This is a genomic window from Mucilaginibacter sp. GW821-FHT07H05, assembly GCF_059418485.1.
Genome location: NZ_JBWKPY010000008.1, coordinates 1 through 57,671 on the forward strand (window position 1 = coordinate 1; position 57,671 = coordinate 57,671).

At 44.9% G+C, this 57,671-nt stretch carries 46 protein-coding genes and 1 tRNA gene; 17 read left to right on the forward strand and 30 right to left on the reverse strand.

The annotated features are described in order from the left end of the window. The first annotated feature begins 248 nt into the window (after positions 1-248). Entirely contained in the window at positions 249-1,169 is a 921-nt protein-coding gene (locus AC07M6_RS20220; protein WP_494892596.1) for a cation diffusion facilitator family transporter, read from the forward strand. Between the two features lie 136 nt (positions 1,170-1,305). Here AC07M6_RS20220 and AC07M6_RS20225 read toward each other — a convergent pair whose 3' ends face one another. From AC07M6_RS20225 to AC07M6_RS20235, 3 genes are all read right to left on the reverse strand, one after another. Beyond that, complete coding sequence (locus AC07M6_RS20225) at positions 1,306-1,821, reverse strand: DUF5606 family protein (protein ID WP_494892598.1); 516 nt, start codon at positions 1,819-1,821, stop codon at positions 1,306-1,308. 66 nt (positions 1,822-1,887) lie between these two features. Further along, a complete protein-coding gene (locus AC07M6_RS20230) occupies positions 1,888-2,346 on the reverse strand; it encodes a peptidylprolyl isomerase (protein ID WP_494892600.1) in 459 nt (152 codons plus the stop codon). A 198-nt stretch (positions 2,347-2,544) separates the two neighbouring features. Next, positions 2,545-3,717: a PDDEXK-like family protein gene (locus tag AC07M6_RS20235; protein WP_494892602.1), complete on the reverse strand. Its 1,173-nt coding sequence runs from the start codon at positions 3,715-3,717 to the stop codon at positions 2,545-2,547. A gap of 340 nt (positions 3,718-4,057) precedes the next feature. Between AC07M6_RS20235 and AC07M6_RS20240 the strand changes: the two genes are divergently transcribed. Next, on the forward strand, positions 4,058-5,239 hold the full coding sequence (locus AC07M6_RS20240) for an asparagine synthetase B (protein ID WP_494893181.1): 1,182 nt from the start codon (positions 4,058-4,060) through the stop codon (positions 5,237-5,239). A gap of 511 nt (positions 5,240-5,750) precedes the next feature. Here AC07M6_RS20240 and AC07M6_RS20245 read toward each other — a convergent pair. From AC07M6_RS20245 to AC07M6_RS20325, 17 genes are all read right to left on the reverse strand, one after another. Beyond that, positions 5,751-7,826, reverse strand: a complete 2,076-nt coding sequence (locus AC07M6_RS20245) for a putative porin (protein ID WP_494892604.1) — start codon at positions 7,824-7,826, stop codon at positions 5,751-5,753. After that, positions 7,826-8,641, reverse strand: a complete 816-nt coding sequence (locus AC07M6_RS20250) for a purine-nucleoside phosphorylase (protein WP_494892606.1) — start codon at positions 8,639-8,641, stop codon at positions 7,826-7,828. Before AC07M6_RS20250 ends, AC07M6_RS20245 begins: the two co-directional genes overlap by 1 nt. Continuing rightward, complete coding sequence (lpxK, locus tag AC07M6_RS20255) at positions 8,604-9,665, reverse strand: tetraacyldisaccharide 4'-kinase (protein WP_494892608.1); 1,062 nt, start codon at positions 9,663-9,665, stop codon at positions 8,604-8,606. Before lpxK ends, AC07M6_RS20250 begins: the two co-directional genes overlap by 38 nt. Before the next feature lie 84 nt (positions 9,666-9,749). Continuing rightward, on the reverse strand, positions 9,750-9,971 hold the full coding sequence (locus tag AC07M6_RS20260) for a hypothetical protein (RefSeq protein ID WP_494892610.1): 222 nt from the start codon (positions 9,969-9,971) through the stop codon (positions 9,750-9,752). 49 nt (positions 9,972-10,020) lie between these two features. Further along, positions 10,021-10,542, reverse strand: coding sequence for a YceI family protein (locus AC07M6_RS20265; protein WP_494892612.1), 522 nt, complete (start codon positions 10,540-10,542; stop codon positions 10,021-10,023). A 163-nt stretch (positions 10,543-10,705) separates the two neighbouring features. Then, positions 10,706-11,749, reverse strand: coding sequence for an NAD(P)-dependent alcohol dehydrogenase (locus tag AC07M6_RS20270; protein WP_494892613.1), 1,044 nt, complete (start codon positions 11,747-11,749; stop codon positions 10,706-10,708). Positions 11,750-12,008: 259 nt separating this feature from the next. Next, positions 12,009-12,773, reverse strand: coding sequence for a DUF4382 domain-containing protein (locus tag AC07M6_RS20275; RefSeq protein ID WP_494892614.1), 765 nt, complete (start codon positions 12,771-12,773; stop codon positions 12,009-12,011). 594 nt (positions 12,774-13,367) lie between these two features. After that, positions 13,368-14,612 (reverse strand): PAS domain S-box protein, encoded by a 1,245-nt coding sequence (locus AC07M6_RS20280; protein ID WP_494892615.1) that lies wholly within the window; start codon positions 14,610-14,612, stop codon positions 13,368-13,370. Between the two features lie 199 nt (positions 14,613-14,811). Beyond that, entirely contained in the window at positions 14,812-17,061 is a 2,250-nt protein-coding gene (locus AC07M6_RS20285) for a response regulator (RefSeq protein WP_494892616.1), read from the reverse strand. Positions 17,062-17,082: 21 nt separating this feature from the next. Beyond that, on the reverse strand, positions 17,083-17,679 hold the full coding sequence (locus AC07M6_RS20290) for a TlpA family protein disulfide reductase (RefSeq protein WP_494892618.1): 597 nt from the start codon (positions 17,677-17,679) through the stop codon (positions 17,083-17,085). 77 nt (positions 17,680-17,756) lie between these two features. Next, positions 17,757-17,921, reverse strand: a complete 165-nt coding sequence (locus AC07M6_RS20295) for a hypothetical protein (protein ID WP_494892619.1) — start codon at positions 17,919-17,921, stop codon at positions 17,757-17,759. A 655-nt stretch (positions 17,922-18,576) separates the two neighbouring features. After that, positions 18,577-20,451: a M56 family metallopeptidase gene (locus AC07M6_RS20300; RefSeq protein WP_494892620.1), complete on the reverse strand. Its 1,875-nt coding sequence runs from the start codon at positions 20,449-20,451 to the stop codon at positions 18,577-18,579. Continuing rightward, positions 20,451-20,864 carry a BlaI/MecI/CopY family transcriptional regulator gene (locus AC07M6_RS20305; protein WP_494892622.1) on the reverse strand — a complete coding sequence of 138 codons (414 nt, stop codon included), beginning with the start codon at positions 20,862-20,864 and terminating at the stop codon, positions 20,451-20,453. The genes AC07M6_RS20300 and AC07M6_RS20305 overlap by 1 nt, the downstream gene beginning before the upstream one ends. Before the next feature lie 35 nt (positions 20,865-20,899). Then, a complete protein-coding gene (locus AC07M6_RS20310) occupies positions 20,900-21,676 on the reverse strand; it encodes a GLPGLI family protein (protein WP_494892624.1) in 777 nt (258 codons plus the stop codon). Between the two features lie 5 nt (positions 21,677-21,681). Next, a complete protein-coding gene (locus AC07M6_RS20315; protein ID WP_494892626.1) occupies positions 21,682-24,483 on the reverse strand; it encodes an outer membrane beta-barrel protein in 2,802 nt (933 codons plus the stop codon). 153 nt (positions 24,484-24,636) lie between these two features. Further along, complete coding sequence (locus AC07M6_RS20320; protein WP_494892628.1) at positions 24,637-25,809, reverse strand: alpha/beta hydrolase-fold protein; 1,173 nt, start codon at positions 25,807-25,809, stop codon at positions 24,637-24,639. Positions 25,810-26,076: 267 nt separating this feature from the next. Then, positions 26,077-28,548, reverse strand: coding sequence for a TonB-dependent siderophore receptor (locus AC07M6_RS20325; protein WP_494892630.1), 2,472 nt, complete (start codon positions 28,546-28,548; stop codon positions 26,077-26,079). A gap of 244 nt (positions 28,549-28,792) precedes the next feature. Between AC07M6_RS20325 and AC07M6_RS20330 the strand changes: the two genes are divergently transcribed. Beyond that, positions 28,793-30,406: a Na+/H+ antiporter gene (locus tag AC07M6_RS20330; protein WP_494892632.1), complete on the forward strand. Its 1,614-nt coding sequence runs from the start codon at positions 28,793-28,795 to the stop codon at positions 30,404-30,406. 23 nt (positions 30,407-30,429) lie between these two features. On the opposite strand, the gene AC07M6_RS20335 is transcribed toward AC07M6_RS20330, so the two are convergent. Then, the gene (locus tag AC07M6_RS20335; RefSeq protein ID WP_494892634.1) at positions 30,430-31,461 is read right to left on the reverse strand and encodes an alpha/beta hydrolase family protein; all 1,032 of its coding nucleotides are present in this window, start codon (positions 31,459-31,461) and stop codon (positions 30,430-30,432) included. Positions 31,462-31,832: 371 nt separating this feature from the next. Between AC07M6_RS20335 and AC07M6_RS20340 the strand changes: the two genes are divergently transcribed. The 9 genes from AC07M6_RS20340 to AC07M6_RS20380 all read left to right on the forward strand — a co-directional run bounded on the left by AC07M6_RS20340 (position 31,833) and on the right by AC07M6_RS20380 (position 42,989). Then, positions 31,833-35,150: a hypothetical protein gene (locus AC07M6_RS20340; RefSeq protein ID WP_494892636.1), complete on the forward strand. Its 3,318-nt coding sequence runs from the start codon at positions 31,833-31,835 to the stop codon at positions 35,148-35,150. Between the two features lie 10 nt (positions 35,151-35,160). Then, positions 35,161-38,577: a DUF6443 domain-containing protein gene (locus AC07M6_RS20345; protein ID WP_494892638.1), complete on the forward strand. Its 3,417-nt coding sequence runs from the start codon at positions 35,161-35,163 to the stop codon at positions 38,575-38,577. Between the two features lie 18 nt (positions 38,578-38,595). Next, positions 38,596-39,159 carry a hypothetical protein gene (locus tag AC07M6_RS20350; protein WP_494892639.1) on the forward strand — a complete coding sequence of 188 codons (564 nt, stop codon included), beginning with the start codon at positions 38,596-38,598 and terminating at the stop codon, positions 39,157-39,159. A gap of 271 nt (positions 39,160-39,430) precedes the next feature. Beyond that, entirely contained in the window at positions 39,431-40,195 is a 765-nt protein-coding gene (locus AC07M6_RS20355; protein ID WP_494892640.1) for a hypothetical protein, read from the forward strand. Positions 40,196-40,563: 368 nt separating this feature from the next. Continuing rightward, positions 40,564-40,695, forward strand: coding sequence for a hypothetical protein (locus AC07M6_RS20360; protein ID WP_494892641.1), 132 nt, complete (start codon positions 40,564-40,566; stop codon positions 40,693-40,695). Continuing rightward, the gene (locus tag AC07M6_RS20365) at positions 40,692-41,531 is read left to right on the forward strand and encodes an SLAP domain-containing protein (protein WP_494892643.1); all 840 of its coding nucleotides are present in this window, start codon (positions 40,692-40,694) and stop codon (positions 41,529-41,531) included. Before AC07M6_RS20360 ends, AC07M6_RS20365 begins: the two co-directional genes overlap by 4 nt. Positions 41,532-41,583: 52 nt before the next feature. Further along, positions 41,584-41,991, forward strand: coding sequence for a hypothetical protein (locus AC07M6_RS20370; RefSeq protein WP_494892644.1), 408 nt, complete (start codon positions 41,584-41,586; stop codon positions 41,989-41,991). A 19-nt stretch (positions 41,992-42,010) separates the two neighbouring features. Continuing rightward, positions 42,011-42,397, forward strand: a complete 387-nt coding sequence (locus tag AC07M6_RS20375; RefSeq protein WP_494892646.1) for an immunity protein Imm33 domain-containing protein — start codon at positions 42,011-42,013, stop codon at positions 42,395-42,397. 358 nt (positions 42,398-42,755) lie between these two features. Beyond that, positions 42,756-42,989, forward strand: a complete 234-nt coding sequence (locus AC07M6_RS20380; RefSeq protein ID WP_494892648.1) for a hypothetical protein — start codon at positions 42,756-42,758, stop codon at positions 42,987-42,989. 168 nt (positions 42,990-43,157) lie between these two features. Here the strand turns inward: AC07M6_RS20380 and AC07M6_RS20385 are convergent, their stop codons facing one another. The 4 genes from AC07M6_RS20385 to AC07M6_RS20400 all read right to left on the reverse strand — a co-directional run bounded on the left by AC07M6_RS20385 (position 43,158) and on the right by AC07M6_RS20400 (position 48,715). Then, complete coding sequence (locus AC07M6_RS20385; protein WP_494892650.1) at positions 43,158-47,204, reverse strand: cache domain-containing protein; 4,047 nt, start codon at positions 47,202-47,204, stop codon at positions 43,158-43,160. Positions 47,205-47,280: 76 nt separating this feature from the next. Then, the gene (locus AC07M6_RS20390) at positions 47,281-48,192 is read right to left on the reverse strand and encodes a hypothetical protein (protein WP_494892652.1); all 912 of its coding nucleotides are present in this window, start codon (positions 48,190-48,192) and stop codon (positions 47,281-47,283) included. Positions 48,193-48,194: 2 nt separating this feature from the next. Next, complete coding sequence (locus AC07M6_RS20395) at positions 48,195-48,419, reverse strand: hypothetical protein (RefSeq protein ID WP_494892653.1); 225 nt, start codon at positions 48,417-48,419, stop codon at positions 48,195-48,197. Positions 48,420-48,641: 222 nt separating this feature from the next. After that, a tRNA-Ala gene (locus tag AC07M6_RS20400) sits at positions 48,642-48,715 on the reverse strand. Between the two features lie 525 nt (positions 48,716-49,240). Between AC07M6_RS20400 and AC07M6_RS20405 the strand changes: the two genes are divergently transcribed. The 4 genes from AC07M6_RS20405 (at position 49,241) to AC07M6_RS20420 (ending at position 51,182) form a co-directional block, all read left to right on the forward strand. Further along, complete coding sequence (locus tag AC07M6_RS20405; RefSeq protein ID WP_494892655.1) at positions 49,241-50,446, forward strand: MFS transporter; 1,206 nt, start codon at positions 49,241-49,243, stop codon at positions 50,444-50,446. 182 nt (positions 50,447-50,628) lie between these two features. Next, positions 50,629-50,811 carry a hypothetical protein gene (locus tag AC07M6_RS20410; protein ID WP_494892657.1) on the forward strand — a complete coding sequence of 61 codons (183 nt, stop codon included), beginning with the start codon at positions 50,629-50,631 and terminating at the stop codon, positions 50,809-50,811. 30 nt (positions 50,812-50,841) lie between these two features. Then, a complete protein-coding gene (locus AC07M6_RS20415; RefSeq protein ID WP_494892659.1) occupies positions 50,842-51,000 on the forward strand; it encodes a hypothetical protein in 159 nt (52 codons plus the stop codon). A 26-nt stretch (positions 51,001-51,026) separates the two neighbouring features. After that, positions 51,027-51,182, forward strand: coding sequence for a hypothetical protein (locus AC07M6_RS20420; RefSeq protein ID WP_494892661.1), 156 nt, complete (start codon positions 51,027-51,029; stop codon positions 51,180-51,182). 603 nt (positions 51,183-51,785) lie between these two features. Here the strand turns inward: AC07M6_RS20420 and lpxB are convergent. The 4 genes from lpxB to AC07M6_RS20440 all read right to left on the reverse strand — a co-directional run bounded on the left by lpxB (position 51,786) and on the right by AC07M6_RS20440 (position 54,707). After that, entirely contained in the window at positions 51,786-52,901 is a 1,116-nt protein-coding gene (gene lpxB, locus AC07M6_RS20425) for a lipid-A-disaccharide synthase (protein ID WP_494892663.1), read from the reverse strand. Continuing rightward, complete coding sequence (locus AC07M6_RS20430) at positions 52,901-53,155, reverse strand: hypothetical protein (protein WP_494892665.1); 255 nt, start codon at positions 53,153-53,155, stop codon at positions 52,901-52,903. The genes lpxB and AC07M6_RS20430 overlap by 1 nt, the downstream gene beginning before the upstream one ends. 194 nt (positions 53,156-53,349) lie before the next feature. Beyond that, positions 53,350-53,877 carry an adenine phosphoribosyltransferase gene (locus tag AC07M6_RS20435; protein WP_494892667.1) on the reverse strand — a complete coding sequence of 176 codons (528 nt, stop codon included), beginning with the start codon at positions 53,875-53,877 and terminating at the stop codon, positions 53,350-53,352. Beyond that, complete coding sequence (locus tag AC07M6_RS20440; RefSeq protein ID WP_494892669.1) at positions 53,874-54,707, reverse strand: ComEA family DNA-binding protein; 834 nt, start codon at positions 54,705-54,707, stop codon at positions 53,874-53,876. Before AC07M6_RS20440 ends, AC07M6_RS20435 begins: the two co-directional genes overlap by 4 nt. Positions 54,708-54,789: 82 nt before the next feature. Between AC07M6_RS20440 and AC07M6_RS20445 the strand changes: the two genes are divergently transcribed. Next, entirely contained in the window at positions 54,790-56,547 is a 1,758-nt protein-coding gene (locus tag AC07M6_RS20445; protein WP_494892671.1) for a bifunctional lysophospholipid acyltransferase family protein/GNAT family N-acetyltransferase, read from the forward strand. Positions 56,548-56,676: 129 nt separating this feature from the next. Here the strand turns inward: AC07M6_RS20445 and AC07M6_RS20450 are convergent, their stop codons facing one another. Then, a complete protein-coding gene (locus AC07M6_RS20450; RefSeq protein ID WP_494892673.1) occupies positions 56,677-57,396 on the reverse strand; it encodes a hypothetical protein in 720 nt (239 codons plus the stop codon). Between the last annotated feature and the right edge of the window lie 275 nt (positions 57,397-57,671).

Sequence of the window (57,671 nt, forward strand, 5' to 3'; positions counted from 1 at the left end):
TTGGGTCATTGGGTCATTGGGTCATTGGGTCATTGGGTCATTGGGTCATTGGGTCAAAATGCCTGCGGCATTTTTTTGACTAACTATTAATGACTCAATGACAGCGCAGCGTAATGACTCAATGACGCGTAGCATAATGACAGCGCAGCGTAATGACCCAATGACGCGTAGCATAATGACGCGCAGCAAATGACCGCGAAGCAGACAATCTTCACCATATCATCATCCCAAATCCTTAACTTTGGCGTATGTCACATGATCACGCGCACGGCCATGGCCACCATCACGATCACGCCCCTAAGCTGGATCATTTAAATGCTGCTTTTGTATGGGGTATTATCCTTAACTCGGCTTTTGTAATTGTAGAGGCAGCAATGGGTTTCTTTAGTCATTCGCTGTCGCTGCTGACCGATGCCGGCCATAACCTGAGCGATGTTGCCAGCCTGGCTTTGGCGCTGCTGGCCTTTAAACTGGCCAAGGTGAAAGCCAATAAGCAGTATACTTACGGCTATAAGCGCTCTACTATTATTGTGTCTTTTTTTAATGCGCTGATATTGTTTGTGGCAGTAGGCTTTATCGCTTACGAGGCCGTTATCCGTTTTATACACCCCGAAGTAGTTAAAGGCACAACCATTGCCTGGGTTGCTTTTATTGGCATTGGGATTAACGGCTTTACCGCCTGGCTTTTTTTGAAGGATAAAGATACCGACCTGAATGTAAAGGGCGCTTATCTGCACATGGCTGTTGATGCCATCGTATCTTTAGGCGTGGTGATATCGGGCATCATCATTTACTTTACCAACTGGTATTGGGTGGATAGCGCGGTGAGTTTGATCATTGTTATCGTCATCATCGGCGGTACCTGGGGACTGCTTAAAAACAGCCTGCGGTTAGAGATGGATGGCGTCCCCGCCGAAATTGAGGTAGAGAAAATTAAAGCCGAACTGCTAAAAGCCAAAGGCGTGGTTGATGTGCACCACATGCACGTATGGGCCCTCAGCACAACCGAAACGGCGCTTACCGCCCACATAGTAGTTAACCAGGCCGAACTGGGCACTTTCGATAAAATTAAACACGACCTGCGCCATCGCCTCGAGCATATGGAAATTCACCACTGCACCTTTGAACCGGAATTGGTGACGGAGCATTGTGATCAGGTGGAGTGTTAGCCCCCCAGCCCCCTAAAGGGGAGTGAATGTGCAGATGAGAAAATGTGCATATATGCAAATGATAAAAGGCGCTTCGGTAAACCGAAGCGCCTTTTGCTTTTAACTTTATTGCTCCCCCTTCAGGGGGTCGGGGGGCTTACTTTGCCGGAGTTTTCTTAACCGCCGGTTTCTTTTTAGCAGTAGTTTTTTCTTCCACGTTATCTACCACAGCAACGGTTGGTTCTTCAACCGCAACCGGTATTTCTTCAGCAGCCGGGGCAGCACTTGGATCAGCCTCGCTAAATAGCGGCAGGTCTTTTAATATCGCAAACCAGTTGACGATCTTTTTCATGTCTGATGCGTAAACCTTTTCCTCGTCGTGGCCGGGGGCTACTTCGCGGAAGAAGCTGCGCAGCTTAGTACCGTCGGCTTTGGCATCGGGTACGCTGGCGGCAGTTTTCATGCGGTCAAAAACATCTTTCAGGCGGATATCTTCGTCATCGCCAAAAATGGTGATCTCATCTAACGATGCCAGTTTAGCGGTTGAAATATTGGCTACCAGCTTGGTGCGCTTCTCGTCAAGGCTTTCCAATACAAAACCTGTTTTATTTTGCGTTAGCGCTTTCCATAAACCGGGTTTGCCCGATACCGCTACTATTCCCTGTAAATTCATTTTTTATGTTTACGTAAACAAGCGTAACGCAATTAACCGGTGGCTATTGTGTTACGCTTATAAAGTTTAGTCAATTACTTCAATACCTAAAATTTTATCGCCCTGACGGATATCGTCAACCAGGTCAACATTCTCTACCACTTTACCAAAGCAGGTATGGTTCCTGTCCAGGTGGGCAGTATTGTTACGGCTGTGGCAGATGAAAAACTGCGAACCGCCGGTGTTACGGCCAGCATGCGCCATAGAAAGCACGCCACGGTCATGATATTGGTTCTCGCCGGTCAGCTCACAATCAATGTGGTAACCCGGTCCGCCCGAACCTGCTTTGTAAGCAGTTGCAGGGTCTTTAGAGAATGGGCAACCGCCCTGTATCACAAAATCGGGCAGTACGCGGTGAAAAGTAACACCATCATAAAAACCTTCTTTGGCTAATTTTTTAAAGTTGGCTACTGCTTTTGGCGCGTCTTTTTCGTAAAACTCAACGGTCATGTCGCCTTTAGCGGTCTTAATTATTGCTTTGCTCATTTTATCAATTTTAAAGGACAGCAAAGGTAATGATTTTTGAGAGATTAGTTAAACAGTGATTAGAGATTAGGTTGTAAGAGGGGTATCATATTGTTAATGCCCCAGCCGGGCTACCTGTTTGTAGAATATATCAACACAACGTAAATGCGCAGTAGGTGCTACCCGTTATTTCATATAAGTACAATGCGCAATTTACTATTACATATCTATGCCTGATGTAAGGTCAAGCAGGTATTTAACTTTTTCCATGATCAGGTTTTCCATACGGCCATCAAGGATAGCTTTCCAGGCATGTACTTGCTCCCAATTATTGAATGGGTCTTCTATTGGCCTAAACCATGGCCACCATTCATTGTTTTTAGGTGTATTATTTGGTAGCTCTTTTACTTTGCTTCGTAACTCTAATGGCATTGGGTATTTAGTAGGGTGTTCTTTGGTAACAAGCCCATAAATTAAACCCTTATCTGTGTTTTGAAATTGAAATCCAATTTTCAAGTACTTCCAGTTAGGTTTATTTATCCAAATACCGCTATAATTCTTTTCAAATGTTACACCATAATTGCAAGTGAGTCCTTGATCTAAACTTTCAAATTTTTTCTCCAATTTCTCACCAAAGTCCTCTGAAATTTTGTCACATGCTTTATCTAAATTATTGTAAATCGCAAATGATGCTTCTATATTTAATTTCAATAAATCACTTAATTCTTCTTGCATATTTTTATTGATAGTTTGTCCGGTTAAATATTTTATTAAATTGATATAATGAGTTATTCCTTCTCTAACAATAGGGTAAACGGCCACTTCTTTACGGCACAATTCCAACCAACTTAAAATATGGTCTTTATACGAATAACACTTGTAATGCAGCTCATGTTCCAATTCACCAAAACTCCCTTTAGCTGGTCGTTTGCCATCTAAGGTTAAATAAACAAGGTCCGCTTCATTTGAGTAATTGTAATAACGTGTTAATTGATAGTCCTGATCACCAGCATATATCTTATTTTCAATTATAATATGGTTATGATTTGAGTCAGAAACTATTATATCAATCCTGCCGCCCTGAACTTTGTCTTTAGATATTGTGCCAATACTTTTTTCGATTTCTACACTACATGATGAGGTATCAATCTTGCTGTTTTTAAAGCAAAATATTGAAACAAATAATTTCAGAAAAGCATCCTTTTGTCCATGGCTCCCTTTGGGATTAAGCAATTCAGCAATAAAAGCAGAATGCATCCTTACTTCTGATGATTCGAGTTTCAGTATCCGGAAAACATTGAAATTATCCCCGGTTAACTCGTTAATTTTTTTGTACCGGGCGTTGATAGCGTTTACTTGATCAAGTAAATTTTTGTATTGCAGTAATTCCATTGTGATAATAAGGTTTCACAATGTACAAAAACTAATCTCATTATAATAGCTTCCATAATAATTTTATGTTTTCGCAGGGTCTGTAATCCCCTCTTTCCGCCAAAGGCGAAGAGAGGGTGCCCCAGCGCAGCGTTGGTCGGGTGAGTCACCCCCGCATGCTTAGTCTAACGTAATACCCTCCCCAAAAAATCGTTATTTAAAAACTAATCTCTAATCACCATTTAACTAATCTCTATTTATTTCGTTATTTTTGAGCATGATGCGTGCCCCTAAATATATTTTAGCTTTCACCTTTCTGCTTTACGCTTTCTGCTCAAAAGCGGCCTCTATCCTGCTGCCTATGGACGAAGTGCAGAAAGACCACCTGAAATCGTACGGCATTGCATTCTGGACATTGCAAAAGGGCGAGGAAGTGGATTGGCTGCTTAACTACCGCGGCGGCAGCTTTATGCTGAAATATGATAAAACAGTAGAGGATGAGTGCAAGATCCGCGGTGTGAGTTACGAAGTTTTGGCCGATGCCAAAGTAAACCAGATCCTCACCGAAGTGAGCGATCCGTCTGTAAACATGGATATTGTAAAGCTGGAAAAAGCCCCTAAAATGGCCGTATACGCCCCAAAAAGCATCCTGCCCTGGGACGATGCCGTTACTATGGTTTTAAAATATGCCGAGATCCCTTACGATTTGGTTTATGATGAGGAAGTACTCCACGGCGATTTAACCAAATACGATTGGCTGCACCTGCACCACGAGGATTTTACCGGGCAATACAGCAAGTTTTATAACGGCTTCCGCTTTCAGCAGTGGTATATCGAGGATGTAAAAAGCCAGGAAACCCTGGCCAACAGGCTCGGCTTTCAAAAAGTATCCAAAATGAAGCTGGCTGTGGCGCAGCATATCCGCGATTTTTGCGCTAATGGCGGCTTCCTGTTTGCCATGTGTTCGGGTACGGATAGCTTTGATATCGCGTTGGCTGCCGCCAATACCGATATCTGCGAAAGCATGTACGATGGCGATGGCGCCGACCCCGACGCGCAATCTAAACTGGATTACAGCGGCACATTCGCCTTCCAGAATTTCCAGGTAGACCTGAACCCGATGTCGAACCGTTTCAGCAGCATTGATGTAACCCGTAGCCGGCAGGTCGATCGCAGTCGCGATTTCTTCACCCTGTTTGATTTTTCGGCCAAATGGGATGTGGTGCCCAGCATGCTTACCCAAAATCATGATAAGGTGATCAAAGGTTTTATGGGCCTTACCACTGCTTATAATAAAGCCTATATTAAACCCGGTGTTACCATTATGGGCGAAATGAAAACTGCCAACGAGGCCCGCTATATCCACGGCGAATACGGCAAAGGCCAGTGGACCTTCTACAGCGGCCACGACCCCGAAGATTACCAGCACCAGGTAGGCGACCCGCCAACCGATTTGAAACTGCACCCCAATTCGCCCGGCTACCGGCTGATCCTCAACAACGTGCTTTTCCCGGCCGCAAAGAAGAAGAAGCAGAAGACCTAACGGTCTTGGTGATTAGAGATTGGTTGATTAGTGATTAGGTTAGAAAAGAGGCTGTTACTCACCTTGCGCTCGTCTGTGACGAGTGCTTAATATGGTTCGGCGTCTGCGACGCCATTACGCGATACAATCGCGCTGAAGTTTGAAGCACTCGTCACAGACGAGCGCAAGAGCATGTCATTGCGAGGCACGAAGCAATCGCACACACAAAGAGCAGTCATGTAATGTTCGTCCCGATAGTTATCGGGATACCTACCCATGACGGTTTTTTTTTGATTCCCCTCTTGAGAGGGGGTGCGTTGGAAAGTGTAGTGGCAGGGGTGTGTCATTACCGATATGCAAATCGCCGAAAAGGACACACCCCTCCACCCCTCTCAAGAGGGGAATTGCACAGGCCCCGCTTCTCAACGTCATATCACCTTTAAAGCCCCCAGGATTTGATAACTCGCAATGACATGATGCAGAACCTAATCTCTAATCAACTAATTCTCTAATCACTCCAGCGAAGCGGGGCTTAATTATAAAACGTCCACGATACGCCTATTTTCAGCGTCCTGTCTTGCATAGGGTAGCGGTTTACGGTGTAAAAGCCCTGGCTTTGCAGGCCCTGGTTGGCGTAATCGTACTGAAGAAACAGGTTGGTGCGCTGCAGGGTAGCTTTCAGATACACGTTAACGTATGGGTACGAGTTATAGGTAACCTCGTCGCCGTTATAGAACTGACCGATGCCAATAGCGTATGAGGGGGCTACATAAGGGGTATTATAGCGCACGCTGATACCACCCGTTACATCAATAGCATCAAACAGGCGGCGACCGTAATATAAGTTGCTGTAAGTATAAACTTCGGGAGTGCGCAGGGTGCTTTGGTAATCGGTTTTTTGATAAACCACATAATTATCAAAGTGGATACCGCGCCAGGTAAGGTTTTTGCCCACGCTGATCTTTAACAGGTTAATAGGCGCTGATACCTGTGTTGGCGTGGCATCAATACCGCCCGGCTGCGCCTTAAAGTAAATATAATCGTTAATCATAAAATACTCGGCCTTAACATCCAGTTGCAGGGCATCATTAATGTAGTTAAACGATGCATTCTGCGTCTTTTGGTTTTTTAGATGGGCATCAAACTCGTAATGGTTGGAGATCCAACGGGTTGCAACCAGCGAGGGGGCGTTGTTCTGCGCATAAGCTCCTAATACTATACGGCCTGTTTTATCATTGCCGGCAAGGGTGAACTTTACATCGTACAAATAATCGCCAAAGTTGCGGCCCTGGGCTACCTGCTGAAAATCGGCATTGAACAATACCCGGTTACTGAATTTATACCCCAGTTTAGCCTTCAGCGTGATATTTTGAAAGGTAGCGCTTTGCTTCCGGTCCTGTTCGCTTACCTTACCAAAGTCGTGTAATACCGAATCGCTTGCGAATTGCTTATAGTTATACAGATCGTGCTGAAGGCCCAGATCAAGCTTTAACTCGTTTTTTAACAATCCCGACGATTTGGGCCGTAGGTAAAAACTGTACGAAAAATCGTTGCGGATATTCTGTACATAGAGCGAGTCCTGCGATTTGACCGAATTATAATAATAATCGGGGAATACCTTATATGTATCGGCACCGGTTTGGTAAAACATATAGGTTTGCTTATTGTACATAAACGTATGCGATACCCGCTGTGTAGGCAAAATATTAGCGGTTTCGCGGCCGTTCAGCGCGCTGTCAATGCGGCCTATATAGTAAAACTGCTTTAAGTAAAAGCCATTATTAGTGATCTGCGATTTGGAGTTCGTCAGCCTCACCGGCTCGGTTAATTTATCAAATGAACCTTTTTGAAAGATACTGTCATTCAGGATGCCACCGCTCTCCGGCGATTTCAGGTTATTAAAAAACAGGTTGACCAGCAGGTTGTACCGCTTCCCTTTAGACTCGTACCAACTAAACAGGGCGGCATTTAAATCGCTCACGTTTTGCCGGTTGTAGTAGCCGTTTGAGCCGATAATGTTAAAGTTGGCGCCAATATTCAGTTGCGGGTTAATATTTTCGGATACAACGGCTTTAAACACCTGCTCCTTACGGCCGCCGGTGTATAGTTGCAAATTACTATAGGGCACGCGGGCACGGTAATAATACAGATCTTGCGGGTTAAGCATATAAGCATCTAAATAATGCAGGCCTACATCAAAACCCACCCGTTTTGGGGGTTCAAAAAGCAAGGGGCGCTGCGCTAAACCCAGGCTGCCCAGGCCAATGGTAGGGTGACGCGGCTGGTAAAGCGGACTATAATTCTCGAAGTTGACCAACCCTGTATCCAGCAGCATTACCTGGGTGCTGTCGGCTAATAAACGCTCGTTAGTTACCCGTATAAATTTGGAATTAAAAACAACCGAATCCTGCTTGTTCTCCTCTTTTTTACGCAGGCTGTCCATCATCTGGGCATTGGTCAGCACTTTTGCCGCGGGCCGGGTTACGGTATCGCGGTAATAAGGATTGGTTTGCTGCTGCGTTTGGTTAGGGTTATACACCTGCGCAAAAGCTGGCCGCGCTGCAAGGCAGATCAACAACAGGAAAAGGTATTTAAGTTGATGGAACATTAAAGGCTGCCTATCAGTTCTTTTAAAATTAATGTCATATCGGGTTCGGCATCCTGCGCCACTTTAATTATTTCCTCTACCGATACCGCTTTCAGCGTTTCGGGGAAACCCTCGTCCGTTAGTACCGATATGGCAAAAACAGGCAGGCCCATGTGGTTGGCTACAATTACTTCGGGCACGGTGCTCATGCCTACCGCGTCGCCACCTATAATGCGCAAAAACTTGTATTCGGCACGGGTTTCCAAATTAGGGCCGGGTACTGCCACATAAACTCCTTTATGGCAGGTAATATTGTTGGCGGCTGCAATATCCAGCGCTTTGGCAATCAGATCGAGTTTGTAGGGCTCGCTCATATCCGGGAAACGGGGGCCTAATTCTTCCTCGTTACGCCCAATCAGCGGGTTGTGGGGTTGCAGGTTAATATGGTCGGCTATCACCATCAGGTCGCCTTTTCGGAAATCAGGGTTAAGCGCGCCGCTGGCGTTTGATACCAGCAAAACTTTAATGCCCAGCATTTTCATCACCCTTACCGGGAAAGTGATCTGCTGCATATTATAGCCTTCGTAATAGTGTAATCGGCCCTGCATGGCCACCACCTTTTTACCGGCCAGCGTACCGAAGATCAACTTACCCGAATGGAACTCCAGCGTTGAGATAGGGAAATCGGGGATATTGGAATACATCAGTTGCTTTTCAACCACTATCTCGTTCACTACAGCACCCAGTCCGGTGCCTAATATAATGCCTATCTCGGGCTCAAAATCGCCGATGCGGTTTTTAATGTAGGCTGCCGTGTGCTTTATATTGTCTAACATAATTTTGTATTAACGTATTAAATTGTTGCCCGCCGTTATTTAAAAACTCCACGCCAATAGGCAGGGTATAAATAGGCAGCTGATCAGTCAGGGGCAGCAATTCCTGTTCACCTAAACGCTGCATATCCTTTTCTGTTGTGATGATAATTTTTTTATCTGCCGTACAGGCCTTAAAATCATCGGCAAGTTTAGCAATATTTTTTAAGCTAAAGCGGTGATGATCGGGGTATTTATGATGAATTATTTGCTGTGCCGACTGCGCGATATACTGGTACATGGGCGCAGGGTTGGCAATGCCAGTCAGTAAAAACACGGTGGTAGCAGCGTCTATTTCCATACCCGATGTTACACCGCCCTTATGCAAGGGCCGGTAACTGATTGCCGTAAAAAACAATTGCTGGTGCGCGTAGGGCGATACCACTCTCCTTACGCGCTCCTGCCCGTCACCATCTAAAGTTAAAGGGCATTTGGTTATAATGATGATATCCGCACGCTTGCGCCCCCAAAAAGGCTCGCGCCGGTTGCCTGCCGGTAATAACAGGTTAGTTGCCATCAGCTGGCGATAATCGAACAGCAAAATACTAAATCCTGGTTTAATGGCGCGGTGCTGGTAGGCATCGTCCAAAATAATCACATCGTTATCCGCCTGCAATTGCGCGGCCCCGGCTACCCTATCCTCGCAAACGCTTACGTTTACTTCCGGGAATTTATGTTTCAGCTGTGCCGGTTCATCGCCAACTTCACTCGCCGGCGAATCCTGAGTGGCTATATAATAGCCTTTAGTATCCCGGCCATAACCCCTGCTTAAGGTAGCCACCTCGTAATCATCTTTTACCAAACGGATGAGGTACTCCGTCATCGGTGTTTTCCCCGAGCCACCGACATCCAAATTGCCTACCGAAATAATGGGCATATCAAAAGCGCGGCTTTTAAACAAGCCCACATCATAGCACCAGTTACGGATGATCACCAACAATCCGTATACCAGCGAAAACGGGAATAAAAGCAGGCGCAGATATTTCATTCAGGCGGTAAAGATACGAAAAGGGGAACACGCAAAAAGCCGGATTAATCCTAACCCGGCTTCCTTAATTTGTTTTAAAACTATCTACCCGTTTGATGGCGGGGCATCATCCAGGTTTAAAGTAAACGATGGCTCCGACGCGTCCGACGCTTGCTGCAGGCGGTCAACATCTCCGGAGTTGTCGTCTTTGGATGGTACAGATGTTTCATCAAATCCATTACTGTGGATATCTTTCTGACTCTGCTGGTCGTCGGCTTCTGAATTATCAGAATCGTCTAATGGGGTTTCGTTTTCTGGCGTGATCATGATTTTTGTTGTTTAATGTAAATATACAACATCAACCCGTTGTTTTTGTTCATCGCGATTTGCTTACCGGCACCGTTAAATAAACGGTGACCAGTTGGGGCGTCCCGCTGCGGTTGATCCCGTAATTTTTAGGAGCCACTTTAAGTATGCCTTTAAATACCCCCTGGTTACCCTTATCATCAAATGTAAAGTAAATGGTTGCCGGTTTGGTAATTCCCTTCATGGTCAGTTTACCATTGGCTTCAAAACCATTGCCGCTTTTACTTACGCTGGTAGCGGTAAAACTGATGGTTGGATATTGATCTACCCCCAAAGCATCCTTTGCATGACTATTTTTCAGGAAGAAACCTGTACTGATACTGTTGGCATCGATAGTGGCCGAGATGCGGGATTGACCGGGATGAGCTTTATCAAACCGGATATCGGCTTTGAGGCCTTTAAAACTGCCATTAACTTTTCCGCTGGTAAATTTTACTGTCGCGCCGGGTTTTACACTCCAATTGCTGATAGCAATAAATGCCAGCAGACTAACTACAGTTAGGGCAATTGCAGGATGGATGATCTTTTTCATAGGATTGATTTTTGTATCTGATAGATTAACCTCTAAACTGTACAGAGGTTTCATTTTAGTTACGCCGCAGGTGCAAGGCAGGTTGCTTTAAGCGTATATCCCACCCCAACAAAAAAGCCCCCGGGAATATCCGGAGGCTTTAAATGATTTGAGTTAGCCGTTATTACAACGTAGCCATATCAATTACAAAGCGGTAACGCACATCGCCTTTTACCATACGGTCATACGCAGCCTGGATGTCTTTCATCTCTATCATTTCAATATCCGAAACGATGTTGTTTTCGGCACAGTAATCCAGCATTTCCTGGGTTTCGGCCAAACCGCCAATACCCGAACCTGCTAAACTTTTACGGCCGGCAATTAAACTAAAAGCAGCTATCTCGGCCGGTTTAGGCGGAACGCCTACGCAAATATGTACGCCGTTGGTACGCAGTAAACCCATATACATGTTAAAATCGTGCTCGGCAGAAACGGTATCCAATATAAAATCGAATGTGCCGGCAGCCGCCTTCACCTGTTCAGGGTCGGTTGTTACCACAAAGTGGTGGGCGCCTAACTTTTTGGCATCTTCTTCCTTTTTAGGCGAAGTACTTAGTACCGTTACGTCGGCGCCAAAGGCTACGCCAAATTTAACAGCCATGTGGCCCAAACCGCCTAAGCCTAATACAGCTAATTTGTGGCCCTTGCCTACTTTCCAATGTTTTAAAGGCGAGTAGGTGGTAATGCCTGCGCACAGTAATGGTGCAACCGCGGCCAGGTTTAACTTATCGGATACGTGCAGCACAAAATCCTCGTGAACGACGATAGTATTTGAATAACCGCCGTAGGTAGGGGTTTTGCCATCCTGCTCCAACCCGTTATACGTTTGTGAATTACCGTTTAAACAGTATTGTTCCAGGTCCTGCTTGCAGTTTTCGCATACCCGGCACGAATCTACCAGGCAGCCGGTACCGGCCAAATCGCCAACTTTAAATTTCTTTACGTGGTCGCCTACCTTAACTACGCGGCCAACAATCTCGTGCCCGGGTACCATCGGGAAGATGCCGGGGAACCAGTCGTTTTTGATTTGGTGCAGATCTGAGTGGCAAACGCCGCAAAATAAAATATCAAATTGCACATCGTGCGGGCCTACGTCGCGGCGGTCAAATGTCCAGGGTGCTAAGGGTGTATGCTCGTTTTGGGCGGCATACGCTTTTGTTTCAATCATATGGGTAGTGTGTTTGGGGTTGATGTAATGATTACTGCAACAAATATACCATCCTGTTTTATGGTTGCACCGGCAAGCAGCCAGCTAAATAAACGTTTGACTTTGATATTACTTTTTGCAGTGATATTGCAATTTACCGATGCCAGGGAAAAATATAGTGGATACTTGATCTAAGGACGGTTGGAAATTAAAACGGGCAGTAACAAAAAAAGCGGCTGTCCGCAAGGTACAGCCGCCTATTATAAGGAAATCAACAGTTTTACTGAGTAATAGTTACGGTGCCCATATCCAGTACCGCGCCGTTGGTAACGGTAACATTGGTTACAGTTTTAATGGCGTAAGGACTTACAGGTACAAACCGTACATTGTAGGTGCCGGCGTTAAGGCCGGGGAAATAAAATTTACCGGTAGCATCGGCAACAGTGCCTACGGTATCGGTGCCCATAATGGCATATACTTTTGGCGATGAGGCTGCAGGCGATACCATACCGCTTATAGCGCCGGATACTGCTTGCGGGATGGCCCTGATCACCGGTTTAAGGATATACTTACCATTGCCGGTAAGTACGATAGATTGAGCGGCATCAAAATCTAAACGCATGGTATACGCAATACCGGCAATTAAATTATCATGCACATTTAATTTAACGCCTGATGTTTGTCCGCTGGGTGTGGTCAGGTCAAAGGATACGCCGCCCACAACTACCCGGTTACCCGAATCGTTTAAAACCAGGCGTACCTGTTGTATTGTACCTGCCGGGATGTCCTGATCGGCTAATACCGTATCCTTACCCTGGCGAAAGCGCAGGATATCAATAGGGGTGCCATTAACATTTAAGGTATGTTCTCCGGCATCGGTTACAATTACAACACTTTTGATACTCAGGATCACCGCGTCGAATGCGCCGGGCGCGTCAGTCAGCTTCACAGTCATATGCGCAGTATTGCCAGCGCTTGTGTTGTCTTTTTTACAGGCAAAAAACGTAAGGCTTAACGCTGTAGCAAATAAGATTAACTTTTTCATAATAGTATAATTTAGTTTCTTATAACCTATCAAAACAGGTGCCTGCAAGAAATTGTATCGGTGAATGGGGGGATTGTATCGATGAATGGGGTATCGATCCTAAAATCAGCAGCGAATTGAAAAGCCTGTTTATTTTTTATTACAAATCCGGACACTATTCAATCCGTTACTCATCAGGTAATGAAAAAGCGCGGGGAATATTAGCAGAATAGCTTATAGGAAAGGTGTAGGGAGGGCCTCATCAAGCGTAATAAACCCCTCTCTGCCACCGCAGCCGCACCCCTCCCGTACCTACAAGTTTCTATGCCCTGTAAGGGCTACCTGTTTGTAGCAGCTTGAGTATCGAAACGGCAATGTCCCGGACGGGACTACCCTTCACCGGCCTGCATTTCACCAGGGTAGCCTCTCCGAGGCAATAACAAATTTGCATCTTTTTCTACAAACAGGTAGCCCTTACAGGGCATAGAAGTCTTTTTAAAGATGTGAGTGCACGGTAGCTCTCCCCGCGGGAGGGAATTGTAGATCTTCCGAACAGTGATTGGAGACCTGACGAAGAATTGACTCTGCGGCAATAACAGACTGTGTAATTATACTTTAGTATACCGGCTGATCGATGGTTAACTCGTTGATGCGTTGATTAGTATTCTGCAATAGCTGATCTAACTCCTCCGAACTGCGCTGGAGCATGGTTAAACATTCATCCCTTTCGGCTTCATTTTTAGCAGCTTGCAGCACGGTAACCAGGCCCTGGATAGAACATACCGGGCGCCGCAACTCGTGCGAGTTAGACCAGGCTATCTCCTGCAGGGCGGTATGTTGGGCCATTATTTTTTGCTCGCGGTCTTTCCGTTCGGTAATTACGTTTTCTACCGAAACAAAGAATTGCAGTTTCCCGGTCTCATCAAAAATGGGTGAGATATTGATCTGCGACCAGTAAGACTCGCCATTCTTTTTATAATTGATCATTTCATCGCTGAAAGCCAGCTGCTCCATAGCCGCTTCCCGAAGCCGCCCGATGGTTTGCGGATCGGTTTCCGGCCCAAAAAGGATCTCATCCGGGCTTTTCCCAATAACATCTTCCAGGGTATATCCGGTAAATTGGCTAAAGGCCTGGTTCACCCAAAAAATAAGATGGTCTGCGCCTACAATAACTACCAGGTTATTGATCTTATCCATAATCTGCGCCATGATCCGGCCCTCCTGCTCTGCCTTTTTGATCTTTTCATAATTCTCGGCCAGTGCATCCCTTAATTCCTGCTCCTGCCGTACAGCGCCTTGTAATTGCACCACATCAGTCATATCCGTAACCATAACCATTTTACAAGGCTGCTGGTTAAAATTAACATTATGTGATACGATGGATACCGGGAAAATCTCGCCGCTGCGTTTGATGTGCCGCCATCGCCCTACATCCCGGGTTTGCTCCGAATTACCTTTCAGGGCTTCCTTTAATAAGCCACGGTCTTCCGCGGGGCGGATGTCCCAGATAGACATGCTCAGAAATTCGTCCCGGCTGTAGCCATATTTGGCAATCGCCGCATCGTTAACGGCAACAAAAGCGCGGGTTTCGATATGGAAAACCCACATGGGGTTAGGGTTTGATTCAAAGAGATTACGGTACTGATCCATCGATTCTTTCAACTGGCCTTGCTGCCGGCGGATATACCGGTAAAGCCCCAGGGCTGTTAGTCCAAACAGCAGGCAGTTGTTCAGTATCCGGATGCATTCCAGGTAAAAGGGGGTAATGCCGTGTTCCAAAGATGAGATCAATAGGTCGCTGCCTAATGCCCAGCCCAGTCCGGCTAAAAAGATGAGAAGGTAGATTTTAGTTGACTGCACAGTAAATTAGATCTTATACTACAGTTATACGTAAGAGCCGTCAGTTTGTTGGTACATACTTCTTTTTGCTGAATTGGCAATATAAATGTGCTAATGATATTATTTTGAAATAATTATTACCCACAAATGTTAAGTTACCGGCTGTGGATTGTTCTTGTATACCGTCATGGCTGCCGGATAATCAATTATTTAACCTGATTTACGGCGTGCCCCGGTCCGACCATTTCTCGAACTTGCCCATCAGTTCTTCCAGTTGAATAGGCTTACCGATATAATCATCCATCCCCGCCTCCAGGCATGCTTGTTCATCGCCTTCCATAGTATTGGCGGTAAGGGCAATGATAACCGGCTGCTTTACCAGCGTTTTCCTGATCAGTTGGGTTGCTTCCAGTCCATCCATTACCGGCATTTGCATATCCATCAGGATCAGGCCGTAATCTTTTTGATTGGCTGCTTCCAGCGCCTCGCGTCCATTTTTCACCACATCCGGCTGGTAACCCAGCTTATGCAGGATATGTACAATCACATGCTGGTTCATCAGGTTATCTTCTGCTACCAGCAAAATGTATGGATATTTTTCACTAAAATCAACCGACAGTTTTTTCTTCACCACCCCTTCCGGTGCGGCAGGCATGTGCTGTTGCAGCGCGTTCAGGATCTGTTTGCTAAGCACATGCTGCCTGATGGGTTTGGTCATAACCGATACAAAAAGCTCGCGTTCATGATCTTTAAACTCTTCGCCTATGGAGCTGAGCAGCATAACAGGGATCTGCGGGTGCCGCTCGCGGATATGCCGGGCCAGCATCATCCCATCCATTCCGGGCATCTGCATATCGGTGATCACCAGGTCGATAGCCGGATCGGCAGACAGGATCCCCAGCGCTTCCTCGCCGGTTTTGGCTAATACCGGCTGTAACTTCCAGTACTCAAACTGGCGCTTTAAAATAGTCAGGTTTGTAGCATTATCATCAACGATCATGATCTTCTTGCCTTCCTGCTCGCTCATACTGTAATACGTATAAGGCACTAATATCTTGGTCCCGGTTTGGGTGCTCACCGTAAATGAAAAGGTTGAACCCAATGCCGGCTCGCTGGTAACGCTGATCTCGCCGCCCATCAATCTAACCAGTTTTTCGGAGATAGCCAGGCCCAGCCCGGTACCGCCATATTTGCGGGTAGTTGAAGAATCTACCTGGGAGAAGGCCTTAAACAACCTGCCCAGTTTATCCGCCGGTATACCTATCCCGGTATCGCGCACATCAAATTTTAGTTCTAACAAATCATCCTGCTCATTCTTTTCCACATGCACGCAAACACATACTTCTCCGCGTTCGGTAAACTTCATGGCGTTACCTACCAGGTTAATCAAAACCTGCCGCAGCCGCAAATGGTCGCCTACAATTTGCAGGGGTACATCTTCATCAATCTGGTAAATCAGGTCCAGCTTACGCTCGGCGGCACGTGTACCAAAAATATCCAATACATCTTCAATACACTGGCGCAGGTTAAAATCCTCGCTTTCCAGTTCCATACTGCCCGATTCTATTTTAGAAAAATCAAGGATATCGTTGATCACATTCAGCAGCGTATCGCCGCAGGTTGTAATCGTTTCGGTAAACATCAGCTGCTCATCGGTTAAATGGGTTTCCCGCAGCAGGGCGGCCATCCCTATCACCCCGTTCATTGGCGTGCGGATCTCATGACTCATGGTAGCCAGGAAGATACTTTTGGCCTGATTGGCCTGCACCGCATCGTGCCGGGCCTTTTCCAGTTCAAGGTTAGAGGTCCTGAGTTGCTCGTTAGCTTTTTCCAGCACTTCCTCGTTCCGTTTCCTTTCCTGCGATAACTGGGCTTCTTTTTGCAGTTCTGCCATTTGCAGGGTCTGGTTAACCTGCAGCTCGTTATATTTCTCTAACAGGTAGCCCCACAGGCCGCAAATGAAAAAGATGACCGCCGCCAGCAGGATGTGGATCACAAAGGTTTGCAGGTCAAAATAATCGAGCCGGGTAAAATATATGGTTGTGGAGCCGCTATTTTGCAGGTAGCCAAACAAAGCATGATGAATAAGTACCACCAGCATAATAGGGATCTGCAGTTTCCATTTTTGGTAGGTGATGAGCAGGGCGCTGCCAATAAAGGCGAAAAAGTGCATTTCAAACAAGCCATGCATCTGGTAAATATACTGCGCCATAAAAATGCCCAGCACAGCGCTTAATACATATTGATATAAATCAGAATCGGGCAGGGCTTTTTTAACAGAGTAGTAAGCCAGCAGCGAAATACCCCCTATGCCAAAGGCGATAAGCCAGGTATCATAAAACAGGGCGAACACCAACCCTACTACAAAGTACCCAGCCAGGAAGTAATTCATTAACCGGTCTGATCTTTTCTTAACTCCAAACAGAAAGAAACTTGCAGGGTTACCCGGTACGATAAGCTGATGATCCATTATATTTTTTAATAAGCATATTTAATTTTTGCAATCGGGCAAACGGCAACCATAAGAGGTAAGGGCCAGTTGACTGAAAGTCAGTTGTGTTTGGTTGTGCAGGAAACCGGTAAGCGCTATTTTGGCATAACTGGTTTTTTCATCTGTACAATAACGGCTGCTGTTATAATTGCCGCGGTAATATAAGCGGTGCTGCCCGTCAAGCAGTACGGCCTGGGGTGTAGAATAAACCCCGCACGAAACAGCCAGCGACGGATCAAACAAAACCGGCAAACGGATATCGAATTTATCCTGGATCGTTTCAACTGTAAAAGGTTTAGCGCTCATCACAACGATAACGAAATTTACCTGGTTGCCGTATTGATGTACCAGCGATTTAAAATGAGCCATATTAAACCGCGAACAAGGGCAATCGGGGTTAAAAAAATGCAGGAAGACAGGCTTGTTGTTATACGATTGCAATTCCTTACTTAACTTAATCACCTTGCCGGGTTTCACGGGCTGATAATTTTCGGGCACAGGTGTAGGCAACTGGTATACCCAATCGTTATACCAAAACAATGCCCCTACTGCCAGAAGCAGTAGCAGCAGCCAGGTCATCACTATTGCCTTCTTCATGCTGTTATTGTTTGTTTACGTAATATCGCGCCGGAAAGTTCCATATTCGCATTTTTCGGCACCCTGATCCGCGAAAATCAGTTAACCTTTTTCCGCTTAAAAGCGTGCTGATTACCAGCACCTGTGCGATTGTAAAGCGGATATTTTGCCCCTTCGGTTTTAATGATACCGGCTTTCTCCGCTTCTACCATTTCTTTATACCCTGAAGGTACCCATTCCGGCCTGATCTTATCCCTATTCATTTTTGATCGCTTAAATTTACTAAATAATTTCAAAAACCGAACAGCCGCGCCATCTGTAAGGCAGCATTCATTTTCAGAAAAGTGAATTTTTACGTTTAAAAGGAAGATTTTTGACTGTTGATGTGATGAAATGGTGAAGATGCACCCCAGTCTATCATTAAATTAAGATGAGCAGAACTTCGGAGAGTTTAAAGCTTTGTAGAACAAATAACAAAAATACGAACAACGCCGGTAGGTGTTGAACCCCTATTGTTGAGTACCGACGGCACTTTAACATGGATTGATCCTTTTTTACAAAGCTTTTGCTCCTATTGGAGCAAGCTACCGTGTATCCACATCTCTTTATGATTAATAAAAGTTCGATGCCCCGGAGGGGCTACCTGTTTGTAGCAAGTAAAAAAAACGAAAATGCCTCGGAGAGGCTACCCCATATCGAAATGTATGATTCGATTTGCAATTGAGGGCAGCACCTACGGAGCTGTGACGTTTTCTTCGATCAAATACCTACAAACAGGTAGCCCCTCCGGGGCATGAAAAAGGTATGGGCACACGGTTGCGGGCAGGGACAAACCGCTTAAATAATAATATTGGCTGTTAGCGAGGACATTACTGTTAAACGTTATGGATAAGCGCTGAATTTAAAGATACAGGCACCCTACAGATCCCTTTTATCCATAATCACACCCTTCCCTGTCACATTAGGGCCGTAAAATAAGCCATAACTGTGTTTAATACCATAAGTTTCCATCAGCCTTTTTTGCAATGCTTCAGGTTGTTTTTTGCCGTTTACAATCAGTTCTGTATCGCTCAACCCGAATGATTCCACATCGGCAATACCGGGTACTACCTTTTCGCGCACCAGTTCCTCAATTACTGCATGCACACGTGCCCGGTCACGGGAAATATCAACCTGCGCCCCCCTTTTCTTTGGTTTGGATTCGGTATATCTTAAAGTGGTATCATTTCGGGGCTCTTTTACCCGTTTTTTCGGGACGGGCAACGAAGCCGCCATGGCCGAATCATGCTGCATCTTTTTATTGAAATGCTTTTCGGGCCTGGGGTTGCTGGCAACTATTGTGGTATGCGGCTTATGTACTTTACCGCCAAGCGCCGCGTCTATCTGTTGTATCAGCCATTGGTAAGTTTCCAGTTGCGCCTCATCAACCGGCTTATCGTTTATAGCCAGCGTGGTTAGTTTATTGGCCGCGATAATGATATGGTAATGATTGCCCTTGTTATCGGTTACATCCATCTCCCGGTTGGCTTTATCTTCATTGGTATGGTTAAACTGTATCCTGGTAAAGCGCAGGGTAGTATCTGTGGCCGTATCGGGTGTTTCGTTATCTGCAGGCAGGGGCGTTACTGTATTATTTTTAATAGCTGCCGGCGGCATAACCTGCACATATTTTTGCTGTGCCCGCGTTGTTGGCAAAGTGTGCGAAACCACATTTTTTAGCTGTACCACTGTATTTTTTACGCCCGATTTTACCTGTGGAATAAAAGTAAAGGCCGAAAGAAATACCATCCCCAATAAAAGCACCATTATTTCCATCATCGTCAGCCTTTTATTTTCCTGGTTCACCATGCGTTTCAGGCGGTCCATTAATTGGTTCTTTCTGAAGCTTAAAGCCATGGCTAAGCCGGCAGGTATATTTTTATGATCCTGAAAGGCCAGCAGCGCTTCAAGGTAACTCCCCTTGTGACTAATATTATCCAATACCATATCATCGCAGCAGGCTTCCCTTTCCTCGCGGATAAGGGCCGATAGCCACAGCACCGCGGGATTGAAAAAGAAAACAGCCTCAACCACGCTTTGTAAAATATTAACCAAATAATCGCGCCTGTAAATGTGCGCCAGTTCGTGCAGTAAAATGGTATCAACCTGACCGGTAGTTAACTGAAATATCATCCCGATGGGCAGCAAAATAACCGGTTTAAATAAGCCTACGGTTACCGGCACCTTTACCAGTTCTGATTGTAACAGGGTGATTTTTTTACGGATCCCTAAGCTTTGGCTAAAAGCGGCAACCTTATCTTTCCATTCGTCGCTGATCTGGTGTATTTTATGTTTGCGAATGCGGCTAATGTAAAAAACACCGCTCATCAACCTCAGGCTTTTGTAAATAAAGCAGGTTAGCCAGATCCCGAAGATCCAGCCGGATGCCCGGGTAATAAAACCCACAGCATTATTGAGTAACCCGGTTTGAAAGGTATATGTTGCATTGCTGTTAAACACCGCTTGTGCCGGTGAAATATCTTTAACCAATGTTGCAGTACCGGCTGCCTTTTGTTGTGTATAAGTAATACCAGCCTCGTAATACAGGGTGTAACCTACACTGCACACAAATACAACCAGTAAGCCGCACAATAACCGGTAACGCAAAAGCGGCGTAGCCCTGCGTGTACAGGCGATAATTATTCCCGCCAAGGCGGCAATAACCAGCCCCAGCCAAAGCGAATGGATCAGCGTCCAGCAAATCGCTTTAATCTCCCTGTCGGTAAACCATTGGTTAAAAAGCAGTGTTTTCATTACTCGTCAGATTTTTTTTGGTCTATTTTTTTGATCAGCGCTTTATACTCGTCCATTTCCTGTGCCGATAGCTTTTGGTTGCCCAGCAGCTGCATCATTAAACTGCTTGCCGATCCGTTGAACAAAGTATCCACTACCTTATCCAGCAAAAAACCTTTTGTTTTGCCTTCTTCTACCGCCGCCCAATAAATATGCTTCATCTGGCTTTCGTCTTTTTTCAGCAAGCCTTTTTCCACCATAATCTGCATCAGCTTTAAGGTCGACATATAGATCACCTCGCGCGTTTGGGCATTCAGCTCATCATTTACAAAACGCGCTGTCGACGGGCCTGCCTTCCAAAGCACCTGCAATATTTCCAGTTCTGATTTGGTGGGCTCGGCCGAGGCGGCTTTTTCTTTCTTTGGCAATTTCATAAAACAAGTATAAGAAATATTTCTTATGCAAGCAATTATAGCAGATTTATCTTCATCACTAAATTAGCTTCGCGCGGTACCCGGTTTTTAACAAGATCCTTAATCTGGCCGGTCAGGGATTTCAGGTCGGTTGTTTTGCCATCTTTTGGCGGTGATACGGTGTTTACCGGTATGGCCATATCGCTTACTTTAACTGCCCGCCATATCACATTTTCATGCGGTAAAGCCAGTTCCAATATCATACCGGGCAGGCCTCCAAAGCTTTCGGGCCCGCCGGAGATATGGATCTTTTCTGCAAAAAAAGCTACCACATAAATAGAATCCATTACAATGGCATTAGCCCTGCGGCAGGTATAGCCCGCAACTTCCCGGGTTTCATCGGTTATTTTCCATTTTATTTTCCGGGTGCTATCAGCCAGTAAAAAATTCTCGCCAAAAACAGTTTTTTGCATCATAGTGGTGCTGTTTGCCCGGTCGCAATAAACCACATTATTTTGCGATGCCATCGGTACAGAAAAAGCCGCCCCTGTTGATGATTCCCGATCTACCGGGGTAAACAAAGTTTTGTTGTTGCTAAACACAAGCGTACTTTTTAACACTTTAAACTGCGGATGCCCTATTTGGTATTCTTCAAACAATTGCTGCTTATTCGCCGCTGCGTTTTTACCCACTATCTGCCCTTTTTTAATCAGCGCGTACATATTCACTGTTTTTTCAAACTCTATAGTTCCGCTAATGGTAAAGCGGGCTTGCTGGGCCAGTACGTGTTGACTGCCTAAGCATAAGCAAAACAAAAATGCTAAGTGTTTCATTGATTTTAATTTTTAACGGGGTTAGTACCAAACTTGCTAAAGTCCCAGCTTAACGACAGAAAGAAATACCTGCCTATACTGTTATAGCTGCTTTGCGTAATGGCGTTAGCGCTAACGCTGCGGTTTAAATTCATATTCTGGTTCAGCAGGTTATTTACGATGAAGGATAGTTTCAGGGCATCGCTTTTCAAAAACGCTTTTGATACAAATGCATTTAGGCTGGTGCGGTACTGGGCTTCCAGGTTTTGGGTAGCCGCCGTATAGTTATAGGAAACGCTGGTTGCAAACTGGAACCTCTCAGGTAAAAAGATAGTTGCCGAACCATCCGAATAAAGGCCCGCGGCATTATTGTTCCGCTGCTGTGACGAAAACGTATTAACGGTATAATTTGGAGCCACTACTGCCGAAAGACTGTATTTTTTTAACTTGTCTTTCCGCAATTGCAATGAAGCCCAGTAGCTATTGCTGTTTGATGTTATCAGTACATTATTACTGTAATTATAAGCGCGGTTAGCCGTGGTAAACAGCTCAATTTCGGCATTCAGATCTGCTGGTTTTATGGCAAATCCAAAGTCGGTAGAAAACGAATAATTATACGGCGTTTGCCCCTGGAGGTTTACAAACCGGAAGGTATTTTTACCGGCAGCGTCGGTTGCAATACTATTTACAATAGCATCCGGGGTAAACCGGTATGAGCCGCTTAAATTCAAGCTCGTTCCGCTGAATGGCTGGGCAAAACGGTAACGAAAGCTAAAACGGTGACTGAAGGATGGCTGCAGATCGGGGTTACCCAACACGATGTTAAGCGGGTCGTTATTTACCTTAACCGGCTGCACCTGGTCTATAGTTGGCTGTATGGTACTGCCGTTATAATTAAAGGTAAAGCTTTTTTGCTGCGATATGCGGTAAACATAGCTTACCTGCGGCATCCATTTCATAAAATTGCGGCGGTAAATACTTTTGGTATCCACATTGGTTTGCTCAAAATCAACAAGCGAAACCTTTGTGCCAAAATTCAACACCGTTTTATTATAGTGGTAATTAAATACCGCGCCAAGCTGGTTTGTTAGCTGGTTAAACTGGTAGTTGTTGCTGTATAATGTATCCAACCTGTCGTACCTGCCCGGCGCCGACGCATTAAACGTTGCGCGGTCTGCACTGCTGTTGTTGATGCCAATACCATAATTGGATACCAGCGCAAACCGTTTCGACAATGGTTCTGAATACGTGATATTACTGCTCAGTACCGAAATACCCAGGTCGGTTGTTTTGTACTGATCTATCAGCCGCGTGCTGTCTTTAGTTCCGGATGCGTTATAAAAATCTAAAGCCGAATTTTGATAGCCGGTAGTTTGATTACGGTTATAAGCCCCGCTCAGCAGCCACGATAAGGTGCGCCCCGACCGTTTAAATTTTTTGGTATAAAACGCGCTGGCGTTGAATATATCCAGATCGGTATTATTACGCTGGCTTTGCACATTGCGGTTAAGCAGGTTGCCGGCCTGTGTTGTATTGGTTAGGTAATTGTTTTTAGACTGCGTGTTTTTCAGCGTCCCATCGGCAGTTATTTTGATATTGGATGATGAATCAAGATTAAACTGGTAAGCAGCATCCAGTTTTTGCCTGAAAGCCGAATTATCGAAATTGCGGTTGGTATTGCTGTTAAGTATGCCCGATGGCAAACTTTGTTCGGATATAACCGTATTGATGCCGTTGATGTCTAAGTACCCTGTTTTGTAATTGGCATTCAGTATTTCTTTACCGCCCTTCCACTTGCTATCGTAATGCAAACCGCCTGTACGGGCAACAGGCAATCCCCTGTCGTTATAAACGCCATTAAATCCGTCCTGATCATCAGTGCCGGCTAAAGGCATGATAACCACATCGCCCAACTGCGCACTGTTACCGCCTGCGCCCAGTCTGCTGTTATCAGCCTGGCCAATGCTGATTTTCCCGGTATTGGCGGCGGTACCGTACGCGGCATACTTTTCCCCGGGTTTAAAGTGGTTGTATAAAGCCTGCGCCTGGTAAAAATCCCGGTTACCGGCACCCGCTTCCATTTTGCCAAATGCACCCCGGTTTTTGTCCTCCCTTAGCTTAACGTTAAGGGTCTTTATCTTCACGCCATCGTCAATCCCTGTAAAGGTAGCCTGATCGCTTTTTTTGTCGTACAACTGTACCTTATCCACCATATCCGCCCGGATATTTTTGGTTACCAAAGTAGGGTCATCTCCAAAAAACTCTTCGCCGTCCAGCAATACCTTTGTTACCTTTTCTCCGTTCGCTGTTATCGCGCCGTTTTTATCTACCTGTATCCCCGGGAACTGCTTGAGCAGGTCTTCCACTTTATCATTGGGCTGTATCACATAGGCTTTGGCGTTAAACTCTGTTGTATCGCCTTTTATTTTAATAGCGGTAACCGCCCCTTTAATAATTACCTCGTGCAGCAACCGTGCTTTAAGCTGCATATTGATAGCCCCGAAATCGTGCGACGGATGTGCTTCATCCAGGTAAAACGGCTCGGCATAATCTGCATAATCCGGATAGGTGGCCAGCAGGATATACTTGCCCGCCGTAAGGCCGTCCATCACAAATGTTCCATCCTGGTTGGCATAGGCAAACTGGCATAACATCGAGTCCCTGGCGTTTAATACATAGATGGTGGTGTTCAGCAACCTGGTTTTTATTGCCGTATCAATTACCGAGCCCCTGATGCTATGCCCCTGCTGTGCAAATGCCCCGCAAACGCCCAGGCCGAAAATTATCGCTGCGATTAAACCCGCCCTGAAATGGTGAAATGGTTTCATGAATCAAACATAAGAATAGTTTCTTATGTTCAAAACGATTTTCAGCCAACCTGAAATAACACACTGATAATCAGATCAATAAAATTAAGAAATTTTTCTTATGTTTGATCATTCAGCTAAAAAAGATTTGTTTTTCCAGGTGTGGGCTTTACCCTACAAATCCGTTGCTTCTTTTAACAAGCCCGCTTTTTGTTCGGCCGTAAATATGGACGATTGCTGCAGGTTTGCTTTAAAATCTTTTATGGTTTGTTCGGTTGATTGCTTTAAAGCCTTTTGGCATTTGGCTATATTGAGATAACCCTGTACAAAGTTAGGGTATTGCTTAACCAATTGTTGCCAGGCTAACAGGGCATTAGCATAATCATTTTTATTATAAAAGGCATAACCCTTGCCATTTAATATCCCTAACGAAAAGGATAACGATGTACCATAATGCGTTTTGATTTTTTGCTTCAGCTCATCAATAATCCCGACGCTTTTATTTTGCTCGCCAATGTATTGGTTCTGGCAGCTATACCAATACTCAAAAACCTCGTACAGCGACCTGCTAATGGTTAAAGCAGGGGTAGTGTTATGGTCGGCTTGCGGAAACCACCAGCCATCCGCGTTAAAATTATCAGACTTAAAACCCGGCGCTTTAAGCGCCGCGGTCAACTTTTTATAATCCTGGGGATAATCATTCCCCATGGCATAGCGGTAGTAAAGCATGTGGTTTAACCCGGTATTTTTTATTGCCTGCGGAAGCAAAACGGCCAAATTAAGCGGGGACTGCTCTATAAACGGACTGATGGAAACCACCGCATTTAATTCCTGCGCATGCTTAGCCAGCAGGTAAGTAGTAAAAAAGCCATACCGCGAGTGCCCTATCAGCATGGTGAACGGGCTTGCTTTAAAACTGCCGCGCAGCATGGGGATCAGTTCGTTAAAAATATAAGCTTCGTTCTTTTCGCCCATGCCCGATGTATCACTGATCTTAAATTGTGTTTCGCGGTAGCGGTTGCTGCCCCGGCCGGCCTCTACACCTACAATAACAGCCGATGGCATTTGCTCGTTGGCCGTCAGATAATCGATAGCCTTTAAGATGTATTGATACTGCCGTTGATTTTGCATATCGAAAACTACGATGAGCGGGAAGCTTTGCGGCAGGTTTTCCTGATACTCTACCGGTACGGTTATCTGTAAGTGTTTTTTATAGCCCAGGTTTTTAGTAAGATAGGTTGTATCCTTTAAGATGCGGTATCTTTCCAGGCTTTGACCGCGGCAATTGAAGATGAAGGCCACCAGGCCGATGAGCGTAAGCAGGGGTGTTTTTATAGATGCAGACATAGATGATATTTCAGTATATTTTATATTATTCAAGTATACGTCAGACTACTGAAAATCCCCGCCGTTACAAACGGAAAAATTTTTATGGAATTATTTCTCCGTAAACCATGGCAAGCTTAACGTAATTTATGAGCCGCTTTCGCTGAAGGCTAACCGGCGGCAAGGTGAAAAAAATGACCACCTTTGGGGTCAATAAAAAGTAAGCAGATATAAAAGCAAACAGCCCCTGATCTATCGATCCGGGGCTGTTTGCTAACGCTTGTATTGTTAAAACTTATAAGCTACAGTAGTGCTGAACATACGCGGAGGTATAGGGTTTACGCTATAATTCTCGTGAACGGTATAGTTAAGTTCGTCGGTGATGTTTGATAGTTTGGCCAGCAATGATACCTTTTTGTAGGTATAACCTGCCGAAAGATCGACGGTGGTGTAAGCAGCAACATTAACCGGGATACCACGTGAAGCAGCCGGTGGTTTAAGGGTGTTGAAGCCCATATTGCGCCTGCCGGTATAATAGGCAGATGCACCCAATTTTAAGCCCTTTACCGTTCCATTGGAGAAGGTGTAGAAGATGGTACCGTTAGCCGTATGCGGCGTAGTGCCGATGATGCGTTCGCCTTCGGTAATACCAGCAGTGTAAGTAGTGGTGGTGGTACCGTTAGCATTAGTAACCGTTGTAGCAACAACCGGCGCTGTTTTGGTATAGCGGAAGTAGTTATAGCTATAACCAGCCAGGAAGTATAATCCTTTTGAAATTTTGCCCGTAACGTCAATTTCCAATCCATCACTTTTTGTAGCGCCGCTAAACTCCCTGTAAAGGGTTGATACGGAAGGGGGTGGGCCTGGCAAAACTACGTTTTGTGCAAACCTGTTGTTGTCTATTCTGTAAGCTGTAACGTTCACCGTTAGTTTACCATCCAGGAAATCATTTTTAACACCGGCTTCGTATTGTTTAATAATAGATGGGCCCATCGGGTTATTATTAATGTCGATACCTGTGTTAGATGTAAAATTGTTGGCGAAACTTACATAAACCGATGTGGTTTTCAACGGCTGATAGATCAAAGCGAATTTAGGCGAAAAAGCCTTGTCTATTTTAAAGCCATCTATCCCGGTGTTAGCCAGTGTGGTTACGCCTGTATCCTGGTTATAAGCGCTTGATTTTGGCGTCCGTTGGTAAGTATAACGGATCCCCGCCAATACTTTAAATTGTTCGGTTAATGATATCAGGTCCTGTACAAAGCCACCCATGCGGTATATTGGCGCTGTAGTGGTTTGGTAAACACGGGTATAAGGGATATCTAAACTTGTAGCATAGGTTGATGGGTCGAGCAGGTTTACCGGCGCGGCATTCATCGCCGTGGGCGAATTAACCGCATCCCCATATTTAAAGGCATTGGTCCTGGTGCGCGATTCATCTGCATCCCCACCAATCAGTAAGGTATGTTTGATGGATCCGGTCATCACGCTGCCGGTCAGCGTGATCTGCTGGTTGTAAGTATATTCCTGAATTTTTGACCGGGTAAGGGCACGTACTGCAAGCGGGGTTGCAGTGGTTTGCTGGGGGCGCTCGGCACCGAAATAATTGCGCGAGTATGATTGGAAAGCGCCAACCACATTCAGTTTCCAATTGTCATTAAAACGGTGGGTTAAGTTGGCCTGGGCGCTGCCGGTATTGGTATTGTTATAAGCCCATGATGTATTAACAAAAGCGTTACGGCCAATGTCGGGGATCTTCCCGTCTACCGTACCTAAACCAAAATCGGGGGTATAGTTGCTTTTCAGGTAATCGCCCTGAACGATCAACTCTGTTTTTTTAGAGATATTGAATAAGAAAGACGGGTTCACATAAAAACGATCAGACTTTACCACATCGCGGAAACTTTTGGCGTTCTCTTTTGTCGCGATAACACGGAAGGCGATATCTTTAGCGATAGGGCCGTAAAGATCGATAGTTGGCTTGTATTGCGAATAGCTGCCAACACGCATGCTTACCTCGCCGCCGTAGTTAAATTTTGGCTTTTTGGTGATCATGTTTACCACCGCGCCGCCACTAACACCGCCATAAAGCAATGCGGCGCTGCCTTTTAACACCTCAACCGACTCTAATGTGCTGGCCTCCGGCGATCCGCCGATGGTGGTACGCGCGCCATTTTTGAGGACGTTATTGGCGCCAAGTGTATAACCACGCGCAAAGAATGATTCACCTACCGAACCGCGGTTCTCGCCCAGGGCAACACCATTTACGTTTTTTATTACATCGGCCAGACGGTTAGCTTGCTGGTCGGTAATTACTTCGCTGCTAAATGTCTGTACGGCCTGGGGCAGGTCTTTAGGCTGTATGCCGCTTTTGCCTACCGATACTGCCTTTAAATTGGCCGATCTGCTACCGGTGATGGATATTTCCGCGAGTTTATTGGCGCTTTCTGTTAGCTGGAAATCAACCTGCGTGGCTTTTCCGGATAATACCTGTACGGTTTTTTCCTGCGTTTGTAACCCTACGAAAGAAACTTTGATGGTATACTCGCCGGGTTTAATGCCCGATATCACATAATTGCCATTATCATCCGTAGTGGTGCCTTTATTGGTACCCTTTAAACCGACACTCACATATGCGGCGGATTGGCCATCGCTGGTTTTTACATGGCCACGGATATGGCCATTCTTTTCGATGTCTTCTGCCCGGGTGGTTAAAGTAAAGGACAGGAGTAAAAATAAAATTGTGTAAAGCCTTTTCATAGTCTGCTGCTATCTTTATTAAGATTAATTCTAATTAACGGCGAAAGTAAGCACACTTGGATTAAGTTCCAAATCTTATTTAGACTAATTTTAAATAACTTATTTTAACCTGTTGAATTTCAATAAAAGGCAGCCACATTAAACTAAATTGAGCGTACAACTATTTAAAGATTGATGAATAGAAAATGATAACTACAGGGTAGCAAACCGTAATAATAGCCGGTATTTATTGTATTTTAGTTGCATGCATCACGCCGTAATACAATATACCTGTTTGCTGGTTATCATCCTTTTTGTGGTTATGCTGGCCCAAAAGATCAGGATCGCCTACCCTATTTTGCTGGTACTGGTTGGTCTTCCCTTAGGTTTTGTGCCGTTTTTACGCGGCATCGAGATCGAGCCCGAATTGATTTTTGTGATCTTTTTGCCGCCCCTGCTTTACGAAGCCGCCTGGAATACATCGTGGAAGGATTTTTGGAAATGGCGCCGGGTTATCAGCAGTTTTGCCTTCCCGGTGGTTATCCTAACATCGTGCGTGGTGGCTTTTGTATCGGCCGCGTTAATTCCCGGCTTTACACTGGCTACCGGCTTTTTGTTGGGTGGCATTGTTTCACCGCCCGATGCGGTTTCGGCCAGCGCCATTTTAAAAACCATTAAGGTACCCAAACGCTTTGTCACCATTGTTGAGGGCGAAAGCCTGATGAACGATGCCTCCAGTTTGGTGGTATTCAGGTTTGCCCTGGCAGCCATACTTACCGGCTCGTTTGTTTTTGGGCAGGCTGCTACCAGTTTTGTGCTGGTAATTGTAATGGGTATTGTGATAGGCATAGCCGTAGCGCTGTTGTTTTACGCCATCCATCGCTGGCTGCCCACTACCACCAATATGGATGTAGTGCTTACCTTTATTACCCCTTACACCATGTATATGCTGGCCGAGGAGTTCCATTTTTCGGGCGTGCTGGCCGTGGTGAGCGGCGGCTTATTCCTCTCGGCCCGACGGCAGCAGTTTTTATCGCATCGCAGCCGCCTGCAGGGTGTTAACGTATGGGAAGCGGTGGCCTTTGTACTTAACGGTGTTGTATTTATCCTTATCGGACTTGAGTTCCCGGTGATCATCAAAAACCTGGGCGCCGGCGGATTAAAACCAGCCATTACCTACAGCCTTATCATTACCGCGGTACTTATTATCGGCCGTTTTTTATGCACCTACAGCGCGGTAGTTATTACCGTAGTAATGAGCAAAATTATTACCGTTGCCGATCCTCACCCGGGCTGGAAAGCCCCAACTATGCTGGGATGGGCAGGTATGCGGGGCGTAGTATCACTTGCGGCGGCATTGAGTATACCCCTTACGCTCCACTCTGGTCAACCCTTTCCCAACAGGGATATGATCTTATTCATCACCTTTACGGTGATACTGGTTACCCTGGTACTGCAGGGCTTAACCCTGCCGGCAGTAATAAGATGGGTAAACATGCCCGACCCCGACTTTACCCTTTCTATGGATCAGCAAAGGCAGCTGGTACGCAAAAAGCTGGCGCACCTGTCGCTGAAGATCCTGCACGAAAACTATAAGGAGCCGGTTAAACATAATGATATGGTAAAAGGCCTGGTACTGCGTTTTAATACCGATATGGAACTGCTGAAAGATTGGGAGAAAGATGGTAACGTTGCCCGCGCCGAAGCGTTTTATAAAGATTACCGCAAAATTATGGCCCACCTGTTAAAAGAGCAGCGCGCCCTGCTGCTCACTCTCAATAAAAAAGAGAACATCAGCGATGAACTGGTAAAACAACAATTTGAATTACTTGACCTGGAAGAAGAAAAACTGCGGCAGCATTTTGAGGCAACTAATTAGCTAATGAGATGGTAATTTTATAATCAGTTGGCTTTTATCCAATCAATAGCAAACTGATTTACCTCATCACTTCTATCAGTTTTAATTTCTTTCCCATCTTTCATATTTGTTTCCTGAAAGCCATGATTACTATTAGGATAAACCTTGTAGGTCAAATTCGCTTTTCCTTTTCTTAAAAATTCAAGTTTGACATAATCCATATCTATAATTGTTTGGTTGTTATCTTTGCCTCCGGCAATATAGAGTATGGGAATTTTAAGCTTTAGCATGTTTTCCAAAGGCGTAGTTTGCGAAAAACTGCTCCACTTTAAAAAGGTTGCACCAAACCATTTCCTGTCGGTAGCCAAAGGATTGGCATATATTTTAGCGTATTCGTTATATAAAGAATCTACAATTTTTTGACCTTGTTCGGCAGTAATATTATTCCTATCCACATCAAGGCGCGTATTGATCATAAAATCATAGAGTTGATTAAGCCCGTTACCAACAAAGCAAACTACATGAGTAACCTTTTTATTAAGTACAGCCACACTTGGGGCTACCTGCGATCCTTCCGAGTATCCCATTACAATGACATGCTTTAAGTCGACCGGAATTCGCTTAACCAGATAATCAATAGCTTTTGAAGCGGCTCCTGCCCGCCATTGCAAACTATAAGATCGCTCATATATTTCGTTGGATGGATAATAGGCTTTACCTGAGTTGTATTTAAGGCTGTCGCTGAAAGGTATACCGGGCTTGCTAATTAAAACGATGGTATATTCCTTTGCGTATCTGGCAATGTCAAATGCCACGGATGTGTTGTAGTTTCCATTACTTTTGCGATAGAATAACGGATAATTCCCCGAGCCATCAATATATACAAGCAAGGGCTTTTTCTCTTTGATATTAGTTTTGCTTACATGGATAACGACAGTTCCTAAATGCTTGTCAACAAGTGTATCGTGTTCAAAAAAATTATCCCATGGGCTTTGTGCAGAAGCCCCGAAGCTCATGAACAGGAGCACCAATATGAGGGGGATTTTAACAGATTTGTAAAATGATTTATAACCCATAATCAGATTTTTTCTTAATGGATAAGACGTCTCCAATTTACAAATGTGACAATAAAAATTCTCCAATAAGTTTAAGATCGTGATTTGAAAAATCCACAAATACCGTGTTTTCACGGGTTGATATTCTAATCAAAAATCATGATTTTAGCAATCGGTGCCGCTGATAAAAAAACGCCGGTATCCGAATAAATTTAAACCCTTTTTCACACAAAAAAGCAATCACATCTAATTAATGTATTCACCTACCTCAACCTGTCAAAATGAAGCAAATACCCCTATCCCTCCCGTAATCCGGCTATGGCTCAATTTATAAATATAGCACACATACGCGCGCAGTAAACCCTATCCACTTCCACCTTCACAATTATCACATGAACAAGAAATTGCTATTAGCAGTCCTGCTATCTGTTTTTCTGCTCCAGGCATTTGCCCAGCAGGACCCCACCAATTACAAAAGGGCCGATATTATCCCGCCTTCGCCAACGGCAGCGGCACTTTCCAGGTACGGCAACGTCCCGGTTACTATGTATACCGGTATGGCCAATGTCAGCATCCCTGTCTTTACCGTCCAGGGGCGCGATATCAGCCTGCCCATCAGTCTTACTTATAATTATAATGGCCTGAAACCTGCCGAACAGATCAGCTGGATAGGCCTGGGCTGGTCGTTACAGGCTGGCGGGGTTATTACGCACAGTGTGCATGGCAAAGATGATGAGTACAACACCAGTAATGCGTATGCTTATGAAAACAGCGCCGCCAAGTATACCAATGCTTACGTAACAGACGATAACACCTATTTAACGGATGTTATGAACCGTACCTATGATGCCGAGCCGGATATGTACAGCTTTAATTTTGCGGGGCATTCAGGAAAATTCGCGCGGGTTAAGAACCGTTACGTGCTATTTCCGCTTCAAAAACTGAAGATCGCTGATAACGGTATGGGGTTTAATATCACCACCGAAGATGGCACCGTATACGCCTTTACAGAATCAGAAACCACACAAACCAAATCGAGTTCTGGCACAGGGTTCATCCCTTCGTTTACCTCGGCCTGGTATTTAACCAGCGTCACCAACGCGGCCCAGACCGAAAAGATCACCTTAACGTATACCGATGAGGGCAAGCTTTCGCAGCCCGGGGCATGGAGTCAGACGCTTGTAAAAAACATAGGTATCGGGGTAGCCGGTTACGGAAGTCTAAAGCCCCTGCAGGTAACTATGCCTACCTGGGTGCAAAGCAAAAGGCTAACCAGTATACAATCAGCCAAGTACAATGTGCAGTTTAATGCTGAATCTTCAGCGCGGCAGGATGTCGCGGCATTCTCTACCAATGGCATCTATGCCTTATCCAGTATCGATATCATGGCCAATGGCGGCGGGTTTACCAAGCGTTTCCATCTTAACCATAGCTACTTCAATCCAGAGGCCCCTGCATCTCCTAGTGGTAAGTATTTGAAACTGTCATCTGTAAGTGAAATTGGCGGAAGCGCGAATGATGGCAGTCTGCCCGACTCGCTGACACATTATTTTGATTATTATGAGGAAGGCGGCTTGCCGGACAGGTTTTCTTATTCCAACGGGGTAGATCATTATAATTATTATAACGGTGGAGGCGGTTCAACCTTAATGCCTAACACCATTTATCCGGGCGGGGCCAACCGCGAGCCCTCTTTCTTTAATGCTGTACTGGGATCCTTGAAAAAGGTAACCTACCCTACCGGCGGCAATACCGGGTTTGAATATGAGAACAACCTGATGAATACCGGCGATTATGTAAGGGAGCCAAAGGGAGCCAATCTGCAACTATATCGTGGAGATACTACCACCGTAAACGAAATGACTGATACGGTATCGTTCAATATCAATGATGCTCAGTGGGTACACATACTGTGGCAGCGCATAGGGAAGTGGACAGATAGAACAAGCCCTAACGGCGATCTTAAAGAGAATGTTAGCCCCGAATTAACTTTGTTTAACGATGAGCTTGACCCGATCTATATCGGCAAAATCCTGAACACCTCGGAAAACGGGGAACATTCCGATAGCCTGCATTTAGATGCCGGACATTATATTTTACAGATGATTTGCGACAAGAGCGAAAACCGGGTTGAGGGAGGGGCGGCTTTCTACACCAAAACAGATGTCCTTGCTACCCGTCCGGGGCCGGGTGTCAGAATTAAAACAATTACGGATAACCCGGTAACCGGGCCACCAGTTGTTAAGAAATATAAATACGAGTTTGGCGGGGGCGCGGTGCCCAATTATATGACAACGGCTTATACCGAAAGGGTACACGATGTTCCCGGGATGCCGTTTGTGACCACCGATCATTACTATTATACTTATAACTCTACCCTGACACAAAGTGAAACGCCCGGGCTGCCATATTTTTATTCGAAAGTGACGGAGGATACCGGCAGCGATACGGTCAATGTCAGCCGGTCGGTATATTACTTTGCCTGTTTGGAACAGGGGGGCAATAACCTGGGGGTTGAGCCGGCCGAGGAACTACACTACAAAAAGACCAGTGGCGGCTATTCGCTGCTCAGTTCTAAATTTTATGATTACGAGACTCGTATCGATACTATCCTTTTTGGGGTTAAGCCTTACGTAACTATTTCTGAATTGGACGGACCAGGAGGTGCTGCCATCAACACGTACAGCGCGGACGTCTATACCCTTTTTTCGGAATGGAAGAACCTGGCGGGCACCACCGAGACTATTTATAATAACGATACGCTGACTACTAAAACCCGTAACCAGTATAGCCTGGCTACCCATAACCTGGCATTGGTGCAGCAGACCGGTTCGGACGGGCGGACGACCACGCAAAAGTTGAAATACCCGGAAGATTATACACCGGGCATTACCGGTAACCTGGTAGCGGCCAATGTGGTGGGCCCTGTCATTGAGAAGCAGATCTGGCAGAAGCGGTCGGCTACGGATTCTATCCTGATTGGCGGTACGGTAACCAAGTATGATTCGCTGATGTATAAGCCGGTAAAAATTTACGCCCTGGAAAGCACGGCCGGGCTAAGCGCGGCTAACAGCGAGACGAAGACCAGCGGCAAGTATAATACGCTGCTCAGCGATAATAACTACAAACAGCGGGTAACCTATTATTACGATACCGACGCCAAAATTACCGCGCAGCAGCTCACCGGCGGCATTACGGTAGCCTACCAATATGGCTATCCCGCCGCCAGCGGTTTGGATGCCGGCGAGAATAATTATCCCATTGCCGAATGCAGGAACGCGGCCGTCACCGAGTTTTACACGCAGAATTTTGAAGATAATACCTCGTTTACCAGTGGCGCGGCGCATACGGGTAAGCGGTATTACAGCGGATCGTCCTATACCGTCAGCTGGACACGGCCCAACAGCCGGGCCTATGTGATTAGTTATTGGTATAAAAGCGGCACATCGTGGCAATACTCGGGCGAGGTAGCCTATACCGGCAGCTCGTACGCCTTAAGCGGGGGCACGGCCTACGATGATATCCGCATTTACCCGGTCGACGCGCAGCTGAGCACCTATACTTATTTGCCGGGTATTGGCGTAAGCAGTACCATCGACGCCAAAGGCATCACCTCCTATTACGAGTACGACCTGCAAAACCGCCTGGCCTGTATTAAAGATCAGTACGGTAACATCCTTAAATATAATAACTACAATTATGCCCATTAAACCTGTCACCATGAAAAAAATATCACGCTTCCGCATGATCGCGTTGTTTGTAATATTACTGGCGGCAGGCAGCTACAGCTACGCCCAAACCACCACGCAAAACTACGTGATGACGCGGGTACCCGGTACGCCCATTAAAACAGCGGGCCGCCTGGATACCCTGACCGCCAATAAGGATTCGGTGCAAACCACCATCCAGTACCTGGACGGACTGGGACGCCCCCTGCAAACCGTGCAAATGTACGGCAGCCCCACCGGTAAGGATATCGTTCAGCCGCAGGCTTACGATCAGTTTGGCCGTGAACCGATCAAATACCAGCCTTACAGCATTGCGGCTACCACGCCCGGCATGTACCAGTCGGCCGCCCTGAGCGGTACCGGCGGCTATACCGGCAGTGCGCAGTACAGCTTTTACCAGCAAAGCAGTCCGGGTTATGCCACCACTACCGCTCCTTACGCGGTTAGCAATTTTGAACTTTCGCCCCTGCAGCGGGTACTGGAGCAGGGATCGCCGGGGACGGCCTGGCAGCCTTACAGCAACAGTATCAGCGGCAGCGGGCATACCGTTAAAATGGCTTATGTGAATAATAATACTACCGCGTTAACCGATACGGCTAATACCCGCCGGGCGGCTTTATATACCGCCGGTGTCAGCAGCAACGGGGCCCGTACATTGGCCAGGGCCGGCAGTAATACCGCTGTTTACGGGGCCAACCAATTGAGTGTAACGATCGTAAAGGATGAGAACTGGATAAGCGGCCGTGCCGGTACCAGCGAGGAGTACAAGGACAAAACCGGCCGTGTGGTATTGAAACGCACTTTCAATTATAAAAGCGGCGTGCTGGAAATGTTATCGACTTATTATGTGTACGATGATAAGGGCCAGCTGGCCTTTGTGTTGCCGCCGGGGGCTAATCCCGACGCGGCGGCCGCCATCAGCAGCGCTACGCTGAACAGCTTTTGTTACCAGTACCGTTATGATGAACGGGGGCGCCTGGTGGAGAAGAAGCTGCCGGGCAAAGGCTGGGATTTTATAATTTACAACAAGCTGGACCAGGTGGTAGCGACCCAGGACAGCATGCAGCGGGTAGCCAACCGGTGGGTCTTTACCAAGTATGATGCTTTGGGGCGGACGGTGCTGACGGGGATCTGGGATAATAGTAATACCGCTATCAGCCGGGGTGCGTTGCAAAGCAGCCTGAACAGTCAGACCGTGCTGTGGGAAACGGCTGTCAGCACCGGTAACGGTTATACTTCGGTCGCCTGGCCGGCCAGCTGGGCCGTAGCGCTGACCCTGAATTATTACGATAATTACAGCTTCCCCGGTTATTACTACGTCCCCTGGGTCGGCGGGACGATGGCGCAGCCCAAAGGGATGCTGACCGGTTCACTTGTTACTGTGCTGAACCCCGACGGAACCTATGGCGATGCTTTATGGACGGTGAACCATTACGATAATGAGGCACGGCTGGTGCAAACCACGCGGCAAACCTGCCTGGGCGGGCATAGCAACCCCACCACCATCGACATTGTGATAACGGAATATGATTTTAACGATGTGGTGACCGCCCAAAGCAAGATCCATATAGTGGGCAATGTAATAAAGCTGGTAGTTAACGATACGTATACGCATGACCATGCAGGCCGCCGTACCGACAGTTATAACCAGATTACGATATGGGGCAATGTCAGTCCGGCGCCAACGCTGCTCAGCCGTGCCGCTTATAACGAACTGGGCCAGCTATTGACCAAGGGACTGCACAGTACCAACAGCGGCAGTTCGTTTTTGCAAAGCATCGGCTATACTTATAACGAGCGGGGCTGGCTGCGGACGGCGAACAGCAGCGGTAATTTGTTCAATATGGAGCTGAAGTACAATACGGGGAGTAACCCGCAGTATAACGGCAATATCGGGCAGATGCTGTATACCGGCGTGAACAGCGGCAGCAAGACCTTCACTTATGGTTATGACAAGCTGAACCGGCTGCTCAGTGCCGGAAGCACCGGGGGCACTTTGGATGAAGCCCTGGTGTATGATGTGATGGGGAATATTACTTCCCTCACCCGTGGCGGGCAGGCTTACGGGGCTTTGAGTTATACTTACAGCGGTAACCAGTTAAGCGGGGTAAGCGGAACATCGTTTACGACCAGGAGCTATGCTTATGACGGGAACGGGAATGCCACCAGTGACGGGGGTAGTAAATCGATAGCTTATAACCTGATTAACCTGCCGCGTAAGGTCAGCAACGGCAGTACCGAGCTGGCCAATTATACCTATGATGCCGCAGGGAATAAGCTCAGTAACGTGAGCACCAGCGCCGGGGCTAATGACGGTACCTGGGAGTACGATAACGGGATTGTTTACCATAACGGGTCGGTGGCTTTTATTGCTACCGAAGAAGGAAGGGCTGTGCCGAACAGCTCGGGCGGGTATACTTACCAGTATAACCTGAAAGACCATTTGGGAAATGACCGGCTGAGCTTTTACAGTAATAACGGAACAGCTGCCGTTTTGCAGGAGGACGAGTATTATTCGTTTGGCTTAAGGCGGGGCTTGTATGATAATTCCAATAACAACCGTTACCTTTATAATGGGAAAGAGATCCAGACGGATCTGGCTAATCAGTATGATTATGGGGCCAGGTTCTATGATCCGGTGATTGGGAGGTGGACAAGTGTGGATCCGTTGGCGGAGAAAGGGAGACGGTGGAGTCCGTATAATTATACCTTTGGTGATCCGATCAGGTTTACTGATCCGGATGGGATGTGGCCGGATGGCGATTGCTGCGGTGCCCTCGTCGACATAGTAAAAGGTGCGGTACATGCTTTTTTATCTGATAATACGCCAGCGCAAATTCCTGATGCTCCATATAGTAATGGAACAGCATATAATGTGGGACAGGTACTTGGTCATACAGCAGCAATGTTCCAAGGCGCGGAAGAGATGATGGGAGGAGGTACTACTGCAGCAGGTGGTGCATTAGCTACTCCGGAAACAGGGCCAGTGGGAGCAGCGGTAGCTGTAGGTGGAGCTGCAGTAGCAGCGCATGGAGCATGGGTTGGAACAAGGGCTGTAACTAACTTACTCTCGGGCAAAGGGATGGTGTATGCTAACAGCGCTGCACCGGATGGAAAAACAAACGAACATCATTCTGATCCTAAGTTTATGGGGGGAGACCCTGATCAGAAAACAACAACGATGCCAGAAAATGAACATAAACAACTACATCAGGATTTAAATAACCACTTAGTAAATCAAACCGATGGCAATGGAAATCATATGCGGCCTCAAAGAGGAAATTCAGGAGCGAATATTCAACGAAATTTCACTAAGGCACAACGTGATAAGGCTATGGTCCAATTTTACTTAAACGAAGGAAAAAAATATTTACAAGCAGCTCAAGATTATTTTGCTCAACATCCATAATATTAAAAATAATAAAATATGATTTTAGGTTATGTTTTGTCACCACCAGATAACGGTGATTATATGTTTTATAAATTAGAAATAGATCAGTGCACCAAGTATAGCGATATATACAGCACGAATAGGATTGATCTTAATTTTAAAGTAAAAAGAAAATTTAACATTTCGGAAACGTATGATGGCTATAAGATCGTTTCAGAGAAATTCAAACTATTTTGTGAAAATGAAGGATATGAAAGTCTTGAATTTATTAATCTGTCAACCCAGGGCTTTTATTGGTTTAAGGTTAATAACATAATTAAATATGATAGTATAGCAAGAGGCACGAGTTTTATAAACTACAATGAGCAATGTGATGGTTATGAAGAAATTATTGGAGCCACACCCGCCTATTTATTAGATAAAGCCATAGTACCCGATGGGTTTTATCGCACCGATATTTGCTTTGGTAGTTTTCACAGGAAATCACCATTGTACATTGTTGGAGAAACCACGGAACAGAAGTTGCGAGAAGCCGGATTTAAAGAGATATATTTTGAGAAAATTTTAGACAAATACCCTCAGCCTGGTCAGAGTTTATAACTTCAAATAGCGCCCGCCTAACTGGTGCAAGTATGCAGCGTTGCATACTTGCGCCTTTTTGCATCTTCAACAATAGATCGAAAATCAAGTTACTTTTGGGTCACCACGCTAAAAACTCCCCCTGATAATAGTAGCTTGTACAAAAAACACAAGCAGCGACAGGACTTAGTGATGTTGCATTATGGCTTTACAGTATAGTTTCCGAAGGGTCAAAATTATATCCACCAAGAAACCTTGTCACAGCACGTTAATACTTTAGAACCAATATATAATGGATTATTTAAAAGAACTTTCTAGTCAATTAGGCGGCAAAATCAAACCGCAAAACCATCCAAATATAAATTTTGGAGAAAAATCATTTAGAAAAATAATAGTTAAAGATTACAAAGGCTATAAACTGAAAATAGATGAATTTGGAGCTATATTTTTAATATACATATATACCGAATCGGACTTTGCTTTTTCAATTAATAATCCAGATAAAATATTCTTTTTTGAAGAACCATTAGAAATTGAGAATTCATTATTTAAAATATATGTATCGAATGATAAAGACGCTCCCTTTCCTAAAGAGCCAGATCATTTTTGGGATCTTTTTTTTAAAATAATAAATGATATAAAATTGTCAAATAATGAAACTGTTTTTATTTACAAAAATTGTATTGCTTTAGGATTAGAGTCAAATAAGGATTTAAAAATAATTTTGGATCATATTGTCAACTTACTCATTTCTAATAGTGACGTTTTAAAAAGGGGATTTAAAGAAACACCGTTATCAAAAAATATCCCTGATAGTCTAAAAATACTTTTGCCATTAACGAAAAAATGGAGTGTCTCGGATGATGTTGAGCGAGAACAGCTAATTGAGGAAACAGACGAACTTCAAAAGAAAAAATTAATCAGTACTGTTGATCCGTTAATGAAAGAGATCAGCGATTTTTTAGATTCATTTAAAAACCAACCTCTTCCTGAAGAAGCGATATTAATAGGAAATTTAGCTGAATTAGTTAGTGAATTAAAAATAGCTAATACTTAGCTTAATGGCTCATAGCACCCCGCTCCCGCAAGTCTGTGACTTGTGGTAAGCCTAAGGCAAGTTTTTAACTTGTATAAAAAACAAAGGGCTACCCCTGACTGGCGCAAGTATCCAGCGTTGACAACAGCGTAGTGTACTTGTGCCTTGCATCTTCAGCGAGAGATCGAAAGTGTTCGGCCACGATTATCCTGAGCAAAAAAGGTCGTTTTTAGGGTTAACACGTTGAAATTATAAATAATTGATTATAAATCAGTTATAAAAAATTACGCTTGAATTGTGTTAAGTTGTGTTAACCCTATTTTGGGCTTCCTGCGCAGCTTCTCCGCGTTAGGGATAGGAGCGGATACCGGCCCTGTGGCTAAGGCCTTGTGCAGTATGAGCGGATAGCCCGGGCCGGAGGCAACGCCATCAATACGACGATAAAGGACGTATCGCCCAAACCAGTAAGCAGCATTACCTGGGCGGGCACGGCAGTTACAGCACCGGTAATTATGATGTGAGTATCCCTACTTATGATTTTAATGACCAGGTGACCTCCGACCGCCGGACGCATGCAGTCAATAACGTGATTACTCTGGTGACTGAAAACGCCTACGTTTACGACCATGCCGGCCGCAGGACCAAAAACCTGGAGGCGATAAAAGCGGGCAGTACCCAGCTCCCTACGGTGATGATCAGCAGAAGTGATTATAATCAGCTCGGCCAGCTGTACTACAAGCGCCTGCACAGCACCGATTGGGGCGGTACGTTTTTGCAGTCGGTGGATTATGCCTATAACGAGCGGGGCTGGCTGACTACGGCTAACAGCAGCGGGAATTTGTTTAATATGGAGCTGAAGTACAATACGGGGAGTAACCCGCAGTATAACGGCAATATCGGGCAGATGCTGTATACCGGTTTGAACAGCGGCAGTAAGACTTTTACCTATGGTTACGATAAGCTGAACCGGCTGACCGGGGCGGCTTCCACCGGGGGGACTTTGGATGAATCCCTGGTGTATGATGTGATGGGGAATATCAGTTCGCTGACACGCGGCGGGCAGGCTTACGGGGCTTTGAGTTATACTTACAGCGGGAATCAGTTAAGCGGGGTAAGCGGGACTTCCTTTACGACCAGGAGCTACGCTTATGACGGGAACGGGAATGCCACCAGCGACGGGGGTAGTAAAAGCATCGATTACAATATCCTGAACCTGCCGCGTAAGGTCAGCAACGGCAGTACCGAACTGGCTAATTATACTTATGATGCCGCGGGGAATAAGTTAAGCAACGTGAGCACCAGCGCCGGGGCTAATGACGGTACCTGGGACAGTTACTTCTCGGTTTTCATTATCTAATAATGAAGTTTTCTATTTAGGTACTGTAGATTCATCGTGGTGTAAAAAATTAATGTTAGGAGTTTATGATTATTATCATGTAGATGAAATCACGGCTTACCAAATTATTCCTGTAGAAAGAACATTGGATACACCACTGATGTCAGATGCAGTCAATCCAGACGACCCTATTTGGAAATGGCTTTATATGGATTGGAATATTGATGCGCCTAAAAATTCTTATGTAATAACTGATCTTAATGCTCTAAAAGGCAAAACAATAACCGAAGTTGCTAAATGGGAAGACCATGTATGGGAAATATTTTCAGGGCCGGGGCCTGATGTAGAAAAAGAGGATATCAGGATAGTACCATTAGGAACAATCTTAGGAATTGACGCTACATTAAAACCAATTGTAAATTTGCTTGTCGGTCAAGGTTTGTGGCGAGACAATATAGATTCAAGCTGGCAAGATTGGTAACCTCTTAACTGGCGCGAGTATGCAGCGTTTACAACATAGTTATATACTCGTGCCTTTAACGCAAATGGCTTGGATTGACGAACAAAAATTATTGTGTGAACACTATGGTGCCTCTTATGTTGAGTCACCTGCGATGTTTAAAATAGGCATATCTAAAAATGTTAAGGACGGAATATATCCTATAAATGGATTGCGCCATCCACTTGAGGGTGATACAACAGGTTGGTACATTTGGGTGGGTGACTATTCTGAAGACCCCGATTTCTTTGTGCCTCTTCACGTAATGCATTTAAGTGAGTGGTGTCCTGATGCTATTAAATTCTTAGGACTACCACCTGGGTGGAGGTTTTTAGTTGCTCCTAACTATGAGGATGTTTGGGATGATCCATCACTTCTTAATATATGATTAACCCTTCCCCTAACTGGCGCGAGTATGCAGCGTTGACAACAGTGTTGCGTACTCGTGCCTTGCATCTTCAGTGAGAGATCGAAAGTGTTCGGCCACGATTATCCAGGGCAAAAAAAGGTCGTTTTTAGGGTTAACACGTTGAAATTATAAATAATTGATTATAAATCAGTTATAAAAAATTACGCTTGAATTGTGTTAAGTTGTGTTAACCCTGTTTGGGCTTCCTGCGCAGCTTCTCCGCGTTAGGGATAGGAGCGGATACCGGCCCTGTGGCTAAGGCCCTGTGCAGTATGAGCGGATAGCCCGGCCGCAGGCAACGCCCTAAACAAGAAACGCCACCCCTACCCAGGACAGCATGCAGCGGGTAGCCAACCGGTGGGTCTTTACCAAGTATGATGCTTTGGGGCGGACGGTGCTGACCGGCATTTGGGATAATAGCAATACGGCCATCAGCCGGAGTGCGTTGCAAAGCAGCCTGAACAGTCAGACGGTGTTGGGGGAAACGGCCATTAGTACCGGTAACGGTTATACTAACAATGCCTGGCCGGCTGGCACGGTTCGCCTTGGAGTTGGTTATTATGTTAGTTAGCTGGCGCTGAACCGGATGTGCGCGAGGTAAGCACGGTTGGTGTGCCTACCTTCAGGTTATCCTGCTGCTGCGCCAGGCTTTGCAAAGGGAACCAGAGGAAAAATATGCTGTAAGCCTTATTGATTTTTAGTTTAAGCCTTGGAAATATTAACGGTTTGCGGCACTTTTCTACTTGTTGTCTTTCGAACCGAATTGCGTAAAAATTGGCAACAGAGTTGTAATACCAGCGGTTAAAACAGCTAAGTATTTTAATAAGTTGCTATAGGATTCTCGTTCCGAAGCGAATAAAAAGACCATTACGGCCAGAATTAATATTAAAATTGGTGTTTTGAGTTTACCCCAGTTTCCATTGTCTTTTATTTGCTTTTGTATATCCAGCGCTTCCGATCGCCCGATGGCGGTCAATATAAAATCGCGGAAGCCCTGGTTAAACAATTTCAGTATCCCATCCTCCTTTACAAGAAGGCCTTTGCTAATCAGCAAAACAATGTTGTAATCGTCAAAGGGGTTCACCAGGCCATCTTCGGCGAGGTCATAAAGTATAAATTTTTCCTCTTTGGTTAACGATTGCCAAACATACATGTAATAGTAATGGGCGGTAATACCTAATTTAAGTGATATGGAATCGGAACCGATATGAGCGTTATTTAATTTATCCGCAATCGATAATATGGGTGCCTGCATGTCATTTAATAGCCTGCCGGTGCTTGTTTCATATCTCACAGTTGCCTGCCAGCCTCCATCGCCAGTTTCAGGTGTTTTATTAACCAGCTTTTTAATAACGATCCTGAAACGCCCTAAAAGTACATGCCATCGCTCCAGGTCATGCTCGGGCGATCCGGTTGTACCGGCCACCGGCGGTGTGGTGTCACGATTAAGTGAATCTAAAAAATTGATGGGGTGTACTGTTGATACAATAATCAGCTTGCAATGCCCTTTTTGAAGCAGGTCTTCTAAAAAAGCAAGTTTAGTACGGTTCGAGTCGGCATTCTTGATATCATATTCAAACTGGTTAACCACCACTAATTTATACTTAGTTTTCAAGGCCTCATTCCTCAATGTATCCCAATCAGTTGAATTAACCGGCAAGCCAGGTGTGCTGGGGTTGTTTGGAATATTGGTCATATCGGCCACAAAATAGTTAATGTCCTTCGGGCAGTTTTGATCGTGTTTAAGTGCCATCCCATCCTGGTCTTTAATCACATTTGCTTGTATAAGATTTATCACACTACCCATTTTTCCTGACCCCGGCGGGCCAATTAAAAACACCAGGTTATTTAGCGAATTATTTTCCAATAACAACTCGTCGATATAATTCCAACCCGAATCCAGGGGTAAATTCAACCCGAACAGACGTTTTAAAACGTTATGAAAGGTGAGCCAAAAGCAAAACAAGACGCTAAGGAATATGGCCCAGAAAATAACGGCGTTTTGTATGGGTTCGCCCTGGCCTTTTTTCCATGGCATTCCGTAACGCAGGAATATAGATTGCAACCTTAAATACTGATTATTGGGTAAGCGGAAAAAACTTACCCCAGCACCGCTTTTTAATATATTGCTAAAATGCGCCAAGGTATCGGTTGTATTGTTGGTAAGTGCGGCAAGCCCGGGCACCATTGCATCTTGATCCGCAAAAAGCTGGCTGATTAAGCTTACGGTGCGAGACTCTTCCCCAGTAGATTTAAATTGGGTTATTAAAGAATCGGCATGATTTAATTTGCCGATAATATTATACCTGTTTAACCATACGCCATCATTATAAATTTTAACATTTGCTAATCTTGCATTATCTACCACGCCCCGCGCGGCCAAAGCCGAAACAAAACTGGTATGCCTGTAGCGGATAGTTAATTGCAGATCGTAATTTGCTATTGTAATAAAAAACATAGCAACTGGCAGGCCACTGGTGATGATGAGCCGCGAGAAGGTCATTAACGAATAACTTTTACTGAGGTCGTCAATTGTTAACCAATTAGGCCAGCTAATTTTTTGGTGAGTTAAGCTGGCTATCCAAATAAGCCAAAGTACTATTATGGATATAACCTCAAACACCGGCATCCGCCAGCCAGGTGCCACCATAAAGCCCCAAAAATTGATTAAAATTAATATGGTTACGAGCGTATAAATGGCCCTGATTTTTAATTTGTAGCGCGCATCTCCGTCCTCACGATACCTTTGCGCATAAAGGGCATTTTGAAAAAGATAGGATAACGTAGCGGCAATAAGGAAGATAAAAAGAAACTCCCAAAAGCCAGGTGAGGCCAGCCAGCACAATAATAGCAGGATGATGAGGGCGATATGGCCGGCAAAAGTGATACTGTATGCTTTACCAAATCTGTTGTTTGGCCCCAGCCACGAAATATCAAAATAATGTTTTTTGTAATAGGCTGATCGGGCGGAAAAAGCAAAAAGCGCAACTAACTCCAACCCAAGGATCAGGAACATGAAGAACAGCATCGAAAAACTGAAGATACAGCTATTAAACTCTGTGATACTGGTAAACGCCTTATCGGACAGGATAACCATGCTAAAGGGAAGGTTTTCAATTGGCGAAACAAAAGCGTCAACCTCTTTGCCCGAATACTTGGTGGTAATGGATTTAGTTTTGTGGGCGAGCATGTTATCTGCCAAAACTTCGCTTTCTGAAAATTCGGCTAAAAGATTTTCATTAAGTTGCTTGGCCGGGTCCGAGTGGTATAGCACCCGCCCGTCTTGGGTAATGATACAGTATTGGTAACCTTGTGTTAGCAAAGGGTGATCAAGGCTTTGGAGCTTAAACGACATGGAGGTATAACCGCCGCTTTTGTGCGGTATGCACATTACGGTAGTAAAACTGTTGGTAGTGCGCGATATGACGGGTTCTAAATAATACTTTTTGCTGGTATCCCCTCCTATATAGAAAGGCTTTTTATCTTTTAAGTTTTTAAAGTAATCCCTACCTGAATAATCTCCCAGAGGTGTAACTGAAGATGCAGGCGACCAGTTTCGCAACTCGCGACCATTAGAATCGAGAACATTAATTTGATTAACAACAATATGCTTTGTTAAAATGGTAAGTCTTTTGCGGATATCAGCATCAAACGCCGGGGGGATATCATAAAGTTGGTTTTTTTTGTCCACCTCTTTTCTGCTTAAGATGGTATCCATCTGCTGTAACCTGGTATAGGTTGAATCAATCTCATTTGTAAACTCCTTTTTTATAATTCCCGACAAATGATCTGAAGACATTTTGAACGCTTTTGAACCCGGTCGCCATGAGGCATAATAAAAAAAGAATACAAAAAACAATATAGACATAAGCAGCATGGGCGCCGCTAAGGAAAACACACCGTCGGCAGCGGTCATCCGATCTTGACTGCCCATTTGATATAACTTTATCCAGGGCAGGGCAAGCACGGCCACTATACCGAAAACTATTAAAAAGATGACAGCCTCCTCGGGCAGTTTGTTTTTTTCATAACTATACCGGCTTTGGGCAAGCAAACCTGTTATAACAACCTTTTCGCCGGCTTTAAGATTAGTGTGCTGCGAAAATATTTTATAATCTACCCCGCTTAAAAAAATGTTTTTTGGTGCCCTGTTAATAGTAAGCGAATCGCTTTTGATGTCGAAAATGCCGCTTGCAAAAGTTTGAAATACAACTTTATCTCCCTTTAAAATGATGTAATTGTCAAAAACGTCATCCTGAAGCAATGGCTTTATAAATTTTTTAAAAGTGTACTTCACCTCCATCACAATCAATTTTGAACGAAGCTGGATAGCGATATGGTTTTCATTGATACTCACGACGGTGTCCATTTTGTTGCCCGTCGCGAGAGGATTTGTGATAGATTTCTTTGCGGTATCCGGCTTGGCTGACTTAACGCCACCCGTTACCTGTGCGGCAGCCTTAATCACATCCTGTTTGTATGAACTTAACTTAAACTCATTCTCCGGGAAGCTGTTTATGTAAGCAATTATTTTGCCCCGCTTTTCTTCATCAGCCGTCCGCATGTAACCCAGTATCAGCGTATTTAACAGCGCTAAAGAATTATCTATCTTTTCCTTAGCATTATTGTCAATGTTTTGCAGACATCGGAATTGCTTTCTTTCCAACTCGCTTTGGTTATTGGGTATATACCAAAAAAAATAAGCGGCACCAATTAACGATAATATGATCACCGTGGTGAAGATTAAACTTGTTTTAGGGCTGAAGGAAAAGAAATTTTTACGCACGATGATAATGGTTTACAAAAAAGAAGTAAAATAACTGGGAAACCGGGGCGCTATGATGACGACGACCCCATTTTTTTTAGAACTGCACGTTTAAAGATAATTGCCCGAACCGCTGGGGTTTTAAACCCTGTAATGGATTTGAGCCATTATTGAATTTCAGGCCCATAGATACTTGGGTGTCCTTAACATCAATAAAGTAAAAATTCGCTCCCGCTTTAAACATGAAAGTACCATCCTCGCCGCTGCCGGTGCTGTTTACGGCGGCATAACGGCCCGTGTAACCTGCGTCAATCGAAATAATTTTAGCAGTTGTTCTAAGGTTACCCGGATCTCCTTTTTTGTGGAAGGCAAAAGCTATTGATAAATTTCCGACACCACGCAAGATATTGCCCGTTAACAGGCCCGATTTTGTTTGAATAACATCTTGGTATTCAAATCCAAAAACAGGTGTAAAGAAATAAGAAAATCTATTTCCATCATCAAAATAACCCGGCGCGTTAACCCGAAAGCCATAGATATTCAAACAGCTCCAGTTACCGATCACAGCTGCTGAATGCGATTGATTCTGCCAATCGCGCACATATTTTATACTGCCCGTTAGCAAGGTATTAAACCCAACGGCATTTTGCTGCCAGCTACCCGTATAACCCAGGGCGAAGTTCTGCTGTTCTTTGTCTATCAAGTTATTCTTATGAAATTCGACGACAATTTTATTGGTATAATTAACTTCCTTTTTTTCAAATTGGTAGGCAAGACTGGCATCGACCAACCAGCTTTTTGCTTTCCCATCCGGGAATGTGAACATTAATAAGGCCGGAGCAGGCTTTTTGCCGCTTTCATCAAAGGTATTACGCAATTGCAAATGAGGTATTAAAGGACTGGGTATGCTCACTTTGCCCGCGTCTTTTGCTGTTTCAGGTTTAGGTGCCTGCGCAATGGCCGTGCCTGTTACTGTAGCAAACAGGGCCGCTAAAAAAAGTCTCTTCATTTTTATTGTGATAAAGCTATAACTTGATCTACTGTACTACCTGGCGATACGGAGCCAGCCGGAACGACAGCACCTTTTAATTCGCTGATCCTGTTTTCAAGATAAATGCACATAGCGGCGGTAAAACCAAGGTCGTTAAGCGTTGTTGTTCCCTGAATGTTTGCGGGGTCGCCATGCAAGCCCGAAATTTCTTTAATAAGGGTTTTGATTTGTAATGGTGTAGGCATAAAATGATAAGTTGTTAAGTGTTGAGTAAATTTAATTTGTTTTTACTTCGCTATATACCGTGTTTTCACGGTATTTTAATAGAGCTTTTTACCCTGGGTTGCTGTTAGAGTGTGCATAGTGTTTGAATTAAGTTTGCTATTTGGAAGGTTTGGCGGGGGGGGCAATAAGAAAGCCTGGCTTACAGCAATTATGCTGTAAGCCAGGCTTGTTAGTGTTGGATGTGGAGAATATCGGAGTCGAACCGATGACCTCTTGCATGCCATGCAAGCGCTCTAGCCAGCTGAGCTAATCCCCCCGTTGGGATGGCAAAAGTAAAAAAAAGTTAATCAAACACAAATTTTACTTTAAATAGAATTTTACAGAATGTGTGACATGTACTTTTGCGGACTGAAAAAATCTTTTAAAAAAGTAAAGCCCCTGATGGGCAGGGGCCTTTACTAACCAATTATAAACCTAAATTATGAGAAGACTTTTTAATATGTATTTTTTAATACGGTGTAAAAGTAACACTTAGTTTTGATATTCGTTACATTTTTTTCATTTTTTTTCAAAAAAGATTGTCATAATTATATCAAAAAACTTTTCGAACTCAAAAAAAGCTATTTTTAATGCTTCGTTATCGAATTACATGTCAAAAATACTATCTTTTTATAAACAAAACGTAATTATTTTCGATATATTTTAAATTATATCAAAAAATAACGTAAAAAACTTAGATACCAAGCTTAATTAGTGTAAAAAATGATTATTTATTATCAAAAATTAAAACAAACAAATTTTTTATTGGCAAAAACTATATAAAATTTAAATAAAATATTAAATGACTACTAAAAATATTGATAAACCGCACCTAACTTCTCTCATTTTATGGATAATGACCATTACTACTGGTTTTGTGGTGGCCAATATTTATTACAACCAGCCTTTATTAAGTGATATTGCACACACATATCACATAAATAGTGCAAAAGCAGGTCAGGTTGCCGTTTTTACGCAAATAGGATACGCTATTGGCCTTCTGTTTATTGTTCCGCTGGGCGATATGTTTGAGCGCAAACGCTTAATGCTGATTGATTTTATATTTATGGTCAGCTCCCTGCTGGTTGCGGCCTGGGCGCCTGGCATTACCGTGTTATTGGTTGCCAGTTTATTTATAGGTATTACTTCGGTTATCCCGCAATTGCTCATCCCTATGGCCGCGCACCTGGCGCAACCGCACGAGCGCGGTAAAAAAATAGGTTTTATCATGAGCGGCCTGCTGATAGGCATCCTGGCATCGCGCACGCTGAGTGGTTTTATCGGTCAGCATTTTGGCTGGCGGGCCATGTTCTTTATTGCCGCCGGCATGATGCTGATCATCTGGTTAGTGGTTTATCTGCAAATCCCCAGGGTAGCGGCCGATTATAACGGAAAGTATAAAAACCTGATGGCATCGCTGATTAAAATATTTATGGACGAACCTGCTCTGCGACTGGCTTCCTTCCGCGGTGCGCTTTGCTTTGCCTGTTTCAGCGCTTTTTGGACAACCCTTGTATTTTTATTAAAGCAGCAGTTTAACATGGGCAGCGATGTGGCCGGCGCCTTTGGCTTGCTGGGCGTACTGGGCGCCGTAGCGGCCGGCTTTATGGGCCGCCTCACCGATAAAATGGACTCCTATAAATTATCCGCTTTTACTATTATGCTTATTACCGTTTCTTTTGTGCTTTTCCTGTTATCGGGCAACAGCCTGATCGGTTTAGGTATCGGCGTAATATTAATGGATGTTGGCGTGCAGGCTACGCATATCTCTAACCAGGCTATCATTTTTGCCTTAAACCCCGCCGCGCGCAACCGCATCAACACCGTTTATATGGTATCGTATTTTATTGGCGGCTCTACTGGTACCTTCCTGGCCACCCTGGCCTGGGATAAGTATCAATGGAACGGCGTATGCGTTATCGGCATCACGCTATCGGGCATTGTACTGGTAGTGCATCTGCTAAGCCGGCAAAAAATGAAAGCACACCGCATGGCCACCCGCTCCTGACTACTCTACAAAACAGAGTGTATCTTTTAATATAGTTTTTTTATCCTCTGTATCCTGCAAAAAGCGGCCAGCCGGCTGCTTTTTTGATTTCAAAGACATATTTATGACAAATTTTTAGACCGAAATGCTTTTTTGGCACTGATTTGGAATACCGTTTATCAAATCAATTTAATAATTGAAAAATGACAGTCATAAATAAAGAACCAGCTCCCGAGGAGGAAAAAGAATGGGAAGACCCATTACATCCGAACGAGCCTTCGGATGAACGTGACAAAGAACAGATTGTAAGACAGTACAAGGAGGCTAAGCGCCGCAAGGAGAACCTTACTGAAACCGATCATATTGATAAAGAAAAAAAGAAGTAGTTAAACCACATTCAACAAAACATTACCACTATGAAAGCGCAAAGAAAATCATCTGTAAGCAAACTGTTAACCAGTTTTGACAACCAATTGAAAAATATTATCATGAGCGACCTGTCGGCCGTAAGGAACAGGGCACATTCTGTAAACAACATCCAAAACAGCTTAAACAGCCGTTTAAACGCAGCTTAATTGTTTAACTTATATACCATCTACCTATGAAAAACTATTCAAGAAAACCGGCCTCAAGCAAATTAGTTGCGAAATTTGACAAGCAATTGATGAACCTGTTAATGGAAGACCTGAAAGCTTTCAGAGCAAAAAATATGGATATCCGTAAGGTTGGCCAGCAGCAACAGCTGATAGCCGCTTGATCTACCATACATCTACCTGTCAAATTATTTTACACTACCTATGAAAAAACAAGGCCCTTTGCTAAAGAGGGCCTTGTTTTTTTGTGATGATTTTTTCAATGTTTATCCCCGCGGGGCCTCTCGGAGTTTAAGTTAACCCATAAAACCAAAACCTTTTATTTAGGCTAAAGGGGCATCGCCCCGGTTCATATTTTAGCAACGGATTTCAATCCGTTGATTAATGGAATAGTTTATGGGAGAGCCGTAGGTTCGGGCCATATCATTATCGTTACTATATTCGACAGGATATTTGTCGTTCCCATGGAACTCCTGTTGGTTTTATACATTAATCAACGGGTTAAAACCCGTTGCTACAAGATATTTCGTCCGCTATGCGGACTTGGCTGAAGCCAACGGCAATGAATTAAGAACATGCAAACAATTTTTGTTCCCCAGGGTCTCCCGGAGCGGGCATGAAAATCTCTTTGAAAATGAAAGTCAGTATTCCATAGCTTCTGTAGCCCCGCTTTACGTTCCAAAGCCTCGCTCCCACCACACAAATCAGTACACGCTGCGGGTTTTCCACTTCAATCGGGTTTATGTTGAACAGGCAGTTCAGAACCGCTAAACAGCCGGTTGCATATACCCTACAATCAACCCCGCCGTTTTGGCCGATGCACCCGGTTCTCCCATCCGCAGATCCAACTCATCATAATTAGCCAGCATTTGGTTACGATAGGTGGCATCGTTCAGCAACAAGTCCAACTCAGCGGTAATTTGCAAGGGGTTGCAATCCTCCTGTATCAATTCTTTCACCACCGGCTGCTCCATGATCAGGTTCACCAGTGAGATATATTTGATAGACACCACCATGCGGGCAATAGCAATGCTAATGGCGCCGCCTTTATAAACCACCACCTGCGGCACATTAAATAAAGCCGTCTCTAAAGTTGCTGTGCCCGATGCCACAATAGCAGCATCGGCATGTGTAAGCAGATTGTAAGTGGCATTAAATACAATCGGGATATTTTGCCCGCTCAAATACTGATCATAATACCCGGCATTAAACGATGGCGCGCCGGCTATTACAAACTGGTATTCCGGAAATTTGGCGGCTACCTGCACCATATCCGGCAACAGCCGGCTAATTTCTTGTTTACGGCTGCCCGGCAGCAGGGCAATGATCTTTTTATCGGTCAGCTGATTAGCTTCCAAGAATTTATCATCGGGACTAAAAGCCGAAACCGCATCCAGCAAAGGGTTGCCCACGTAATCCACGTCCATGCCCCAGGTTCTGTAAAAATCCACCTCGAAGGGTAAAATGCAAAACAGGTGATCAACCACGCGCTTAATTTTTAGTACGCGCTTTTGGTTCCAGGCCCATACCTTGGGCGAAATATAGTAGCAAACCTTAAAGCCCTGCGCTTTGGCGTATTCCGCAATCTTCAGGTTAAAGCCGGGGAAGTCAATCAATATCAGCACATCTGGCTGCCAGGCGGAGATGTCGGCCTTACAAGTCTTCATATTTTTTAGGATAGTGCGCAGGTTAATTGCTACTTCTAAAAAACCCATAAAGGCCATGTCGGCATAGTGTTTTACCAGCGTACCTCCCTGGGCCTGCATCAGGTCGCCGCCAAAGTACCTGAAATCGGCAGATGGGTCGCGTTCCTTCAGCGCCTTCATCAGGTTGGCGCCATGCAAATCGCCGGATGCCTCGCCCGCTACCAGGTAATACTTCATTATCTAAACCTGAAAAAATAAACCAATGCCATAAACACAAAGGTAACTATCATCATACCCTGCGCGGTGCGTTCTTGCTTTTTGCCGGCCAATATCCGCAGGATCACCAGGTTAACCGCCACTACCACAAAATATGGAATGCCACGCTTGCTGTAAACCCATTCCTTAAAGCCCAATTCTAAAATTAAAACCGATAGTATAGGCAGTATCAGCCCGATGAGTATACCGGTTTGGATGTTGTTTTTGTTAAACATGTCGTTTATCTCAATTTGTCAAAAGTTCCCTCCCTGGGGAGGGGTGCGCTGGTTTGTGTTGTGGCAGGGAGGGGTTTAGTCATCATACATTCGGAATAAACCCCTCCCTACACCCTCCCTATGGGAGGGAATCGCTCAATCCCTCGCTTTTCCCTAATCTCTAATTAACTAATCACTAATCTCCGCCGAAGGCGCTAATAATCCGCCAGCACTAATATCTTATCGCTTATTGGCGCAATACGCTCACGGCCACCTAAAAAGCCTAACCCTACAACAAAACTAAAACCGGCTACTATACCGCCCATTTCCTCAATTAGCTCGCTGGCGGCGGTAACGGTACCACCGGTAGCCAGCAGATCGTCGTGGATCAGTACACGCTGACCAGGTTCAAAGGCATCGGTATGCAATTCAATGGTAGCGGTACCATATTCCAGTTCGTATACTTTTTGCTTAATGGTAAAGGGCAGCTTGCCTGCTTTGCGCACCGGGATAAAGGGCACACCCAACCGACAGGCCAACGACAGGCCAAACAAAAACCCGCGACTTTCTACCCCGGCCACTACATCAATCGGGGTATCCTTTAGCTGGTCTACAAAGGCATCCAATATATTTTCGCAAAGCGCCGGATCTTTTAATATAGGGGTAATATCCTTAAAAACAATGCCCGGTTTAGGGAAATCGGGGATATCCCGTATGGCTTCTTTTATTTGCTGTTCTATCATTTGAAACTGATGTATGGTTCAATTTTACGCAAAATTCCGTCATCTATAATAGGAATGTTCTTTAAATCGGTCAGCGTAGTATAATCGCCGTGCTGGGTGTGGTATTCTACTATAGCGTTTTTTTGCTTGTAAGTGAGGTATGGGAAAACGTTCAGGCTATTCATGGTGGCCTTGTTCAGGTTCAACTTCACTATCTTTTTAGCATCTACCTTAATAAACGGCGCTATATCCAGGTACATCAGCGAATCTACCCCAAAAACTTCCTTCAACTGTTCTTTTTTATAAAAGCCGCCCAGCCTGTCGCGATAGCGGATAATGCGTACGGCAAAACCGCCGCCAATGCCACGGATCTGCGTAAGTCTGGCCGAATCGGCGCCGTTAATCTCCACCACCTCGTCTGATTTTTCGGTAGAATTTGATTTTTCCGGCAGGTTAATGTAAGGCGTTAAGCGCTGATAATCTTCGGGCGTAATGGCATAGATCTTTTGCAGATCGGCCTTACTGTAAAAGCGCCCGCCCTTAGCTTCGTAGTTTTTAATGGTTTGGATCTGGTGTTCATCCAGCCCCAGTTTTTGCCATTCCGCGGCAGGTAAATGATTAGGGTTGAATGCGAATAACGCGACCCTGCTTGCGCTGCTATCGGCTAAACCTGTGCTTTTTAGCCTGGCTGCCGCTGCGTTAAAATCTTTTAGATTGATGGTTTTATTTTTGTGATACAAGCCATAAACATAAGGAGCGGCCAAAACCATGGCAATTAGCAATAATAATACAACCAGCCCGTTCCACTCTTTTTTAGTAACGGATAAGTAGTTTTTAACAGGTGATGGCATTACAATAAATCAATAAACCGTTAAATTAAATAAATTTTGAGGATATTTAACTGATTATTTCAATACATCACCGCACCACTAAATGAAGATCATCACTACCGAAGAGTTTGCCAAAGCCACAAAACTGGACAAGTTAAAAATGCCCGGTCTGGCAGCCCTGCTGATGGAGATCATGAAAATTAACCAGGTGAACGACCTGTTTGCCCAGGCCCAGCCCAAGCAGGGGCCCGAGTTTGTGGATGCTATTTTAGCAGGCGTAGGCGTTACCGTTGATTTTGACGCGAGCGAACTGAAAAACATACCGGCCGATGGAGCTTTTATTGCTATTGCCAATCATCCTTATGGCGGTATCGAGGGCATGGTGCTGTTAAAAATATTATGCATGATGCGCCCCGACGCCAAACTGATGGCCAACTTCCTGCTGAAAAAGATCCCTAACCTGAGCGATTACTTTATAGCCGTAAACCCGTTCGAAAACATCGATCATTCATCCAGCATCAGCGGCTTAAAAAACACGCTCGAGCTGTTAAAGGATGGTACCCCCATCGGCATTTTCCCTGCCGGTGAGGTATCTACCTATAAAATAGAAACTCAGCAGGTAACCGACCGTAAATGGCACCCGGTGGTGGGCAAGATCATCGCGAAAGCTAAGGTGCCGGTAGTACCCATCTATTTCCATGGTAATAACGGTTTGCTGTTTAACCTGCTCAGCCTGATACATCCGGCATTACGCACCGCCAAACTACCATCCGAATTATTTAATAAGCAAGGGCATACTATTAAGCTGCGTATTGGCAAACCCATACATATTAAGGATATACCCGATAATAATAACCCTACCAAACTGCTTAACTATTTAAGGGCCAAAACATACGCCCTGGGTACCGGGCTGGAAGAGGAAAAAAAGCTGTTTAACCCCCGCAACCTGTTCAAAATAAAAAAGGAACCCGAAGAGGTGGCTTTTGAAGCCGACCGCAACACCCTTGAAAAAGAGATAGAACCGCTGCGCGAGAACTACCTGGTGTGGACCGAAAAAAACTATGAGGTGTTTGTTACCCCTACATCGGTTATCCCAAACATCATCCGCGAGATAGGGCGCTTGCGCGAGGTTACCTTCCGCGAGGTGGGCGAGGGCACCAATAAAAGTATTGATTTGGATGAGTATGATATTTACTATCACCACCTGTTTATCTGGGATACTGAAGCTAAACTGATCGTCGGCGCTTACCGCATAGGCCTGGGTGACGAGATATTTTACAGCCGCGGCAAAAAAGGCTTTTACACCGCCGAAGTTTTTAAGATAAAAGGACAGTTTACGCCGGTACTGAAAAGCAGTATGGAATTAGGCCGCTCGTTTATCCGGTCCGAATACCAGGGCAAGGCCTTGCCCCTCTTCCTGCTGTGGAAAGGCATCCTGAAATACCTGATAGATAACCCGCGTTACCGTTACCTCATTGGCCCGGTAAGTATCAGCAATACATTCAGCAAATTTTCTAAATCGCTGATCGTTGATTATATCACCAAGCACCACTTTGACCACGAGATGGCACAATACGTGCGCCCGCGGAAGAAATTTAAGGTGGATTTTTCTAAGATAGATACCGAGCTGCTGATGTCGGGCACGGACGATTCCCTGAAGGGGCTGGATAGCATTATCTCTGATGTAGAAACCCGTAACATGAAGATCCCGGTGCTGCTGCGCCAGTACATCGCGCTTAACGCCAAGATCATCTGCTTCAATATCGACCCTAAATTTGCCGATTGCCTGGATGGTTTCCTGGTGTTGGACCTGCATAATGTGCCCGGCGAAATGCTGGAGAAGCTGGGGAAGAATTTGTAAGCAGTCCGAAAGTCAGGAAGACCGAAAGTCCGTAAGTAGAACTATTGGTATCTTCACGACTTTGGGTTTCCTATTTTGTAAAACCATCTTTCGGACTTCCCGACTTTCGGTCTTTCCGACTTCTCACTCTTAAAACTTAAACACCAGCCCCACGCCTGCCATAACCGACGAAAAACGGGTAGGCGCAACCCCGGTTTTATCTACATAGATATTATTGGTCACGTTACCGCTCTGCATAAACAGGTTATAGGCCGCACGAACATTAATTTCGGCATAACTACTGATGGCAAGGCTTAAACCAATTTTAGGCGCCACATATATCTGCTTGCACCCGCCACCCAGGTACAAATCGTTCTCATCATCCTGGTAATGGATAGATGATGTATTATACCCTATGCCCGCGTTCAATCCACCATAAAAATTCAGGCGTTCGGTCAGCGGCTTATTGTATACTGCATCCAGGTAAAACAAAAAAGTACTGGAATTTGAATACGTACTGGTAGATTGATGGGCATCATCTATCTGCTCAACCACAACCTGCATTTTAGGCGTAAACTCGCGGTACGACAGGTTTGCCCCTACGGTTATCTGATCAAAAAAACGCATAAAGCCGGCATTGTAAGATAAAGCCGGTTGATAACCCTCCAGGTTTTTGCCGGGTATTTCAACATCGGCCCCTACCCTTACGCCGTAATCACGTTGCTGGGGGAAAAAATCCTGCGCCTGCAGTTTAAATGCGGGTAATATGATGATCAGTATGATTAAAAGCAGGCGGTAATTATTAAGCAATAATTCAACTATTGAAGGTAATTTCCGGGTGGTGAAACCGCCGGTAATATATTGGTACATAATGCGATAGGCTTAATCAATTATAAATGTATAACTTTAGGAATAGTTAAATATAATTTAACCGTGGACAAAACAAGGACATTTTCTCACTTTGCAGATCAGATAATAGCTGAACGATAATCCTTTTCGTGTGTATCAATTTTTTGTCATGTAGGATAACCGGGATGTAGTAGCGGTAGATTGTTCCTTTGAAAAATAAACACATCATTAATAATCCCATAGAAAAGGAAGTGTGCTTTATGATTGCCAGTCTGCTATAGCCGCAGGGGCCTACT

What these genes read in the sequence shown, in the direction of transcription:
- AC07M6_RS20220 (WP_494892596.1), top strand. Translation starts at nt 249, where the DNA reads ATGTCACATGATCACGCGCACGGCCATGGCCACCATCACGATCACGCC.
- AC07M6_RS20225 (WP_494892598.1), bottom strand. Translation starts at nt 1,821, where the DNA reads ATGAATTTACAGGGAATAGTAGCGGTATCGGGCAAACCCGGTTTATGG.
- AC07M6_RS20230 (WP_494892600.1), bottom strand. Translation starts at nt 2,346, where the DNA reads ATGAGCAAAGCAATAATTAAGACCGCTAAAGGCGACATGACCGTTGAG.
- AC07M6_RS20235 (WP_494892602.1), bottom strand. Translation starts at nt 3,717, where the DNA reads ATGGAATTACTGCAATACAAAAATTTACTTGATCAAGTAAACGCTATC.
- AC07M6_RS20240 (WP_494893181.1), top strand. Translation starts at nt 4,058, where the DNA reads ATGGACGAAGTGCAGAAAGACCACCTGAAATCGTACGGCATTGCATTC.
- AC07M6_RS20245 (WP_494892604.1), bottom strand. Translation starts at nt 7,826, where the DNA reads ATGTTCCATCAACTTAAATACCTTTTCCTGTTGTTGATCTGCCTTGCA.
- AC07M6_RS20250 (WP_494892606.1), bottom strand. Translation starts at nt 8,641, where the DNA reads ATGTTAGACAATATAAAGCACACGGCAGCCTACATTAAAAACCGCATC.
- lpxK (WP_494892608.1), bottom strand. Translation starts at nt 9,665, where the DNA reads ATGAAATATCTGCGCCTGCTTTTATTCCCGTTTTCGCTGGTATACGGA.
- AC07M6_RS20260 (WP_494892610.1), bottom strand. Translation starts at nt 9,971, where the DNA reads ATGATCACGCCAGAAAACGAAACCCCATTAGACGATTCTGATAATTCA.
- AC07M6_RS20265 (WP_494892612.1), bottom strand. Translation starts at nt 10,542, where the DNA reads ATGAAAAAGATCATCCATCCTGCAATTGCCCTAACTGTAGTTAGTCTG.
- AC07M6_RS20270 (WP_494892613.1), bottom strand. Translation starts at nt 11,749, where the DNA reads ATGATTGAAACAAAAGCGTATGCCGCCCAAAACGAGCATACACCCTTA.
- AC07M6_RS20275 (WP_494892614.1), bottom strand. Translation starts at nt 12,773, where the DNA reads ATGAAAAAGTTAATCTTATTTGCTACAGCGTTAAGCCTTACGTTTTTT.
- AC07M6_RS20285 (WP_494892616.1), bottom strand. Translation starts at nt 17,061, where the DNA reads ATGGATCATCAGCTTATCGTACCGGGTAACCCTGCAAGTTTCTTTCTG.
- AC07M6_RS20290 (WP_494892618.1), bottom strand. Translation starts at nt 17,679, where the DNA reads ATGAAGAAGGCAATAGTGATGACCTGGCTGCTGCTACTGCTTCTGGCA.
- AC07M6_RS20295 (WP_494892619.1), bottom strand. Translation starts at nt 17,921, where the DNA reads ATGAATAGGGATAAGATCAGGCCGGAATGGGTACCTTCAGGGTATAAA.
- AC07M6_RS20300 (WP_494892620.1), bottom strand. Translation starts at nt 20,451, where the DNA reads ATGAAAACACTGCTTTTTAACCAATGGTTTACCGACAGGGAGATTAAA.
- AC07M6_RS20305 (WP_494892622.1), bottom strand. Translation starts at nt 20,864, where the DNA reads ATGAAATTGCCAAAGAAAGAAAAAGCCGCCTCGGCCGAGCCCACCAAA.
- AC07M6_RS20310 (WP_494892624.1), bottom strand. Translation starts at nt 21,676, where the DNA reads ATGAAACACTTAGCATTTTTGTTTTGCTTATGCTTAGGCAGTCAACAC.
- AC07M6_RS20315 (WP_494892626.1), bottom strand. Translation starts at nt 24,483, where the DNA reads ATGAAACCATTTCACCATTTCAGGGCGGGTTTAATCGCAGCGATAATT.
- AC07M6_RS20320 (WP_494892628.1), bottom strand. Translation starts at nt 25,809, where the DNA reads ATGTCTGCATCTATAAAAACACCCCTGCTTACGCTCATCGGCCTGGTG.
- AC07M6_RS20325 (WP_494892630.1), bottom strand. Translation starts at nt 28,548, where the DNA reads ATGAAAAGGCTTTACACAATTTTATTTTTACTCCTGTCCTTTACTTTA.
- AC07M6_RS20330 (WP_494892632.1), top strand. Translation starts at nt 28,793, where the DNA reads ATGCATCACGCCGTAATACAATATACCTGTTTGCTGGTTATCATCCTT.
- AC07M6_RS20335 (WP_494892634.1), bottom strand. Translation starts at nt 31,461, where the DNA reads ATGGGTTATAAATCATTTTACAAATCTGTTAAAATCCCCCTCATATTG.
- AC07M6_RS20340 (WP_494892636.1), top strand. Translation starts at nt 31,833, where the DNA reads ATGAACAAGAAATTGCTATTAGCAGTCCTGCTATCTGTTTTTCTGCTC.
- AC07M6_RS20345 (WP_494892638.1), top strand. Translation starts at nt 35,161, where the DNA reads ATGAAAAAAATATCACGCTTCCGCATGATCGCGTTGTTTGTAATATTA.
- AC07M6_RS20350 (WP_494892639.1), top strand. Translation starts at nt 38,596, where the DNA reads ATGATTTTAGGTTATGTTTTGTCACCACCAGATAACGGTGATTATATG.
- AC07M6_RS20355 (WP_494892640.1), top strand. Translation starts at nt 39,431, where the DNA reads ATGGATTATTTAAAAGAACTTTCTAGTCAATTAGGCGGCAAAATCAAA.
- AC07M6_RS20370 (WP_494892644.1), top strand. Translation starts at nt 41,584, where the DNA reads ATGTTAGGAGTTTATGATTATTATCATGTAGATGAAATCACGGCTTAC.
- AC07M6_RS20375 (WP_494892646.1), top strand. Translation starts at nt 42,011, where the DNA reads ATGCAGCGTTTACAACATAGTTATATACTCGTGCCTTTAACGCAAATG.
- AC07M6_RS20380 (WP_494892648.1), top strand. Translation starts at nt 42,756, where the DNA reads ATGCAGCGGGTAGCCAACCGGTGGGTCTTTACCAAGTATGATGCTTTG.
- AC07M6_RS20390 (WP_494892652.1), bottom strand. Translation starts at nt 48,192, where the DNA reads ATGAAGAGACTTTTTTTAGCGGCCCTGTTTGCTACAGTAACAGGCACG.
- AC07M6_RS20395 (WP_494892653.1), bottom strand. Translation starts at nt 48,419, where the DNA reads ATGCCTACACCATTACAAATCAAAACCCTTATTAAAGAAATTTCGGGC.
- AC07M6_RS20405 (WP_494892655.1), top strand. Translation starts at nt 49,241, where the DNA reads ATGACTACTAAAAATATTGATAAACCGCACCTAACTTCTCTCATTTTA.
- AC07M6_RS20410 (WP_494892657.1), top strand. Translation starts at nt 50,629, where the DNA reads ATGACAGTCATAAATAAAGAACCAGCTCCCGAGGAGGAAAAAGAATGG.
- AC07M6_RS20415 (WP_494892659.1), top strand. Translation starts at nt 50,842, where the DNA reads ATGAAAGCGCAAAGAAAATCATCTGTAAGCAAACTGTTAACCAGTTTT.
- AC07M6_RS20420 (WP_494892661.1), top strand. Translation starts at nt 51,027, where the DNA reads ATGAAAAACTATTCAAGAAAACCGGCCTCAAGCAAATTAGTTGCGAAA.
- lpxB (WP_494892663.1), bottom strand. Translation starts at nt 52,901, where the DNA reads ATGAAGTATTACCTGGTAGCGGGCGAGGCATCCGGCGATTTGCATGGC.
- AC07M6_RS20430 (WP_494892665.1), bottom strand. Translation starts at nt 53,155, where the DNA reads ATGTTTAACAAAAACAACATCCAAACCGGTATACTCATCGGGCTGATA.
- AC07M6_RS20435 (WP_494892667.1), bottom strand. Translation starts at nt 53,877, where the DNA reads ATGATAGAACAGCAAATAAAAGAAGCCATACGGGATATCCCCGATTTC.
- AC07M6_RS20440 (WP_494892669.1), bottom strand. Translation starts at nt 54,707, where the DNA reads ATGCCATCACCTGTTAAAAACTACTTATCCGTTACTAAAAAAGAGTGG.
- AC07M6_RS20445 (WP_494892671.1), top strand. Translation starts at nt 54,790, where the DNA reads ATGAAGATCATCACTACCGAAGAGTTTGCCAAAGCCACAAAACTGGAC.
- AC07M6_RS20450 (WP_494892673.1), bottom strand. Translation starts at nt 57,396, where the DNA reads ATGTACCAATATATTACCGGCGGTTTCACCACCCGGAAATTACCTTCA.